34 protein-coding genes (1 of these 34 running past the window's edge) are annotated in these 41,501 nt (G+C 70.0%); 13 read left to right on the top strand and 21 right to left on the bottom strand.

Annotated elements, in window-relative coordinates; translation table 11 throughout:
- The 6 genes from AVKW3434_RS10385 to AVKW3434_RS10360 all read right to left on the bottom strand — a co-directional run.
- Positions 1-7,216, bottom strand: a 7,216-nt coding sequence (locus tag AVKW3434_RS10385; protein ID WP_284405775.1) for a two-partner secretion domain-containing protein, incomplete at its 3' end; no start/stop codon positions are given.
- A 55-nt stretch (positions 7,217-7,271) separates the two neighbouring features.
- Complete coding sequence (locus tag AVKW3434_RS10380) at positions 7,272-8,972, bottom strand: ShlB/FhaC/HecB family hemolysin secretion/activation protein (protein ID WP_284405774.1); 1,701 nt, start codon at positions 8,970-8,972, stop codon at positions 7,272-7,274.
- 9 nt (positions 8,973-8,981) lie between these two features.
- Complete coding sequence (locus AVKW3434_RS10375) at positions 8,982-10,865, bottom strand: filamentous hemagglutinin N-terminal domain-containing protein (protein ID WP_284405773.1); 1,884 nt, start codon at positions 10,863-10,865, stop codon at positions 8,982-8,984.
- A gap of 558 nt (positions 10,866-11,423) precedes the next feature.
- Entirely contained in the window at positions 11,424-12,323 is a 900-nt protein-coding gene (locus AVKW3434_RS10370; RefSeq protein WP_284405772.1) for a M48 family metallopeptidase, read from the bottom strand.
- Between the two features lie 111 nt (positions 12,324-12,434).
- Complete coding sequence (locus AVKW3434_RS10365; RefSeq protein ID WP_284405771.1) at positions 12,435-13,361, bottom strand: DMT family transporter; 927 nt, start codon at positions 13,359-13,361, stop codon at positions 12,435-12,437.
- A gap of 135 nt (positions 13,362-13,496) precedes the next feature.
- The gene (locus tag AVKW3434_RS10360) at positions 13,497-14,168 is read right to left on the bottom strand and encodes a helix-turn-helix domain-containing protein (protein ID WP_284405770.1); all 672 of its coding nucleotides are present in this window, start codon (positions 14,166-14,168) and stop codon (positions 13,497-13,499) included.
- A 109-nt stretch (positions 14,169-14,277) separates the two neighbouring features.
- Here AVKW3434_RS10360 and AVKW3434_RS10355 point away from each other — a divergent pair, with 109 nt between their 5' ends.
- The 4 genes from AVKW3434_RS10355 (at position 14,278) to AVKW3434_RS10340 (ending at position 18,479) form a co-directional block, all read left to right on the top strand.
- Positions 14,278-15,612, top strand: a complete 1,335-nt coding sequence (locus AVKW3434_RS10355) for an AmpG family muropeptide MFS transporter (RefSeq protein ID WP_284405769.1) — start codon at positions 14,278-14,280, stop codon at positions 15,610-15,612.
- Positions 15,613-15,793: 181 nt separating this feature from the next.
- Entirely contained in the window at positions 15,794-16,510 is a 717-nt protein-coding gene (locus AVKW3434_RS10350) for a response regulator (RefSeq protein ID WP_272549751.1), read from the top strand.
- Between the two features lie 3 nt (positions 16,511-16,513).
- On the top strand, positions 16,514-17,734 hold the full coding sequence (locus tag AVKW3434_RS10345) for a HAMP domain-containing sensor histidine kinase (protein ID WP_284405768.1): 1,221 nt from the start codon (positions 16,514-16,516) through the stop codon (positions 17,732-17,734).
- A gap of 229 nt (positions 17,735-17,963) precedes the next feature.
- The gene (locus tag AVKW3434_RS10340) at positions 17,964-18,479 is read left to right on the top strand and encodes a hypothetical protein (protein ID WP_284405767.1); all 516 of its coding nucleotides are present in this window, start codon (positions 17,964-17,966) and stop codon (positions 18,477-18,479) included.
- A gap of 29 nt (positions 18,480-18,508) precedes the next feature.
- On the opposite strand, the gene AVKW3434_RS10335 is transcribed toward AVKW3434_RS10340, so the two are convergent.
- From AVKW3434_RS10335 to radA, 7 genes are all read right to left on the bottom strand, one after another.
- Positions 18,509-19,483, bottom strand: coding sequence for a glycosyltransferase (locus AVKW3434_RS10335; protein WP_284405766.1), 975 nt, complete (start codon positions 19,481-19,483; stop codon positions 18,509-18,511).
- A gap of 19 nt (positions 19,484-19,502) precedes the next feature.
- Positions 19,503-20,819: an O-antigen ligase family protein gene (locus AVKW3434_RS10330; protein ID WP_284405765.1), complete on the bottom strand. Its 1,317-nt coding sequence runs from the start codon at positions 20,817-20,819 to the stop codon at positions 19,503-19,505.
- Entirely contained in the window at positions 20,816-21,616 is an 801-nt protein-coding gene (locus tag AVKW3434_RS10325) for a glycosyltransferase family 2 protein (protein ID WP_284405764.1), read from the bottom strand. The genes AVKW3434_RS10330 and AVKW3434_RS10325 overlap by 4 nt, the downstream gene beginning before the upstream one ends.
- Before the next feature lie 3 nt (positions 21,617-21,619).
- Positions 21,620-21,826, bottom strand: coding sequence for a zinc-finger domain-containing protein (locus tag AVKW3434_RS10320; protein ID WP_272549760.1), 207 nt, complete (start codon positions 21,824-21,826; stop codon positions 21,620-21,622).
- Between the two features lie 5 nt (positions 21,827-21,831).
- Positions 21,832-22,770 (bottom strand): branched-chain amino acid transaminase, encoded by a 939-nt coding sequence (locus AVKW3434_RS10315; protein WP_272565924.1) that lies wholly within the window; start codon positions 22,768-22,770, stop codon positions 21,832-21,834.
- Positions 22,771-22,812: 42 nt separating this feature from the next.
- Complete coding sequence (locus AVKW3434_RS10310; RefSeq protein ID WP_284405763.1) at positions 22,813-23,262, bottom strand: glycerate kinase; 450 nt, start codon at positions 23,260-23,262, stop codon at positions 22,813-22,815.
- 82 nt (positions 23,263-23,344) lie between these two features.
- Complete coding sequence (gene radA / locus AVKW3434_RS10305) at positions 23,345-24,724, bottom strand: DNA repair protein RadA (RefSeq protein WP_272565927.1); 1,380 nt, start codon at positions 24,722-24,724, stop codon at positions 23,345-23,347.
- Between the two features lie 227 nt (positions 24,725-24,951).
- On the opposite strand from radA, the gene AVKW3434_RS10300 reads away from it, so the two are divergent.
- The 3 genes from AVKW3434_RS10300 (at position 24,952) to AVKW3434_RS10290 (ending at position 27,109) form a co-directional block, all read left to right on the top strand.
- Entirely contained in the window at positions 24,952-25,275 is a 324-nt protein-coding gene (locus tag AVKW3434_RS10300) for a hypothetical protein (RefSeq protein WP_284405762.1), read from the top strand.
- A gap of 110 nt (positions 25,276-25,385) precedes the next feature.
- Entirely contained in the window at positions 25,386-26,363 is a 978-nt protein-coding gene (locus tag AVKW3434_RS10295) for a 2-dehydropantoate 2-reductase (RefSeq protein ID WP_284405761.1), read from the top strand.
- Between the two features lie 137 nt (positions 26,364-26,500).
- Entirely contained in the window at positions 26,501-27,109 is a 609-nt protein-coding gene (locus AVKW3434_RS10290) for a glutathione S-transferase family protein (RefSeq protein ID WP_284405760.1), read from the top strand.
- Between the two features lie 126 nt (positions 27,110-27,235).
- On the opposite strand, the gene AVKW3434_RS10285 is transcribed toward AVKW3434_RS10290, so the two are convergent.
- On the bottom strand, positions 27,236-28,828 hold the full coding sequence (locus AVKW3434_RS10285) for an ABC transporter substrate-binding protein (protein WP_284405759.1): 1,593 nt from the start codon (positions 28,826-28,828) through the stop codon (positions 27,236-27,238).
- A 157-nt stretch (positions 28,829-28,985) separates the two neighbouring features.
- On the opposite strand from AVKW3434_RS10285, the gene AVKW3434_RS10280 reads away from it, so the two are divergent.
- A complete protein-coding gene (locus AVKW3434_RS10280; protein ID WP_284394646.1) occupies positions 28,986-29,921 on the top strand; it encodes a LysR family transcriptional regulator in 936 nt (311 codons plus the stop codon).
- A 19-nt stretch (positions 29,922-29,940) separates the two neighbouring features.
- Here AVKW3434_RS10280 and AVKW3434_RS10275 read toward each other — a convergent pair whose 3' ends face one another.
- Positions 29,941-30,780 (bottom strand): hypothetical protein, encoded by an 840-nt coding sequence (locus tag AVKW3434_RS10275; RefSeq protein WP_284405783.1) that lies wholly within the window; start codon positions 30,778-30,780, stop codon positions 29,941-29,943.
- A complete protein-coding gene (gene alr / locus AVKW3434_RS10270) occupies positions 30,780-31,886 on the bottom strand; it encodes an alanine racemase (protein WP_284405758.1) in 1,107 nt (368 codons plus the stop codon). Before alr ends, AVKW3434_RS10275 begins: the two co-directional genes overlap by 1 nt.
- A 139-nt stretch (positions 31,887-32,025) precedes the next feature.
- Between alr and lplT the strand changes: the two genes are divergently transcribed.
- The 4 genes from lplT (at position 32,026) to AVKW3434_RS10250 (ending at position 36,151) form a co-directional block, all read left to right on the top strand.
- Positions 32,026-33,306, top strand: a complete 1,281-nt coding sequence (gene lplT, locus AVKW3434_RS10265; RefSeq protein WP_272565936.1) for a lysophospholipid transporter LplT — start codon at positions 32,026-32,028, stop codon at positions 33,304-33,306.
- A gap of 202 nt (positions 33,307-33,508) precedes the next feature.
- The gene (locus tag AVKW3434_RS10260; protein WP_284405757.1) at positions 33,509-34,381 is read left to right on the top strand and encodes a DMT family transporter; all 873 of its coding nucleotides are present in this window, start codon (positions 33,509-33,511) and stop codon (positions 34,379-34,381) included.
- Between the two features lie 202 nt (positions 34,382-34,583).
- Positions 34,584-35,597 carry a TRAP transporter substrate-binding protein gene (locus tag AVKW3434_RS10255; protein ID WP_284405756.1) on the top strand — a complete coding sequence of 338 codons (1,014 nt, stop codon included), beginning with the start codon at positions 34,584-34,586 and terminating at the stop codon, positions 35,595-35,597.
- A 68-nt stretch (positions 35,598-35,665) separates the two neighbouring features.
- Positions 35,666-36,151: a glutathione peroxidase gene (locus tag AVKW3434_RS10250; RefSeq protein ID WP_272565943.1), complete on the top strand. Its 486-nt coding sequence runs from the start codon at positions 35,666-35,668 to the stop codon at positions 36,149-36,151.
- Between the two features lie 7 nt (positions 36,152-36,158).
- Here AVKW3434_RS10250 and AVKW3434_RS10245 read toward each other — a convergent pair whose 3' ends face one another.
- The 3 genes from AVKW3434_RS10245 to AVKW3434_RS10235 all read right to left on the bottom strand — a co-directional run bounded on the left by AVKW3434_RS10245 (position 36,159) and on the right by AVKW3434_RS10235 (position 38,016).
- Positions 36,159-36,749 carry a hypothetical protein gene (locus AVKW3434_RS10245; protein ID WP_284405755.1) on the bottom strand — a complete coding sequence of 197 codons (591 nt, stop codon included), beginning with the start codon at positions 36,747-36,749 and terminating at the stop codon, positions 36,159-36,161.
- 80 nt (positions 36,750-36,829) lie between these two features.
- Positions 36,830-37,297 carry a hypothetical protein gene (locus tag AVKW3434_RS10240; RefSeq protein WP_284405754.1) on the bottom strand — a complete coding sequence of 156 codons (468 nt, stop codon included), beginning with the start codon at positions 37,295-37,297 and terminating at the stop codon, positions 36,830-36,832.
- A gap of 14 nt (positions 37,298-37,311) precedes the next feature.
- Complete coding sequence (locus tag AVKW3434_RS10235) at positions 37,312-38,016, bottom strand: hypothetical protein (RefSeq protein WP_272565948.1); 705 nt, start codon at positions 38,014-38,016, stop codon at positions 37,312-37,314.
- A 668-nt stretch (positions 38,017-38,684) separates the two neighbouring features.
- Here AVKW3434_RS10235 and AVKW3434_RS10230 point away from each other — a divergent pair.
- On the top strand, positions 38,685-40,271 hold the full coding sequence (locus AVKW3434_RS10230) for a hypothetical protein (protein ID WP_284405753.1): 1,587 nt from the start codon (positions 38,685-38,687) through the stop codon (positions 40,269-40,271).
- 54 nt (positions 40,272-40,325) lie between these two features.
- Here AVKW3434_RS10230 and AVKW3434_RS10225 read toward each other — a convergent pair whose 3' ends face one another.
- Positions 40,326-41,030, bottom strand: a complete 705-nt coding sequence (locus AVKW3434_RS10225) for a helix-turn-helix transcriptional regulator (RefSeq protein ID WP_272565951.1) — start codon at positions 41,028-41,030, stop codon at positions 40,326-40,328.
- Positions 41,031-41,097: 67 nt separating this feature from the next.
- A protein-coding gene (locus AVKW3434_RS10220) for a GyrI-like domain-containing protein (RefSeq protein ID WP_284405752.1) crosses the window boundary here: on the bottom strand, positions 41,098-41,501 show its 3' portion. Its footprint extends 67 nt past the window's final position; only the last 404 of its 471 coding nucleotides appear in the window; its start codon lies off the right edge, out of view — the gene reads right to left on this strand; its stop codon occupies positions 41,098-41,100.

Raw genomic sequence — 41,501 nt, 5'->3', positions numbered from 1 at the left:
GCAGGGTGATGTCCCCCTGGCCGGCTTCGGCCTTGCCTGCATCCGCTTTCCCATTCGCGACGATGCTCAGATTGCGGCCGGCGCTGATCTCCCCGCCCGAGAGGGTTTCCTGGCGCTGGATGAGCGCGTGGTCGTAGCCCTTGCGGTGTTCTTCTTCGTGCGAGAAGGCGCTGTCTTTGACGGCCTCCACCCGCACGTTCGCGCCCTGGATCAGCACGTCCTGCTGCGCCTTGATTTGCGCACCGAGGGCCACGACGTCGCCTTTGGCACGCACGGTGGTGCTGCCTTCTCCGCCGTCGATGACGGTGCCGGTGTGCACGGTGCTCGATTGGCGCGTGCGGCTCTCGCCGGTCTGCACGCGCGTTTCCTCGCGCGTTTCCATGTCGCCGTTGTAGGTGACGAAGGTCTGGTACTGGGCGCTGCGCTCGTCGCTGCTCGTCGTCTTGGCCGTCGTGCCCAGGCGGATGTCGCCGCCCGCGTACAGGCCCGCACCGGTCTTGCCCGACACCCGGCTGGCATCCAGCACGATGTTCCCGCCCGCATCCAGCACGATCTTGCCGGCGTCGCTGGTGAACTGGCCGTCGGTGGCCGCAATGTTTCCATCGGCCTGCAGGTAGCCGCCGTTGTGCGCCACGATGGTGCCCCGGCTGTTGGCGATGTCGCCCTGGATGCTGGTCAGCAGGCTGCCCGCTTCGATCCGGCCTTGCTCGTTGTTCAGGCCACCGCCGGACAGCCGCATCACGCCGCCCGCCTGGATGCCGGCGCCGAAGTTGTCGATGCCCCCAGCGGCCGCGATGATGAGGCTGTTGCCGACCTCGAACTGGCCCCGGTTGATGAACTGCCCGCTCAGGTTCAGGGCCAGGTCGTTGGCGCTGATGCCGCCCGGCACGATGTGCAGCTGGCTCCAGTCGGGCAGCGCCACGCTGGCGCCCCCGCCCAGCAGCGCACCGATGCCGCCTTGCGGCGTGCTCACGTCCACCCGCGGCAGGGCCAGCGGCTTGGTGTTGACGAACTCAGGTGGCACCTCGCCCGGCACACCGGGCCCGCCCGTGCCCACCGTGACGTTGCCCGCGCCTGCATTGTTCGCTCCGCTGCCCCCTCCGATGGGGCCGGGCAGCGTGTCCGGCCGCTGCACTCCGACGAAGGTGGGGCCCTTGACGTTGCCCTGCACGGCCTGGCCCTCGGGCGCCTGGGCGATGGCGGTGGTCTGCACGTTACGGTCGCGCGCCTGCTGCACCAGGGGCAATCCGGTGGCCGGGTCGATCCCTGGCTGGTGCACGATGGTGCCACCGTTGATGGTGATGGCATCGCCCACGATGGTGCCGGTGTTCGGCCCGGTGAGGGTGATGGTGGCCGCACCGCTGCCGGTGTTCAGCCGCGCGATGGCCCGCGAATCGCCCTCGACCTGCACGGTCTTGCCGTCCGCGTCCTTGCCTTCCCAGATGACCTTCTGGTCGATGAACCGCTGCTCGATGGTGCCGCCGCCCACGGCCGCATCCGACGCCTCGTTGATGAGCGTACCGTTGAAGCCGCCACCGATGACCAGCTGGGCCCGATGGGCCACGTTGCTGTAGCTCACCACCTGTGCGTCCGTGAGACCGGCAGGGGCGGTGGGGATTTCGTAGGTGCCGTCGAAGACGTTGGGCATGCCGCCGGCCTGCACCTGGCCGGTGGCCTGGTTGTGGATGGCCCCGCTGGCGCTGCCGGCGATGGCCACGCTGCCTTGGTTGAGCAGGGTGCCGCCCCAGCGCACTTCCGCCGCACCGACGCTCCAGCTCTCGCCCACGCCGACCTGGATGCCGTTCACCTGCAGGTCGAGCTTGCCCAGCGCGATGAGCGCGTTGCTGGCGGCGGCATAGCTGCCCGGCGTGGTCAGCTTGGCGTCGGCCAGGCTACCCACCACGCCGCTGTTGGCGTAGCTGCTCGCGCCGATGTCCAGCAGGCTGCCTGCGATGACCACGCCGCTGGCGGCGTTGCTGAAGCCACCCGCCGTCTGGATGTCGATCTTGGCCGCTGGGCCGCCCTGGCCGTACAGGGTACCGGCGTTGGCGAAGGACGAACCGGTGACGGTGATGTTGCGGCCCAGCACCTGGCTGTCGGCACCGCCGGTCACGCCTGCGGTGGCCTTGAGCGTGACGTCGCCCGACGCTGCCAAGGTGCCGTTGTTGTCGATGCCGCCGGAGGTGGCGGTCACGGCCAGATCGCCGCTGCTGGCGATGAGCTGGCCCTGGTTGGTCATGCTGGCGGCGTCGATGGTGACCCGGCTGCCGCTGACTTGCCCCGAAACGCCCTGCGCCGGCGCGGTGTTGGTGAAAGCGCCGTTGCTGCGGATGGTGACGGCGCCGTTGGCATTCAACTGGCCGCCGCTGTTCTGCACGGACGCGCCCGACACGGTGAGGCTGCCCCCCGCAGAGATGATGCCGGTGCTGGCGCCACCGCCAGCGACGCCAGCGGAGGTGAGCGGGTCGTTCGTGCTGCGCTCGTTGCTCAGGCTGCCGATGATCTCGACGTCGCCGCCGGAGCTCACCACGCCCTTGTTGCTGAGGTTGGCGACCTGCACGGTGAGCTTGCCGCCCGCATCCACGGTGCCGGGGCTTTGCACATAGCGCCAGTCCGCGGCCGGGCCGTTGGGCGCGCAACCGCCCATGACGACACAGGTGCGGCTTTCGGTCAGGCCGTTGTCGAAGCTACCGCCCGAGATGGACATCAGGCCATCCGCATGGATGCGGCCGCCGTTGCTCATGGCACCGGCGTTGAGCAAGACGGTACCGCCATTGAGCGTGCCGGTGTTCGTGACCGAGCCGCCGTTGGCGGAAAGCGTGCCCAGCGCGCTGACGCTGCCGCTGTTGTCCAGCCCGCCCGAAATGTCCACCACCGTGCCGGAAATGCCGCCCGTGTTGGAGGTGCTGCCCACAGAAACGGCCGAGCCCGAGACCTGCCCGCCATTGGAAAGCGCGCCCATGGCGACGATGTTGGCGGCGATCTGCCCGTTGTTGGTGGTGGCGCCCGAGACGTCCAGCCGCTGCTGGGCCAGGATGTCGCCCCCGTTGCTCAGCGCCGCATTGATGCCGATGCCTTCGGCCACCATGCGGCCCGCGTTGGACAGCATGCCACCGCTGTAGGTGATGTTGCCGCCCGCCTGGACGGTGCCGCCCGTGCCCAGGCCGCCAGCGGCCTGAATGTCGATTCCCTGCGCCGCGCTCCAGGTCCCCTGGGTGCCCAGGGACATGCCTGCGGAGGACTGAAGGGTGAGCTGGCCTGCGGTGACGATGCCGCCGCCGATCACGCGGTTGCTGTCGATGGCGCGCGCGCGGATGGCGATGCTGCCCTGCGACTGCATGAGGCCGTCGTTGACGAGGTCGCCGGTGGTGTCGATGGCGACCGGTTGGGCGAACGTCATCTGACCCTGGTTGTGGATGCGCCCGGCATCGGCGCGCAGTTGCGCCTGCCCCAGCCACTGGCTGTTGCCGGCGAACACGAGGTTCTGCGCTGCGTGCAGGTCGGCATTGCCGGCCACCTCCACCGTGCGGCCGAAACCGATGCTGCCCGACCGGCTCTGGGCGATGAGGGCCGCTTGTGCCACCAGCGGGCCGGCGACGGAGATGTCGCCCTGCGCCTGCAGCGCGAGCGGTGCGCCGGCCTGCACGGCGCCGCCGAACTGGATCGCCCCCGTGGCGCTGGCCACGTCGCCGCGCGCGAACTGGGCATCACCCGCGACGCGCACGCCCTGCTGACCGGTCAGGCGCAAGTCGCCCAACGTCGCCAACGGACCACCGATGTAGATCGCCCCGGCGTCCGCCTGCAGCGCGATGCCCTGGTTGACGCGCAGCTCCTGCGCGACGGCGATGCCCTGGCCCGCCACGGCGTCCAGCCGGCCGCCCACGCGGGCGGTGCCGCCGTAGGCCTGGCCGGCGCCGCTTTGGATGCGCGCATCCTGCAGCACGAGCGTATCGCCCTGGATGGCGACCTCTCCACCCGCCTGGGCGCCCAGACTGCCGCCGAACGAAGCGGCGCCGCCGACACGGATGTCGCGCCCCGCCACCAGGCTGGCGGCCCCTTGCACGGTGACGGATCGATCGATGCGGTGGTCGCCGCCGACGGCTGCGTCGTACCGGCCGCCCGTCTGCAGGCTGCGCAGGTGCAGATCACCCCCCGCCTGCACGGACGTCGCCGCATGGCCCGCGGCGCCCGGGGCGATGCTGTTTGAAGGGCCTGCCGCCGCACCGCCCGTGACGTCGGTGGCGGTGATATTCCTGCCGGCCGAAAGCGTCAGGGCGCCCGAGGTGGCGATCACCCCGCCCACGCCGATGTCGGCCCTAGCGGAGGTGGCGGCGATGCTGCCGGCGATGAAGTCGCCGGCGATGCGCAGATCGTCCTGCGTCTGCACCACCGCGTCGCCCGCTGCCTGAACGGACTGCAGGCGGGCGCTGGGCGCCGCCACGCGGAGGTTGCCACCGGCCCGCAGGTTCTGGGCCTGCAGCTCGGTCGCGGTCTGGACGATCAGGCCGGCACCGGCCGTGAGGTCACCGGTGACGGCGATCCTCTGGGCGCTGTCGAGTGCGAGCGAACCGCCGGATGCGACCGCCCCCCGCACGTCGATGCCACCGCCCGAGGCGATGCGCACATCGCCGTTGGCGACCACGTCTCCCAGGCTCGACACACCACCCGTCCCAGCATCCAGCCGGACGGCGCCCTGCGCCTGCACCCCGCGGGCCAGGGCGACACCGGCTCCTGCGATCTGCACGTCGCCGCCCGACTGCACGTCGCCCTTGAACACCGCCTGCCCCTGCGCCGACACCGAGAGATGGCGGCCCGAAGCCACCGGACCGCCCAGCACGACGTCGCCCTGCCGCGAGGCGATTTCGAGATCGCCACGCGCACTGGCCTGCTGCAGATCGACACTGCCCTGGCTTCGGATGGCGATGTTTTCGTTGGCTTGCACGGCACGCGCCGAGACGCCGCCCGCGCCCGCGTTGAGCTGCACGCTGCCGCCCGAACGCACGTCGCCGCCGAGCTGCAGGCGGTCCCGGGCGGTGATGCCCACCAGCCCGCCGACGACGTCGCCGCCGATCGCCACGTTGCCCGCATCGATGCCGACGCCGCCCCCCGTGAGACCGCCGAGCGCGGCGAAATCGCCGCCGGCCGACCATTGCTGGCCGGCGCCGGACACCGAAGCACCCGACAGCCGGATGTCGCCGCCTGCCGTGGCGCCGATGCCGCCGGCGGCCGCGATGTCCGCCGCCGCGGAGATGCCTTGCGCCGCCGTGATGTGGGCATTGCCCCCCACGCTGACCGAGGACCCGAAGGCCACTCCGGCACCGGCGTGCAGGCTGAGGTTGCCTGCGACCTGGACGGCGTCGCCGAAGCCGATGTCGCTCCCGCTTGAAAGGGCGGCACTGCCGCCGATGTTCACGGCGCCCTGGGCGCTCAGGGGCCCGCGCACGTTCAGGTCGAGGTTGCCGCTCACATTCAGGCCGCTGCCCGGCTGGCCCAGTTGCACCTCGCCGCCCGTCACGTTCATCGCGCCGGCATCGACGTCGCCGCGCAGGCCGATGCGGGCTGCATCCATGTTCAGCGACTGGCCCACGCGGGTGGCGCCCCCCATCTCGATGGAGCGCCCGCCTGCCACCGTCAGGTTGCGGCTGACGGTCGTCTGGCCGGACGCGTTCACGCTGTCCGCCGCGATGGTGGCGCTTTCGTTGACTTGCAACCGCCCGCCCAGCGTGGCGGAGTCACGCGCCCGCAGGTCGAGCTGGTTGCCTACCAGCGTGGTGCCGTACAGGCCCGCGGAACGTTCGCCCTCGATCGCCAGGTCCCGCGCCACCGAAAGGCGGCCGTCCTGCCGGACGTCCTGCCCTTTGAGGGTGGCATTCCCCACCACGTCGATGACGCTTTGCGCGCTGCCCAGCTGCAGCTGGCCACCCGCGCGGGCATCGAGGTTGCCGCCCACCAGCAGCTTGTCGGTCACGGCCACATCGCCAGCGCTGCTTTGCAGCTGCACGTTGCCCTGCACGCGCACGGGGCCGTCGAATTGGGCCCCTGCCGCCCCGTTGGCCTGCAATTGGCCGTGGGCCGTGACCTCGCCCGCCACGGTGATCCGGCCCGAGCTGTCCAACTGGATGTTGCGCGCGGCGGAAACGCCCGCGGCCTGCAGGCTGCCCGCGCTGCGCACGGTGACATCTTCCTGATAGGCCAGCACTGCACCGCGCAGGTTCACGCCCATGCCTTCATCGGTGGAGATCACCCGGATCTGTCCCGCGGTCATGGCGCCCAGCGCGGTCGCATCGATGGCGATGCCGCGCTGGCCCAGCGGCGTGGCGGAGAGGGGAAACGCGCTCTTGTTGCCGTCCGCATCGGCCTGGCGTCCCGCCGTGAGCTGGATGCTGGAGACGCTGCGATTGAGGTAGTGGGCCCGCAGGGGACCGTCGATGAAGAGCGTCTCGCCGATCAGGTCGAGCTGGCCGACGGTGCCTTCGATGCCCGTGCCCAGCACGTCGATCCGCCCCCCGCCCACGGAAAAGCGCGGCTGCGCGGCCTGGCCGAACGCGCTCGGTGCACCCGTGGCATCGCGCCACTGAACGGTGCCCGTGCTGAGCGTGAAATGGGGCGTGTTGACGACCCCGCATCCGTCGCAGGTGATCCCGTTCGGGTTGGCGATGATGACGCTGGCCGGGTTGCCGAACACCTCCACCGTGCCGCCGATGCGCCCCGCCGGACCGGCGACGGTCACTTCGTTGACGATGGTGTTGGCGGTGCGGCCGTTGGAGAGATTGGGATTGGCCGCGGCCTGGCCACCCAGCAGCGGCGTGCCGCCCACCAGGCTGTTGTTGAGAACGGCACCCGCCGAGGGCACGTCGAAGCGCTGGAATTGGTTCAGCGAAATGCCCGCCGCGTTGGGCGTGGTGATGTTCACCAGCGCCGCGCCGCCCTGCAGCATCTGCACGCCCGGCTGGAAGGCCAGCGGCGCGCGCGGGTCGGCGATCGGGACCGCGTTGAATCCCCCGGGTGGCGGCACCTGGGCTTGGGCCGGTGGGATACCGATCGCCCATGTACCGCCCGGCCCGGCGCCCACCTGCAACTGCAACGCAGTGAAGAGCGCCAGCACACCGCGTGCGGTATGGCGCGCCCAGCGGGGAGCGCGGTACGGCGTGGAGGCCGATGCTTCGCGCCGACCGGTCCCTGCTGCCGGTTGCTTGGTGTGGTTTTTGTGGTTCATCAGTTACCGCCCGTCCTGCCTGTCCTGCTGCCTGGAACCGTCCAGGGTCATCACATCAAAATTGGTATGCCGCGCTCACGTTGGCCCGCCACCCGCTGTCGGCCACGCCCTGTGGCCTGCGGATCGGCTTGCCCAGGATGACTTCGACGTAGCCCGTTCGGTACGCCACGCGCACACCGCCCCCGGCGCCAGCCAGAGCGTGGGAGCGGCCATCGGACACGGTCGATACGCGCGCCATGTCCAGGAAGGCATAGGGCTCGTACCGCACCTCGCCCCCGAACAGCGGCGGCGCCTTCTGCCAGGCCCATTCGTTGCGCCAGTAAGCGCCCCGATCCCCGCCCTGGGCGGATTCGGCAAAGCCGCGCACGCTGCCGACCCCGCCGGCAAAAAGTTGCTCGGACGAGTACAGCGGATGCCGGCTCCACTGCCCCGCTGCCCGGGACCGCCAGACCCACGCTCCCGGCAGCGGCCGCTCCAGCGAGGCCGACAGTTCGGCCTTCGTGAACGCGTAGCGTGCGGCGGCGGACGGAAGGTCCGCCGGGTCGCGGTTGGCTCCCCACCACGGCAGGCCGCGCGACACGCCGGCATCGGCCGTCCATTGGCCCATGCCCTGCTCCGTCTCGAAGCGCTGCAGGCGGTTGATGCCGACACGCAGCACGGTCTGGTCCTGGGGCGACAGCCGCAGGTTGTTGATGGAGCGCTCGGAGTCGCGCCGCGTGAGCGACACGTCGAAGGCCGTCTTGCTGGTCTGGTCGCGGTCGAGCAGGTGGTTGAGCGAAAGGGTGTAGCTCCTGGACCGGCCGTACACGAGCGCGGTGTCGCCCACGAGGTTCTGGTATTCCGAGATGGACGCCATGCCCGCCAGCGTGGTGTAGCCCAGGGGCACCGAGAACGTGCCATAGAGGGCGTTCGTGTCCGCGCTGGTGGTCAGGCCCGCATTCAGCGACTCCATCAGGCCCAGCACGTTGCCGTTGTCCACACCCATCTGGACCCGCAGCCGGCCGGTGGTGGCCGCCCCCTGGTTGTCCAGCGACAGGTTGTACCTCGCGCCTTCGCGGGGCTGGTTGACGAACTCCACGATGGAGCCGCCCGGCTGCGTGCCGGGGCGTATCTGCACCTGCACGTTGTTGCGCCGCAGGCGGTTGAGCTGATCGACCGCCTGCTCGATGTCGCGCAGGCGCAGCACGTCGCCCTCGCGCATGGGCATGGCCATGGCGATGCCGGGCCCGTCGGCGCGCCCGGCATCGACCGCGATGCCGTTGTAGAGCAGCTTTTCGATGGTGCCCGGCACGATGGTGATGACCAGCACCCCCTCGTGCAGGCTCTGGTTGCCCACATAGGCACGCGATGTGGTGTACCCCGCCGCCACGAGCGCGCGGCTGATGCGCTCCAGCAGCACGTTGATGTGCGCCACACCCAGCGACTGGCCCACGAAAGGCGCCGACACGTCGCGAAAAGCGGCCGGGGACAGCAGCTCCGCGCCGTCCTGGCGGATGGTATGGATCGGGAAAGTGGGGCCCGTGGACGGAATGTCGGACAGCGCCCGGGCATCCGGTGTGCGGGTGGACGGCCCAGGCTGGTCGAACTGGATGTTCGCCGGGGGTCCCTGCCGCAGCAGATCGTCCCGCAGCTTCTCTTGCTGCTCACGGATGAGCTGGTCGTTGGGATCGCGCAACGGCGGGGGCACTTGCGCGTGCCCCATGGCAGGGGCGAGCACCAGCACGCAGAGCGTGCCGCTCAGGCGGGAGAATTTCATGCCGAGCCCCTACCAGAAAAGACCGAGGTGGTTTTCCAGGCGCACCGGGTCGCGGTGCGGAGGCCGGATCACTTCGATGGCGCCATCGACGCCTTCCGAGGCCGTGAACAGCCCGCCCTCCTGCCGCGCCGCGCCCTTGAGCACCATGCGGCCTTGCTGCACGGTGAAGCTGCCGCCCTGGTCGGTCGCATACACCTGGGCCCACGTATCGCCCAACGCCGCCTTCAACCCCCGGTCGCGCAAGATCACCGTGTGCACCGGACGGGCACGCGCCGTGATGACGGGAGCCTCCAGCACCATGCCCCGGCCGCCGAACACCTGGCCGGCGTCGTTCAGGATCTGCCCGCCCGCTCGGAGGCTGAGGGCGTCCGCCGCCATGATCTGGCCGCCCACCAGGGCCTCCGAGGAAGACGCCGTGCGCTTGCAGATGAAGAGAAAACAGCTTTGGCGGTAGGCAAACTGCCCGACGCTGTGCGCCTGGATGGTGACGTCGCCCGTGGCGACGATGTCCACCTTGCCGCCGTTCGAGAACAGGTAGCCGCCCAGGTTGCCGAAGCTGCCTGACGACACGGCGAGATCCCCCTGGGCGACCCAGTAGGCCTGGTTGGCCGTGTCGGTCAACACGCCCATGTCCACCTGGTAGCCGCTGCGGCGCTTGAACACGCTGTGGCTTTTCCAGTCGATGCTGCCCGCCCCCGGCGTGTGAAGGGTTTCGGTGCGGACCGCGCCGGGGGTTTGCACGGTGAGCGCACCGTTGGACACGATCCGTGCATCCACCGAGGTGATGTCGCCGCCGGCGAACAGGCCCACCGCATCGTTGCGCCCGAAGAGGAGCGCCGTCTTCGCGGCTCCCACCGGCGTGCTGTGCTCGATGGCCCCGCCCGCACGGAGCAGGACGGCATAGCGCCCGTCGCCTTCGTCGGCCGACCGGTTCTCCCCCGAGATTTCGCCGCCCACGTTGCGAAGGGCGCCCTTGGCTTCCAGCACGGTGTTGGAGCCGGCCGCCACCAGGCTGCTGCGCTCGGCCGCGTTGCGGAAGTTCATCTCGTCCGCCTGGACGTGGATCTGGCCCAGCGCCTGGATCTGGCCGCCGACCTGCTCGATCTGCCCCGTGCTCGTCAACTGAAAGTCGCCGGCCGATGCCACGAGTTGCCCGGCATTGCGCACCCCGGCGCCCTGGTCCGTCACCAGGATTTCGATGCGGCCGGACGTCACCTTGGAATCCGCACTGAGATTGAGCGCCAGTGCCGAAGAAGATGCCTTGCCCGCGGTGTAGTGCACCCAGGGGGTCAGGTTATCGACCGGAGACGCGGCCGTATCGAACTGGGCCAGCGATTCGCCTGCGACGATGCGCACCGTGGCCGTGGACGACGAGAAACTGTTGGTGACCGCCCCCCGAATTCCCACGGTCTTGGCCATCATTTCCAATCGGATCAGATTGCCGGAAACCCCTTGCGAATCGATTAGCAACTCGCCCTGCGTGGTGCGCACATCCACATAGCGCTGCGAATGGCCGGAAGGCTGGATTTCATCCCGCAAGCTCACGGCCCCCGTCGTCAACGCGACGCTGCCGAAATTGAAGAAACTGCCCCCGTTGACGCGAATGCCGTTCTGGTTGGCGAGAATCAGATTCGCGCGCGGACCGGTGACGTCCAGCGGGCCTTCAATATGCGAAGGCGCTGCCGACAATACCTCGGCGACGATGGTGCGGGCCCGCACGGCATCGTTGACAAAGGTCAGGCCGGCGGCACCGATGTCGAAGCGGGAAAACCCGTTGTAGGACACCCCGTCCTGCGTCGCATTGGGGGTGACCAGTGTCCGCGCACCCGGCACGGCCTGCACCTGCACTGGACTGGACGGATGCGCTACCACGAGCGCCTGTGCGTGGGCCATCAATGGCCCTGCCCCTGCGAGCAGGCATGCCAGCGCCGCTCCCTTTGAGCCGAAGGCTCTTTTCATTGTCATATTCCCAAGGATTTCATGACCCGCCAGTCTTTCCGTCACCCAAACGGAGGCAGGCCATCGGAAAACTCACGGGAAGCCGACCGCCACCGCAAGTTTCATTTCAATTTGAAACAAGGGCAGGATCATATTCACAATATTGACGCGATTCTTACCATGTTGCGACGTAAGCACAGCTGCGAATAAAGCCTTGCCTCGTCCATCAAATCATGAGATGGCGCAACTTGATTCCACCTTGGGATTACTGCAATGGTGCTATTGACAGCATTAATGACGAAGAAAACGTGCCATCGTCTCGATGGTGAAACGAGCGAAGTCAGTGGGTTGGAAGAGTATGGGGACCTGCGCCTTCAGGCTGCCGTCCGAGCCCCGCAAGTCATTGCGCCGGTGAAACACCCGCCGTTACCTTGGCTGTCAGCAGAAAAGGGGGGATGGCCATAAAAAAACAGGGGCCGTTGCGGCCCCTGCGACTTCAACGTGGCGCCCTGTTCACCCCCGGCGCGCCGCCTGGTACAGCCCCTGCACCCGCGGCACGTTCTGCTCCAGCTGGCGGATGCGCTCCGGCCCGCTGGGGTGGGTGGAGAGAAACGCGATGCCGCCCTGGCCGCTGGTGGCCTCGCCCATCTTGCGCCACAGGCTCACCGAGGCGTCGGGGTTGTAGCCGGCGCGGGCGGCCAGTTCCAGGCCCACCAGATCGGCTTCGGTCTCGTCGCCGCGGCTGAACTTCAACGTGATGAGCTGCGTGCCCAGGTTGGCCGCCGCGTTGCCCAGGTCGCCCAGGCCCAGCAGCTGCGCACCGAGGGACAGGCCCACGCTGGTGGCCTGGGTCTTGGCCAGGCGGGCGCGGGCGTGTTCGCGCAGCGCGTGGGCCATTTCGTGGCCCATGATCATCGCGGCCTCGTCGTCGGTGAGCTTGAGCTGGTCCAGGATGCCGGTGTAGAAGGCGATCTTGCCGCCCGGCATGCAGAAGGCGTTGATCTGCTTGCTGCCGATCAGGTTGACCTCCCACTGCCACTGGCGGGCCCGGTCGTTCCATTGGGCGGTGTAGGGGATCAGGCGCTGGGCGATGGCGCGCAGGCGCTGCAGCTGCGCATTGTCGGCACCGGCCAGCGCGCGCTGCGCCTTGGCCTTGCCCATCATCTCGCTGTACTGCTGATTGGCGGCGGTCTCGATCGTCTCGGCCGGCACCAGCTTGCGCATGCCCGAGGCGGACCCCACGTCCACCTGCGCCAGCGCGGGCCCGGCGACGGCGGCCCCGGCCGCCAGCAGGAAGCCGCGGCGGGCGTTCCAGGCGCTGCCGCGCAGGCTGCAGAACCGGCAACAGGCCGTGTCGGAATCGGTCTCGGCAGGCGCCGGAGCGCGGGAATCGGGGGCGGGCAGGTGCGACATGGGCGGCAGTCTAGCCGCAGGCCGGGGGCCCGGTCTGTCAGCCGGAAGCCATCCCTGGGCCCTTTTTCAGCGCGCCGATGCGAGGCGCCGGCCGCCCCCCGCCCTGCGCTCCTACCGGCGCAGCTCCGCGCGGATCACCACCAGCAGGCCCAGCAGCACCAGCCCCAGGCCGCTCCAGGCCGCAAGCGGCTGCCGCTCCCCGACGATCGCCACGGCCAGCACGAAGGCGGCCACCGGCTCGACCAACGTCAGCGTGACGCTGGTCGCCCCCGCGATGTGGCGCAGTCCGCTGGAAAACGCCACATAGGCCAGGCCGGACACCACCACGCCCAGATAGACGACCACGGCCAGCGACGGCAGGCTCCATTGCGGCACGCCGGCCAGCAGCCATGCCATGGGCAGCGCCAGCAGCGCGGCGCCGGTGAACACGCAGAAGTTGACCCAGCCGGTGGAGGCCCGCGCCACCAGCCGCTTGTTCACCAGCGCGTAGCTGGCGTACGACAGGCCGGCCAGCAGGCACAGCGCCAGCCCCTGCCAGGACGGCCCGGCCCCCGCGCCCTTGCTGAGCACCATCAGCACGCCGCCGGCCACGCTGACGGCGGTGCCCAGCCACCACAGGCCGATCAGGGGCGAGCGCAGCAGCACGGCCTGGATCAGGCCCGCCCAGATGGGGCCGCTGCCGATGGCCACCGCCGTTCCCACGCCCACGCCGGTGCGCTGCACGCCGGCATAAAAGCAGATGCTGTAGCCCGCCACGCCGGCCGACGCCAGCGCCAGCCAATGCGCGGGCAGGCGGTCCGAGGGGGTGGGGTCCGGTGCCGGGCCGCGCCGCTGCGCGCGGTGGCGCGCCAGCCCGCGCGCGGCGATGAGCAGCACCGAGAAGAAGGCGCTGGCCACCGCCAGCTGCGCGGCTCCCACCCAGAAGGGCGACAGGCCGCCCGCGCCCAGGCTTTGCGCCGTGCCAGTGGTGCCCCAGAGCGTGGAGGCGAGCAGCACCAGAGCGATGCCGCGGGTGGAATGGGAGGAAGGGGCCGTCATGCCGCCATGGTGCCGCGGGCGGGCGGCGCAAATGTCGAGCAACGCGCGAAGTGCGCGCCAGCAGGCCATGCGCCGAATCGGCCTCCACCGCAATCAACACTATGGCATGTCGCTACAAAAACAATAGCGCTTGATTCAGGCACGCAGCGCGCGGGCGCCGGTGCCCCGGTCGCGGCGCAGCGCATACGCCAGGGCGCTCGCGCTCGCATAGCCGGTGCGCAGGGCCACGGTGTCCAGCGGAACGCCCTGGGCCAGCTCGCGGGCGGCGGCATCCAGGCGCTCGCCGCGCAGCCAGGCCTGGGGCGTGCGGCCGGTCAGCGCCAGCCAGCGGGCATGAAAGCGCTGCGGGCTCAGGAAACACAAGGCCGCCATGCGCACCGTGGGCCAGTCCTCGTGCAGGGCGGCACGCACGGCGCGCTCCAGCCGCTCCGGGGCGATGGCGCGGCGCGCGAGCACGCGCGGGGCCTGCAGGATCTGGGCGAGCCGGAGCGCGGCATCGTCGCCCGCGGCGAAGGCCCGGTGCTCGGGTGCGATGGCGAAGCGCCGCACGCGCGCGACGCCGGGCTGGTCGGGCGCGTCGATCACGAACATCCGCGCGCCGGGCGGGGCCAGGAACGCGTGCGCCGTGCCGGCCGGAATGACCATGCCGCAGGTGGTGTCCACGAAGGCGGCCCGGCCCGCCAACTCCAGTTCCATGCGCCCGTGCAGAGCGTAGAGCACCTGCGCGTGGCCGTGTGCATGCGCGGCGTGTTCGCCGCTGTAGCAGCGCACCGAGCAGGTGGGATGAAGGACGGCGGCGGGGCCCATGGCGCGCATCGTAGCGGCACGGCGCGCGCACGGCCGGCCCACCCCGGGGAAGGGGTGCGGATAATCCCTGCGATCCCCCTACCCGGCCCGCCCCCGCCCACCCCTTCCGATGCCCCCAGAACACGCACCCGCCACCGCCCCCCCCCGCAGCTGGCGCGAGGCCTGGCTCGTCTACCTCGAACCGGCCAGCCTGCGCATGCTGGCGCTGGGGTTCTCCGCCGGGCTGCCGCTGCTGCTGGTGCTGGGCACGCTGTCGTTCTGGCTGCGCGAGGCGGGCCTGGACCGCACTACCATCGGCTACCTGAGCTGGGTGGGCCTGGCCTACGCGTTCAAGTGGATGTGGGCACCGCTGGTGGACCGCATGCCGCTGCCGCTGCTCACGCGCTGGCTGGGGCGCCGGCGCGGCTGGCTGGTGGCGTCGCAGGCGATGGTGATGGCGGGCCTCGTGGGCATGGCGTTCAACGACCCGCGCGTGGCGCTCGAACCACTGGTGTGGTGCGCACTGGCCGTGGCGTTCGGCTCGGCCACGCAGGACATCGCGCTGGACGCCTTCCGCATCGAATCGGCCGACGCCGACCGCCAGGCGGCGCTGGCCGCCACCTACCAGACCGGCTACCGCCTGGCGATGATCTGGGCCGGCGCGGGCGTGCTGTGGGTGGCCGCGCGGGCCGAACTGCCCGGCCTCGCCGGCTACCAGCACGGCGCCTGGCAGGCGGCCTACCTGACGATGGCCGCCTCGATGCTGGTGGGCACCGCGACCGTGCTGCTGTCGCGCGAGCCCGTGCCGCGCCCGCTGCCGCCCGCGCGCAACCCGGCCGAATGGCTGCGCGGCGCGCTGGTCGATCCGTTCGCGGACTTCATCGGGCGCTACCGCTGGCAGGCGGCGCTGATCCTGGCGCTCATCGCCGTGTACCGCATCAGCGACGTGGTGATGGGCATCATGGCCAACCCGTTTTACGTGGACATGGGCTACACCAAGGACGAGGTCGCCGCGGTCACCAAGGTGTTCGGCGTGCTGATGACGCTGGCCGGCGCCTTCGTGGGCGGCGTGCTGTCCATGCGCCTGGGCGTGATGCGCGTGCTGATGCTGGGCGCGGTGCTCAGCGCCTGCAGCAACCTGCTGTTCGCCTGGCTGGGCCTGCGCGGGCACGACGTGACCGGACTGGTCTTCGTGGTGTCGGCCGACAACCTGGCGGGGGGCATCGCGTCGGCGGCGTTCATCGCCTACCTGTCCAGCCTCACCAACGTGCAGTATTCGGCCACGCAGTACGCGCTGTTCAGCTCCATGATGCTGCTGGCGCCCAAGTGGATCGCGGGCTTTTCGGGGCGCTTCGTGGACGCCTTCGGCTACACCGAGTTTTTCGTGGGGACGGCGCTGCTGGGACTGCCGGTGCTGGTGCTGGTGGCGCTGGCGTCCAGGATCGAAACGCCCCCACCCCGTTGATTTTCATGCCGTCGAAGCTATCAATTCAGTAGCACATGGAGCACACCACGCCGGCCCGGCCTGCGCGGCCGCAAAATGGCCCCGGCTGGGGGGATGCCCCTGGTTTACCTAACTTTACGGGGACTTCAACGCAACGACGCCCCCCGGCGCGACGATGAAGCCTCCCCCAAGGACACCCGCCATGAGCTCTCAACTGTTGATGATCGAAGACGACTTCCGCCTCGCCCAGATGGTGGGGGAATACCTCGGCCAGTCGGGCCTGGAAGTGACGCACATGGCCGATGGCAAGAGCGGCATGGCGCGCCTGCAGGGGGGCGATGCGGGGCCCCTCCCCGACCTGGTGATCCTGGACCTCATGCTGCCGGACATGGACGGGCTCGAAGTGTGCCGCCGCATCCGCTCGCTGCAGGGGCCGGCGGCGCAGGTGCCGGTGCTCATGCTGACCGCCAAGGGCGACCCGATGGACCGCATCATCGGCCTGGAGCTGGGCGCCGACGACTACCTGCCCAAGCCGTTCGAGCCGCGCGAGCTGCTCGCCCGCATCCGCGCCATCCTGCGCCGGCGCACCGACGGCGGCACGCCCGCCGCGCAGGTGCTGCGCTTCGGCTCGCTGGAGATCGACCGCGACGCGCGCACCGTCACCGTGAGCGGCCAGGCGGCCGAGCTCACCTCCTACCAGTTCGACCTGCTGGTGGCGCTGGCCGAACGCGCGGGCCGCGTGCTCACGCGCGACCAGATCATGGAGGCCGTGCGCGGCCGCGAGCTGGAAGCCTTCGACCGCTCCATCGACGTGCACATGGGCCGCATCCGCGCCGCGATCGAGCAGGACGCCAAGAACCCCCGCCGCATCCTCACGGTGCGCGGCGTGGGCTATGTGTTCGCCAAGCAGCAAGACTGACCCATGTCCAACCCGTTTTCCCGGCGCCTCTATCTGCGCATCTGGCTGGCCGTGGTGGTGGGCGTGGCCGTGCTCACCCTGGCCGTGGGATGGGCCTGGCGCATCGCCTCGGACCAGAACGCGCAGACGCCCCCCACCCCGCCCGCCCGCGAGATGGTGCTGATCAACGGGCGCGGCGAGCCGGTGCTGCGCGGGCTGGCCACGCGCATCCCGAACGGGCCGGCCGAGGGGCTGGAGTTCCGGGTGGAGGCCGAGGGCGGCGAGGTGTTCTCGCTGCAGATGGCGCCGCGCCCGAAGCCGCCCGGCGCCGACCGGCGCGGCGAGGTGGCGTTCTGGACACGCCCGCCGTTCGGCTTCCTGTGGATGCTGGGCCTCGTCGGCGTGGCCGTGGCCGTGGGCGTGTTCCCCATCATCCGGCGGCTGCTGCAGCGGCTGGAGACCTTGCAGCGCGGCGTGCAGCGCTTCGGCGAAGGCGACCTTTCCGTGCGCGTGGCCGAGACCGGACATGACGAAGTGGCCGACCTGGCGCGCCAGTTCAACGCCGCGGCCGCACGCATCGAGACGCTCGTCAAATCCCACAAGTCGCTGCTGGCCAATGCCTCGCACGAGCTGCGCTCGCCGCTCACGCGCATCCGCATGGGGCTGGAGCTGATGCAGGGCTCGGCCCCGTCCCCGGCGTTTCGCGACGAGATCCTGCGCAACATCGCCGAGCTGGACCAGCTGGTGGACGAGATCCTGCTCGCCAGCCGCCTGGACGCGCGCGAGGCGGACATGGGCACCATCGAACTGGTGGACCTGCTGGGCCTGGCGGCCGAGGAGTGCGTGCGGGTGGATGCCGAGCTGGAAGCCGGCGCCGCCAGCGCGGACGGCCTGGAGGTGAACGGCGTGGCCAAGCTGCTGCGCCGCGCCCTGCGCAACCTGCTGGAAAACGCCCGCCGCTACAGCCAGGGCGACATCACAGTGGGGCTGCAGCGCACCGGCACCCACGCCGAAGTGCGCGTGTGCGACCAGGGCCCCGGCGTGCCGCCGGCCCAGCGCGAACGCATCTTCGAACCTTTCTACCGGCTGCCCGGCGCCAGCGAGCGCGCTGGCGGCGTGGGCCTGGGGCTCGCGCTGGTGCGGTCCATCGCGGAACGCTCGGGCGGCACGGTGCGCTGCGAGGACCGCCCGGACGGCGAGAGCGGCGCCTGCTTCGTGCTCAGCCTGCCGTTGGCGAGCGCCTGACCTCCCTGCGAGGGCGCGGCACGCGCCACGCGAGCGTCGGCATACCCCCGGGGTCGCCATCACGCGAATGCGCCCGCTGTTGCGCATGGTCACATCTGTTTCGTTCGTTCTGCGGCTTGGCCCCGGGATCCGGGTGGCTTCGGAAGGCGGTTTCCCTTATCCTGCATTCCGCCCAACGGAATACCCGACCGAGGGGTCCACTTTGCTCACCGATCCACCCCGTTCCACCATGGCAGTCAAAGACATCCGGGTCATCCACACCCTCGGGCCGGCCGGCACCAACTGCGAAGCCGCAGCCCACGAATGGTTCCGGCGCAACGGCCGCAAAGGCACCGTGCACCTGCACCCCACCTTCGAGATCGCCGCCGAGTCGCTCCATGACGACCCGGCCATCGCGGTGCTGGGGTGCGTGGCGTATCCCGACCTGCACAAGCTCGTGTTCTCCAACCTGAACCGCTTCCAGATGGTGGATGTCTTCGTGATGCCCACCTTCAACATGATCCTGGCATCGCGCACGGGCGAGGCGCCCCGCACCATCTCGACCCATCCCGCGCCGCAGCAGCTGGCGCCCCCCGGCACGGAGCTGTGCTTCGTCAACAGCAATGCGCAAGCCGCCGTGGAATGCCGGCACGGCCGCACGGACGGCTGCATCACCACCGCCAAGGCCGCCCGGTCGCTGGGACTGAAGGTGATTCAGGACTTCGGCCCGGTGCCGATGGGGTTCACGGTTCACGCGGCGGTCTGAGCGCAGCGCGGCGCCGCGCCCGCCCCGGCTCAGTTGCGCCAGGCGAGCGAGCGGGCCTCGCCCTGGATCACGGGCGCCTGGGCATTGAGCATCTCACCCGCCAGCACACGCTCGTACATGCGCAGGTAGTCGCGCGCCATGCGCTCGGCGCCGAAGTGGCGCACGGCATGGTCGTGGCAGGCGCGGGGGTCGAAGCGGTTGGCGCGCACCGCCTCGGCCAGGGCACTGGCGTTGTCCGCCAGCACGCCGCATTCGGCGGGCACCAGTTCCGGCAGCGCGCCGTAGGGCGTCGAGAACACGGGGCAGCCGAAGTACAGGCTCTCGATGACGGCCAGGCCGAAGGGCTCGTGCCAGCGCACCGGAAAGATCAGCCCGCGCGAGGCGTTGAGCCGCTCGGTCTTCTGCGCGCCGCCCACCATGCCGAAGAAATGGATTCGGCGCGACAGCGTCCACCGGAAGCCCCGGCGGAAATTGATGCGGTCGCCGCCCAGCACGTCCAGCTCCACCCCGGCCAGTTGGGCCACGCGGATGGCGCCGCTCACGTTCTTCACGCGCCACGCGGCCTTGCCCAGGAAGTGGTAGTGGTCGCGGGGCCGGGCGAAGTCCACGGCGCCGTAGCTCTCCCACTGCAGGCCGTTGTAGACGAACTCGGTGGAGCCGTAGCGCGCCGCATGGTCGCGCGAGAGGAACACGGTGTTGCGCGGCAGCGGCTTGGGCTTTCGGGCATTGCCGTGCTCGGTGACCAGGTAGGGCGTGCCGATCTCGGTGCGGGGGTTGAACTGGAAGTGCGTGATGTCCACGTCGGCGGGAATCTGCGAATCCCACGGCGCATCGGGCCGGATGGGCAGCACCGCGCCGAAGTCGCAGGTGGAGCCCTCGGGCACCAGGTAGCTCACGCGGTGGCCCAGGCGCACCAGCATCTGGCCCAGGTCCCAGATGACGCGCTCGGTGCCGCCATAGCCGTAGACCGGGATCGGGGAGTTGTTGACGAGCAGCACGTGCATGGCGAAACCTTCTTGGCGGTCAGGAGGAGGCAGCGGCGGGCCGGCCCGGGCCCTGCGGCACGGCGGCCGGCGCCGCCCGCCGCCGCAGCGCATCGCGCTCGCGGCCCTGCAGGATGGCCAGCACCAGCATGCACATGAACAGGTAGAACATGGTGCCGCTGTTGTGGCCCAGGAACACCTGCGTGAGCCCGAAGCCGATGTAGGCGATGGGCAGCAGCACGCCCACCATGCGCAGGCACAGCACCTGGGGGTCCATGGTGCCGTGCTCCGTGGTCCGGCAGACGCGCTGGCGCGTCGGCCAGAAAAGCGCGAGCGGCACCGCATAGAACATCAGCAGCACCGCCACGCCGGGCAGGCCGCGCTTGGCGAAGATGTCCAGCACCTCGTTGTGCGCATGGCTGAACCGCAGCACGAACGGATGGGCCTGCCCCGCAGCCACGCGCCGCTGCTTCTCGGCCTCGTAGCCGTAGCGGCCCCAGCCGGTGAGCGGCCGGTCCAGGCCCATGGACCAGGCCAGTTTCCAGTGCGCGAGCCGCTGCCCGACCGAGCTGGCCGCATCGCCCTTGGATTCGTACTGGGTGATCTCCTGGCGCGCCTCGTCCACGCGGGAGCGCACGTCGTGCGCCTTGAGCGCCATGAGGCCCGCCATGCCGGCCAGGATCAGCGCCGCCCCGACCATCGCCAGCCGGCGCTGGCCGCAGCGGGCCTGCAGCCAAGCGCAGACGGGCAGCGCCAGCGGCAGCACGAGCCAGCCCCCGCGCGACTCCGACAGCAGCGAGCCCTCGAAGCCCAGCAGGATGCACACCACCCAGCCCACGCGCTGCCAGGGTGCCCAGCGGCCCCACTGCACGAGCAGGGCCGCCGAACACATCAGGCCCAGCAGCAGGCTCAGGCCGCCGAACTGGATCGCATTGGTGTAGCCGTTGGCGCGCAGCAGGTGCAGCACGCCGGTCTGATAGATGCCGATGAGCCCCGCGCCGCACGCCCCCACGGCGAGGCCCCACCACAGCCAGACCGCACGCGGCGGATAGGCCAGCAGGTAGAAAAGGCAGGGCAGTGCCAGCAGGTACTTGGACGGCCGGTCCAGGTTGGACCAGCCGCCCTGGGCCGGGTCGAAATCGAGGGCCCACACGAAGCCCATGGCGACGATGGAGGCGAACAGCCACCAGGCCTCGCGGCCCGGGGGCCGGCGCAGCCACACGCCGGCCGTGGCCAGGCTGCACAGCAGCAGGACCACCGCGCCCCACGAATAGCCCGAGCGCAGCCACAGGGCCAGGCCGGGCACCATGAAAGCCGCCACGCCGGACAGGCGTGCGAAGACATCCGAAGGTTTCACCGGCGCACGCTCTCGCTCAGGCGGTCGCTGTCGTACTCCAGCGCGGCATACCGGAAGAACGCTTCCAGGGCCACGAACAGGCAGTAAAGGAAACCGGCACCGCCGCACAGGAAACCGAGCCGCAGCACGTACAGCCGCACGAACATGCTCGCACCCGAGGCCAGCCCGCGCCCCACACCGCCGCGCTTGCCGGCCGCCGCGCGCTTGGCGGCGCCCAGCATGGCGTACTGCGTGAGCTTTTCCAGGCTGCCGCGCACGGTCTCGCGCGAGTGGTGCAGCAGCCGCGCGCGCATCACGTGGCGCGGCACGCCGGGCTCGGTGAGCACGGCCTCCTCGTGGACCACTCCCACGTACTCGCGCAGCATGTCGCGCCGGAACAGGCGCTCCACGGTCGAGGTGGTGCGCAGGTAGCGCAATTCGTGGCCGAAGGCCACCATGCGCCAGCGGATCTTCCACACCGCGCGCTCGCCCGAGCGCACGATGGCCTGCAGCTCCTCGCGGAAGTCGGGGCCCATCACCTCGTCGGCGTCGAGAAAGAAAACGTAGTCGCCCGTGGCATGCGCCAGCAGGCGGTTGCGCTGCACGGCAAAGCCCTGCCAGTCGGGATACACATGCACCTGGGCACCCAGGCGCCGCGCCACGGCCACGGTGTCGTCCGTGCTGCCGCTGTCCACCACCACGATCTGGTCGGCGAACGAGGCGCTCGCCAGACAGGCCTCGATGCGGTGGCCCTCGTTCAGCGTCAGCACCGCCACCGTGAGCGTGGGGCGGGCCGCGCTGCCGCGTTCAGCCGGCATCAATCAGTGGCCGGAGTGGACGCGTTCTCCCGCCTTCAGGCGGTACACCGTGCCGCAATAGGGGCACTTGGCCTCGCCCGTGTGGGCGACGTCCAAGTACACCTTGGGGTGGGTGTTCCAGATTTTCATGTCCGCCTTGGGGCTGGGGCAGAAGACGCCGCCCTGGGGGTTGAGGTCTTTGGCGACCAGTTCGACGATGGCTTGCGACATGTTCTTCAGACCTTGGTGAGCCAGTGGGCGTATTGGGGGTTGCGGCCGTTCACGATGTCGAAGAAGGCGCTCTGGATCTTTTCGGTGATCGGGCCGCGCGAGCCGCTGCCGATGGCGAGGCGGTCGAGTTCGCGGATGGGCGTCACTTCGGCGGCGGTGCCGGTGAAGAAGGCCTCGTCGGCGATGTACACCTCGTCGCGGGTGATGCGCTTTTGCACCAGCTCCAGGCCCAGGTCCTTGCAGATGTGGACGATGGTGTTGCGCGTGATGCCGTTGAGCGCGCCGGCCGACAGGTCGGGCGTGTACACCACACCGTTCTTGATGATGAAGACATTCTCGCCCGCGCCCTCGGACACGAAGCCGGAGGCGTCCAGCAGCAGGGCCTCGTCATAGCCGTCGTCCAGGGCCTCCATGTTGGCCAGGATCGAGTTGGTGTAGTTGCTCACCGCCTTGGCCTGCGTCATGGTGATGTTGACGTGGTGGCGCGTGTAGCTGCTGGTCTTGACGCGGATGCCGCGCTTCATGCCCTCTTCGCCCAGGTAGGCGCCCCAGGCCCAGGCCGCCACCATCAGGTGGATCTGGTTGCCCTTGGGGGACACGCCCAGCTTCTGCGAGCCGATCCAGGTCAGCGGGCGCAGGTAGCACGATTCGAGCTGGTTCTCGCGCACCACGGCCTTCTGGGCCTCGTTCACCTCGTCGCGGGTGAACGGAATGGTCATGCGCAGGATCTTGGCGCTGTTGAACAGGCGCTCGGTGTGCTCCTCGAGGCGGAAGATCGCCGTGCCGTCGGCCGTCTTGTAGGCACGCACGCCTTCGAAGGCGCCGCAGCCGTAGTGCAGCGTGTGGGTCAGCACATGGATCTTGGCGTCGCGCCAATCGACCATCTGGCCGTCCATCCATATCTTGCCGTCACGGTCGGCCATCGAGGGAGCTACGGGACTCATGGGGTTCCTTTGGAATTGCTGGAAGTCGCAAAACCCGCGATTTTACGAGTCTGCGCGGGCAGGGGCCGCCACATCCGCCGGCGCCTGGGGCACATCCTCCTGCGGCACGGGCCGCACGAGCGCCCATTCCACCAGCTTGCCGGCCCGGAATTCGCACGTCACGTGCGACTGCGTGCCGTCGGTCCAGCGGTAGCGCTCGGGCTCCTCGCCGTCGGCCGACAGCGGCTCGCCCAGCGAGCGCGTCATGGCCACCACGTGCATGAGATTGACCCCCTTGCGCAGCTTGGCATTGAGCATGACGGCGCTGCCCACGTGGCCGATGGGCCGGTCGGCCGCCTTGCGCATGACGTTCATGAGCCGGGTGAAATGCAGCAGCGCCCACATCACGAGCCCGCCCCCGACCGCCATGACGCCCTGCCAGCCATAGGAGCGGTGGGCCGCGAAGACCAGCACCGCGATGCCGACGGGAATGAAGAGGTTGCGCAGATTCATGGGGCGAGATTGTCCTATGGCGGCCGCCGGGGCCGGGTGTGGATGGTGCGTAGGCGCGGCATCGCCGCCCGGCCGGACGCCTTCAGCCCATGCCGCGCACCACCTCCATCGCCTCCTCCACCCGCTCCACCGCATGGATGGTGATGCCCTCGATGGGCTTCTTGGGCGCATTGGCCTTGGGCACCACGGCCACGCTGAAGCCCAGCTTGGCCGCCTCCTTGAGCCGCTCCTGCCCGCGCGGGGCCGGGCGCACCTCGCCGGCCAGGCCCACTTCGCCGAAGGCGATGAACCCTTTGGGCAGTGGCTTGCCGCGCAGGCTGGAGGTGATGGACAGCATCACCGCCAGGTCGGCCGCGGGCTCGCTGATGCGCACGCCGCCCACCGCGTTCACGAACACGTCCTGGTCCATGCAGGCCACGCCGGCGTGCCGGTGCAGCACCGCCAGCAGCATGGCCAGGCGGTCGCGGTCCAGCCCCACCGACAGCCGGCGCGGGCTGGGGCCGCCCTCGTCCACCAGCGCCTGGATCTCCACCAGCATGGGCCGCGTGCCCTCCAGCGTGACCAGCACGCAGCTGCCGGGCACGGGCTCGCTGTGCTGGCTCAGGAAGATGGCGCTCGGGTTGGTCACGCCCTTGAGGCCCTTTTCCGTCATGGCGAACACGCCGATCTCGTTGACCGCGCCGAAGCGGTTCTTGATGGCGCGCACCAGGCGGAACTGGCTGTGCGTGTCGCCTTCGAAGTACAGCACCGTATCGACCATGTGCTCCAGCACGCGCGGGCCGGCGAGCGCCCCCTCCTTGGTGACGTGGCCCACGAGGATGATGGTCACGCCCGAGGCCTTGGCCGCCCGCGTGAGATGCGCCGCGCACTCGCGCACCTGGGCCACCGACCCGGGCGCGCTCGTGAGCTGGTCGGAGTACACCGTCTGGATCGAGTCGATCACCGCCACGGCCGGCTGGGTGGCATCGATGGTGGCGAGAATCTTCTCCAGCTGGATCTCGGCCAGCACGTTCACCTGGCTGTGGTCCAGGCCCAGGCGGCGCGAGCGCAGCGCCACCTGCGCGCCGCTTTCCTCGCCCGTCACGTACAGCGTGGGCAGGCCCACGCGCTGCAGCGCATCCAGCGCCTGCAGCAGCAGCGTGGACTTGCCGATGCCCGGGTCGCCGCCGATCAGCACCACGCCGCCCTCCACGATGCCGCCGCCCAGCACCCGGTCCAGCTCGTCGATGCCGCTCGGCGTGCGGGCGATGTCGGTCGCCTCGATGGCGGCCAGCGGCATCACCGCCTGGGCCTGCGCCAGGCCCGAAAACTGCGGCGCGCTGAGGCGGTTCTTGCCCGGGCCGGCCTCGGCCACGGTTTCGACCAGGGTGTTCCAGGCACCGCAGGCCGGGCATTTGCCCAGCCAGCGCGGGCTGGTGCCGCCGCACTCGGAGCAGGTGAAGAGGGTTTTTTCTTTGGCCATGGCAGGAATCGGGAAACGGGGCAGCAGGGTGGATCGCAGCGGGGCGGCATGCCCGGCGGCAGGCCGGCCCGCAGCGGCCCCAAGCCGGGCGCCAGCGGGGGTGCGCGGCCTGAAAGTAAGCAATTGCGATGTCAACCCTATCCTACCCCGCGCTTCCTGGAGCCTGCCTAGCATGCCCGTTCCAGCGGCAGTCCGCCGCACGCCATTCATTCAAGGAGATACCACCCATGACCCCAACCACCATGAACGCTTCGGCCACCCCTTCCCGCCGCTGGCTCGCCGCCGCCCCGCTGATCGTCGTGTCCGCCCTGGCGCTCACCGCCTGCGACCGCAACAAGCCGGCCGACACGCCCACCAACACGGCACCCGTCACCACCCCGGCGCCGACGCCCCCCGCCACCCCCGCCCCTGCCATGCCGGCCACGCCAGCGTCGGACGCCGGCATGTCCTCCACCCCGTCTTCCTCCGCCTCGGCCGGCGGCGCCGTGTTCGGCGGCAGCACGCCGGCGCCGGCCACCGCGGCCTCCGAGCCGGCCAGCGACGCCAAGTGATCGCGCGCTGACCGCGCCCCTGCCTCCGCCCCCGGCGCACGCCGCGGGGAGCGCTTAACATCCACCGCTTCGCGGCCGTTCGGCCGGTCCATGCAGAGGCGGATGTTTAGATGAAGGCATGTATCTATGGCGCGGGCGCCATCGGCGGCTGGCTCGCCGTGGCGCTGTCGCGCGCGGGCTGCGAGGTCGCCATGGTGGCCCGCGGCGCCACGCGGCAGGCCCTTGATGCGCAAGGCCTGCGCCTCGTTCAACCCGATGGTTCGGTGCACGCCACGCCGGTGCGCGCGCACGACGACCCCGCCGCCCTGGGCGTGCAGGACCTGGTGGTGCTGGCCGTCAAGGCGCCGGCCCTGCCCGACGTGGCCGCGCGCATCGCGCCGCTGATCGGCCCCCACACGCTGGTGCTCACGGCCATGAACGGCGTGCCGTGGTGGTTCCTCGACGGCTGCGGCGGCCCCGTACAAGGCCGGGCGCTGCAGTCGGTCGACCCCTCGGGCGCCATGGCGCGTGCTGTGCCGGCCGGCCAGGTGATCGGCGGCGTGGTCCACACCAGTTGCTCGCTCGATGCGCCCGGGGTGGTGCGCCACCACTTCGGCAACCGGCTCATCCTGGGCGAGCCCGCCGGCGAGCCCACGCCGCGGCTGCAGGCACTGGCCGACACGCTGCGGCGCGGCGGCATCGAGGCCGAAGTGTCCTCCCGCATCCAGCAGGACGTGTGGTTCAAGCTCTGGGGCAACCTGACGGTCAACCCCATCAGCGCGCTCACCGGTGCCACCACCGACCGCATCCTCGACGACGACCTGGTGCGCACCTTCATCTCCGACGTGATGCTCGAGGCCAAGGCCATCGGCGAACGGCTGGGCCTGCCGATCGACCAGCAGCCCGAAGACCGCCACGCCGTCACCCGCAAGCTGGGCGCGTTCAAGACCTCGATGCTGCAGGACGTGGAGGCCGGCAAGCCGCTGGAGATCGACGCCCTGGTGGGCGCGGTGCACGAGCTGGGCCGCCTCACCGCCGTGCCCACGCCGCACACCGACGCCCTGCTGGGCCTGGTGCGGCTGATGGCGCGGGTGCGTGGCCTGCACTGATGCGCACGGACGGGCACATCAAAAACCATAGCAAGACGCCCTAGTACTTATTGCCCTCCTGCGGTTTTTGGCTTGGAAACACCAGTCCACAGGCGGCGGCCGTTCCTTTTCCCATCGCCAACCCCACTGGAGCCCCCATGGCCTCGCTGACCCTCTACTACGCCCCCGGCACCTGCGCGCAGGCCGTTCGCATCGCGCTGAACGAAGCCGGCGCCGATCACGCGCTGGAGCGCATGGACTTCAAGGCGCAGCAGCAGCGCACGCCCGAGTACCTGGCCATCAACCCCAAGGGCCGCGTGCCGGCCCTGGTCACCGAGCAGGGCGTGCTGACCGAGACGCCCGCGCTGCTGGCCTATGTGGCCCAGCGGTTCCCTGAGGCGCGGCTGGCGCCCACCGATCCCCACGGGTTCGCGCGGATGCAGGAGTTCAACAGCTACTTCGCCTCCACCGTGCACGTGGCCCATGCCCACCGGCCCCGCGCCAACCGCTGGGCCGACGAGCCCGAGGCCATCGCCGCGATGCAGCGCAAGGTCGGCGCCAACATGACCGAATGCTTCGCGCTGATCGAGCAGCAGCTGCAGGGGCCGTGGGTGCTGGGCGACGCCTATTCGGTGAGCGACGGCTACCTGTTCACCATCGGTGGATGGCTGCAAAGCGATGGCGTGGACATCGCCCGGTTCCCCAAGGTGCATGCGCACGCGCAGCGCGTGGCGGCGCGGCCGGCGGTGCAGCGGTCGTTGGATTGATGTCCTGCGGGGGGACGGGTGCCGCGCGAGGCGGCGCCCCTCCAGAAAAAGCCCCGGGGCCGGGCGGCCCGCGGGGCGGTTCGTGAAGGCCGGGCGCGATGACCGGCAACGATATGGCCTGGCGGCTCAGTTGACCTTCAGCAGGCGCCAGTCGATGCGGTTGTCCGCGCGGTGGATGATCTCCACCTTTTGCGAGGCCGCCCAGGGGATGACTTGGTTGTACAGCGGGATGTGCGAGATGAGCTGGTGGTCCTGCACCAGCGCCTGCTCGATCAGGCTGTTGCGCGTGGCAGCGTCGGTTTCCTTCTTGATGCGCTCGATCAGCGCGTCCTGCTGCGGGTCGCTGAAGCGGCCCAGGTTGAAGTTGCCGTCGCCGCCGGCACCGGGCGAGCGGATCAGCGACTGCAGCGAATAGAACGCATCGAACGTCGGCACGCCCCAGCCCAGCAGGTAGATGCTGGCCTCGTTGCGCTGGATCATCGGGAAGTAGGTGGCGAACGGCAGCGAGCGCAGCCTGGCTTTCACGCCCACCTTGGCCCACTGGGCGGTGATGGCCTGGCACAGCTGCTCGTCGTTGATGTAGCGGCCCGCGCTGCAGGCGAAGTCCACCTCGAAGCCCTGCGGGTAGCCGGCCTCGGCCAGCAGCTTCTGCGCGGCGGCGGGGTCGTAGGGCCAGCGCACGTCGGCCTTCGGGGTCCAGCCGTTCACCTGCCGCGCGATGATCGCGCCGGTGGGCTGGGCCAGGCCACGCAGCACCACGCGCTGGATGGCGTTGATGTCGATGGCCTGGTAGAGCGCTTTGCGCACGCGCACGTCCTTGAGCGGGTTCTTGCCCTTCACGCTGGAGTTCTGCAACTCGTCGCGGAACTGGTCCAGGCCCAGGAAGATGGTGCGGTTCTCGGCGCCGTCCAGCACCTTCAGTTGCGGCTGCTGGCGGATGCGCGGCACGTCCTGCAGGCTGGGGTCGAGCACGAAGTCCACCTCGCCCGACAGCAGCGCAGCCGTGCGCGTGGCATCGGACTTGATGGGCGTGTAGACCACGTCGGTCACGTTGCCGCCGAATTGGCCCTTGCCCCACCAGTGGGGATTGGCCGCCAGCACCAGGCGCTGGTCGGGCGCCCAGGACTTGAGCACGAACGGGCCCGTGCCCAGCGTGTTGCGGTGGGTGTAGGGCTCGTCGCTGGTCTTGATGTCCTTCGGCGCCGTGGCGTTGTTCTTCTCGGCCCAAGGCTTGCTCATGATGCGCAGCTCGGTCAGCTGGTTGACCAGCACCGGGTTGGGCACCTCGGAGAAGATGTCCACGGTGTTCGCGTCCACCACGTCCACGCGGTCGATGCCCTGCGTGTACACGGCGTAGTTGGAGGTCTTGGCCTTGGCGCGCTCCAGCGAGAACTTCACGTCGTCGGCCGTGAGGGCGGAGCCGTCGCTGAACTTCACGCCCTGGCGCAGCGTGATGCGCAGCTGCGTGGGGCTGACCCGCTTCCAGGCGGTGGCCAGCTGCGGCTCGGGCTTGAAGGTCTTGCTGTTGTATTCGACCAGCGTTTCGTACACGGCCGAATGCAGCGCGTTGTTCACGCCCACGTTCTGCGCGTGGATGTCCCACGAGGACACGTCGGCCGAGCGGGCGAAGCGGAAGGTGGCGGCCTGCGCGGCCAGCGGTGTGGCCACGGTGAAGGCGGCAGCGGCCAGGGTGGCCGCGAGGGAAAGCGAAAAGCGCATGGTGCAAAGGCCCTGAAGCAACGAAGAGTGCGGCCACTATGCCCGCGGCCCTCCGCGCGGCGAACGACTTTGTGGTTCTAACGTTATGCAGGCCGCTGGGCCGGGTAAATTCAGGGCCCGGCCCGTTGCCTTCCAAACCTCACACCACTGGCCATCCATGGGCTCCATCGATCCGCAGGAAAGCACCCCGCAGCTGCTCAATCGGCTGCGCATGCGGCAGGTCGCGCTGATGCTGGCCATCGCCGAGCACCGCACACTGCGCGCGGCCGCGGGCGCGCTGGGCCTGAGCCAGCCGGCCGCAACCAAGATGCTCCACGAACTGGAGGCCGCCCTCGGCCAGCCGCTGTTCGACCGGGTGGGCCGCGGCCTGCGGCTGAACGCCGCGGGCGAGCGGGTGACCGGCTACTTTCGCAGCATCCGCGGCAGCATGGAAGCGCTGAACCGCGAGCTCAGCGAGATGCGGCTGGGCAGCGCGGGCAAGCTGTCGGTCGGCAGCATCATGGCGGCCTCGCCGGGCCGGCTGACCGACGCGCTGCTCGGGCTGAAGGCGGTGTTCCCGCTGCTGGCGCTGGAGATCGCCGTGGACACGAGCGACCGGCTGCTGGCGCAGCTGCGCGAGGGCGTGCTCGAAGTGGTGGTGGGCCGGCGTTCCGGCGATTCGGGCCGGGACTGCACCTTCCAGCCCATCGACGGCGAAGGTCTGGCGGTGGTGGTGCGCAACGGCCATCCCCTGGCGGGCAAGGCGCGCGTGGGCTTCGCGGCGCTGCTCGATTTTTCGTGGGTGCTGCAGCCGGCCGGCAGCCCCATGCGCGACCTGATCGCGCAGGAGTTCAAGGACCACGGCGCGGCGCTGCCGCAGGGGCTGATCGAGACCGGCTCCATCCTCACCACCATCAACCTGGTGCGGCGCTCCGAACTGATCGGGGTGATCCCGGAGGCCGTGGCGCAGCGCGATGCAGAGCACGGCCTGCTGCACGTGCTGCCCTACCGCTTCCAGCACACGCTGGAGGCCTACGGCAGCCTGGTGCGGGCCGACCGGCCGCTGAGCCCGCCGGCCCAGGCGTTCCTGCGGCTGCTGCACGCGCCGAAGTAGAACCCGGCCCCCGCGGGCTTCAGCGCGCGCGCAGCAGGCGCACGGCTTCGGGCAGGGAGTTGGCCTGCGGCACGAAGCGGTCGATGGCCGCGCCCAGCACCACCGCGCACAGCAGTGCGCCGAGCAGCGGCTTCCAGGTCAGCCGCACCGCGGCCGAGAGCCAGCCGGCCCGCTCCACGCCCATCGCGGCGCGCGCGGTGGCGTACGAGAACGCCAGTTCCACCGCCACGGCCAGCAGCACATCGAAGCCGAAGTACAGCAGCGCGAGCGCTCCCGCGCCCAGCACGATGGCCGCGCCGATGAGGAAGATGGCCACCACGGGCACGATCACCACCGCGCCCTCGTCCGCACCGCTGGCGGCCTCCAGCGCCCCGCCGGCCACGTCGCTCAAACCCTCGCCCAGGCCGCTCCCCACGCCCTCGCCGAAATCGCCGCTCGCCCCACCGCCACCGAAGTCGCCGCCGCCCCCGCTGCGCGGCACGGGCACCCGCGTGCTGCCGGTCGGCAGGTCGATGTCGGACGGCAGGTCGATGCCGTCGGTCCACCCACTGTCGTCCCGCTGGCGGGGCGGCCGCACCAGCCAGGCCGCCCAGGCCCGCAGCACCAGCAGGTAGGCGACGTAGCCCACGCCCAGCGTGATGCCGTAGCGCAGCGCGAGCGAGTCCACGCCCATCACCTTCTGGGTGTGCGAGGTGGCCCACATCAACGCCATCATGAAGGCGCCGATGCACCAGCCGTGCACGTGCAGCCGGTGGCGCTGGCGCAGGGTGTGCACCAGTTCGCGGTCGGGCGCCTGCACCCGCCGCCAGGTCGAGCCCTTGCCGGATCGGGCGGCCGGCGCGCGCTGCCCCGGGCGCATCAGGCCACCGCCACCGGCACGCGCGGGGCCAGGGCGCACATCAGCTCCCAGCTCACCGTGCCGGCGGCATGCGCCACCTCGTCGATCGACAGCACGGCACCGCTGGCGGCGCGCCCCCACATCGTGGCCTCGGCGCCGAAGCCCGCCTCCACGCCCGCCGCGATCACGGGGGAGAGGTCCACCGTGATCATGTCCATGCTCACCCGGCCCACCACGCGCGTGCGCACCCCGTTCACCAGCACGGGCGTGCCGGTGCCGGCGTGGCGCGGGTAGCCGTCGGCATAGCCGCAGGCCAGCACGCCGATGGTGAGCGGGGCGTCGGCCGTGAAGGCGGAGCCGTAGCCCACCGTGTCGCCGGCCTGCACGTGCTGCACCGCGATCACGCGGGCCGACAACGTCATCGACGGCTGCAGGTTCCAGTGGGCGGCGTCGTGCTCGGGGTAGTCCGGCGCCCCGCCGTAGAGCACGATGCCGGCGCGGATCCAGTCGCCGCGCACGCGCGCATCGACCGCATGGCGCAGGGTGGCCGCGCTGTTGCACACGCTCTTCTCGCCGGGCAGGTCCTGCGTGGCGGCCTGGAAGGCCTGCATCTGGTGCGCGATGCCGCGGGGGCCATCGGCGTCGCTGAAGTGGGTCATGGATGAGATCTCGTCCACCTGCGTGAGCGCATTGAGCCGCGCCCAGGCCGAGCGGTAGCGCTCGGGCGTGAAGCCCAGGCGGTTCATGCCCGTGTTCATCTTGAGGAAGACGCGGTGCGGCGCCTGCGTCTTGTGGGCGGCCAGCCAGTCGATCTGCTCGTCGCAATGCACCGCGTGCCACAGCCCCAGGCGCGAGCACAGCTCCAGGTCGCGCGGCTCGAACACGCCCTCCAGCAGCAGGATGGGGCCGCGCCAGCCCAGGGCGCGCAGGCGCTCGGCCTCGGACAGGTCCAGCAGCGCGAAGCCGTCGGCCGCGCGCAGCCCCTCGAACACGCGCTCGATGCCGTGGCCGTAGGCATTGGCCTTCACCACCGCCCAGGCCAGGGCGTCCGGCGCACTGGCGCGGGCGCGCTCGAGATTGTGTTGCAGTGCAGCAGTGTGGATGGTGGCTTGGATGGGACGCGGCATGGGGTGGATCTGCGGAGCGAAAAGGAAGGAATTCTGGCATCGCCCTCTAGAAACCGCGTGATATAACCGCCAGTCACTTGCAGCGGGTTCCGATATTTAACAGGGCATCAGGCGAACTGATGCACCCAACAGCCATTCGATGAAGCGCGGTTTCTACACCATCATGTCGGCGCAGTTTTTCAGCTCGCTGGCCGACAACGCACTTTTCGTGGCCGCCGTGGAATTGCTGCGCACCAACGGGTCGCCGGAATGGCAGCGTGCGGCGCTCGTGCCGATGTTCGCGCTGTTCTACGTGGTGCTGGCGCCGTTCGTGGGCGCCTTCGCTGATGCGATGCCCAAGGGCAAGGTCATGTTCTTCAGCAACGCGATCAAGGTCGTGGGCTGCCTCATGATGCTGTTCGGCTCGCACCCGCTGATCGCCTACGCCGTGGTCGGCCTGGGCGCTGCGGCCTACTCGCCCGCCAAGTACGGCATCCTCACCGAACTGCTGCCGGCCTCGCAGCTGGTCAAGGCCAACGGGTGGATCGAGGGGTTGACCATCGCCTCCATCATCCTGGGCGTGCTGCTGGGCGGCCAGCTCGTGGGGCCCGCCATCGCCGGCCTGCTGCTGTCGGTGGACCTGCCCTTCGTGGACACCGGCGTGGACACCGCGGCCGAGGCCGCCATCGCCGCGCTGATCACGCTGTACCTGGTGGCCGCGTGGTTCAATACCCGCATTCCCCACACCGGCGTGGAGATGCGCCCGCTGCCCTCCAATCCGCTGGCGATGCTGCCGGACTTCTGGGCCTGCAACAACCGTCTGTGGCGCGACAAGCTGGGCCAGATCTCGCTGTCCACCACCACCCTCTTCTGGGGTGCGGGCGGCAACCTCAAGTTCATCGTGCTGGCCTGGGCCGCGGCCGCGCTCTCCTACAACACCACGCAGGCCTCGGCCCTCACCGGGGTGGTGGCCATCGGCACGGCCGTGGGCGCGGTGGTGGCCTCCATGCGCATGCGGCTGGACATGGCCACCAAGGTGATCCCGCTGGGCATCGCCATGGGCCTGCTGCTGGTGCTGATGGTGTTCATCAAGAGCATCTGGGTCGCCATTCCCTTCCTCATCCTGCTGGGCGGCCTGGGCGGCTACCTGGTGGTGCCGATGAACGCGCTGCTGCAGCACCGGGGCCACAACCTCATGGGCGCGGGCCGCTCCATCGCGGTGCAGAATTTCAACGAGCAGGCCTGCATCCTGGCGCTGGGCGCGTTCTACAGCCTGTCGCTCAAGATGGGGCTGTCGGTGTTCGGCGCCATCACCGCGTTCGGCCTCGTGGTGGCCGGGGTGATGTGGCTGATCCGCCGCTGGCACCAGCACAACTGCGTGCGCTACCGCGAAGAGGTGGACCACCTGCTGCACCTGGCGCGGCACGATCACCACCACTGACCGCCGCCGGCCGCCGCGGCGCGCTCCGGGCGCCACGCGCGGCCGCCTGCCGGCCTGCGCAATGGAAAGTACAACTTAACCACAGCCGGACATGGAACTGCCTTCATCCGAGGGCAGAAAATCATGCCGATGCTGCGGCCCCTCTTTTTCCGTGCCCATCCGACTGCGAAGCGGAGGCACCCCTGCCGCACCACGACGCTCCATGCCATCGCCGCTGCCCTATTTCGCCCTGCTGTTCAATGCCTTCGTTTGGGGCCTGGCATGGTGGCCGTTCCGGGTGATGCACGGGGCGGGGCTGCACCCGCTGTGGGCGACCGCCGTGATGTACAGCGCCATCCTGGCCGGCCTGCTGGCGCTGCGGCCGGGCCTGTGGGCGCAGGTGCGCCAGCACCCGCAGCTGTGGCTACTGGCCCTGAGCTCGGGGCTGAACAACGTGGCCTTCAACTGGGCGGTGACCGTGGGCGACGTGGTGCGCGTGGTCCTGCTGTTCTATCTGATGCCGGTCTGGGGCCTGCTGCTGGCCTGGCGGGTGCTGGGCGAGCGGCCCACGCCCATGGCGCTGCTGCGGCTGGCGCTGGCCTTCACCGGCGTGGTGCTGGTGCTGGTGCCCGAGGGCACCTCGCCGTCCCGGCTGCTGCAGAACCTGTCGCTCGCCGACGGGCTGGCGCTGGCGGGCGGCTTTTTCTTCGCGCTGACCAACGTCACGCTGCGGCGGCTGCATGCGGTGCCGGGACAGGCGCGCATGTTCGTCATGTTCGGCGGCTGCATGCTGATGGCGCTGGTGGTGGCCTGCATCGGGCTGCAGGCCGGCGTGGTGGAGCCGTTTCCCCCGGTGAACGCCACCTGGATCGCCACGGCCGCCCTGCTCGCGGTGGCGCTGTGGCTGGGCAACGGGGCGCTGCAGTACGGGGCGTCGCGGCTGGCGGCGGGCACCACGGCGGTGATCCTGCTGTCGGAGGTGGTGTTCGCCAGCGTGTCCTCGGTGCTGCTGTCGGCCGCGCAGCTGCAGCCGCGCACCTTGCTGGGCGGGGGCCTGATCGTGTTCGCCGCCCTCCTCGCATCGCTGCGGCGCTGAGCGCCCGGCGGGCCGCCGCACAGGCGCCGCCCCGCCGCAGGGCCGGGGCCCAAAGGCCCTTGGCCGCCATGGAAAACAGGGCTCTCCCGGCCGGTGCTTGCGTGCCCGCGGGGCGCCGGTATAGTCATTGCAAGTTACGTCACCAGCGTACGCCGTTGTCATGCATCCGCAGGCCGGCGCTGCGCGCTTTCGGAGATTCGGTATGAAACGTCGTTCATGGTGCGCGCTCTTCATGGCGCTCGGTTCCTTGGCGCTGCCCGGCGCCGCGTCGGCGCAGGCGAAGTGGACCCTCGCCACGGGCTACCTGCCCGACGTGTTCCACACCGTCAACCTGCAGCAGTTCGCCCAGGAGGTGAACGACCGCACGAAAGGCGCGCTGGTGATCGACGTGCGCCCCGACAACAGCGTGGCCCGGCTGTCCGAGATCGCCGGCCAGGTGCGCACCGGCAAGATCGCGGCGGGCGAGGTGCTGCTCAGCTCGCTGGCGGCCGACACCAAGCTGGCCGGGGCCGACGCCATTCCCTTCATCGTGGACAGCTACGACGACGCACTGCGGCTGTGGAAGGCGCAGCGCCCCGTGCTGCAGGAGGCGCTGGACCGGCAGGGCCTGGTGCCGCTGTACGCCGTGCCCTGGCCGGCCCAGGGTCTGTTCACCACGCGGTCCATCCGCCACGTGAGCGACCTGCGCGGCGCCAAGATGCGCAGCTACAGCCCCAGCACCGTGCGCATCGCCCAGCTGATGGGCGCCACGCCGGTGGACGTGCCCACCAAGGGCATCAACCAAGCCGTGCTGGACCGGCAGATCGACACGCTCTTCACCTCGCCCGTCACGGGCGTGGAGAACAAGGTGTGGGATCTGCCCATCAAATACTTCTACAACGTGCATGCCTGGTATCCCAAGAACCTCGTGCTGGTCAACAAGGCCCAGTGGCTGGCCCTGCCCGAAGGCACGCGCAAGATCGTCGAGGAGGCCGCCGCCCAGGCCCAGGTGCGCGGATGGAACGCGAGCAGCGCCGCGTCCACCGCCTCCATCGCCGAGCTGGCGCGCAACGGCATCAAGGTGGAGACGCCCGACTTCGAGCTGCGCCGCGAGCTGCGGCGCCTGGGCGAGCAGTTCTCGCTCGAATACATCCGCGACACCGGCGCCGACGGCAACCGCATGATGATTCCGTACTTCTCCGGCGAGAATGCCGCTGCCGCCGCCAAGACCCGGTGAACGCCCTGCCGGCGTGGCGGCGCCCGATCGATCCGATCCATCCACCTTTCCTGCAAGGGATGCGCGCCATGACCAGCGTCTACGACTTCGAGGCCCGGCAGATGAACGGCCAGACCGTGCCCCTGCGGCAGTACGCGGGGCAGCTGCTGCTCATCGTCAACACGGCGAGCGCCTGCGGCTTCACGCCGCAGTTCGCCGGGCTGGAGGCCCTGCACCAGCAATACGGCCCCCAGGGGCTGGCCGTGCTGGGGTTTCCCTGCAACCAGTTCGGCCGCCAGGACCCGGGCAGCAACGACGAGATCGCCAGCTTCTGCCAGCTCAACTACGGAGTGAGCTTTCCGATGATGGCCAAGATCGACGTGAACGGCGCCGACGCCGACCCGCTGTACCGCTGGCTCAAGGCCGAGGCCCCGGGACTGCTGGGCACCCAGGCGATCAAGTGGAACTTCACCAAGTTCCTCATCGGCCGGGACGGGCAGGTGCTGCGCCGCTACGGCCCGCGGGACACGCCGCAGTCCATGGCGGGCGACATCGAGGCCGCCCTCAAGCGCTGAGCCTGGCCTACACAGCGGCCGCGGGCTTTTCGAGATCGATGATCTCCATCGGCACCTTCTTGTAGGCCAGGTAGTCCCACTTCAGGTACAGGAACTGCCCGCCGTCCGGTTGCGGAACCATGCCGTAGAAAGCGGGGCGCGGGGCTTTGGCATTGGTGACGATGAACTGCGCGGCGCGGATCAGATCTTCCGTCTTGACGACGGCCGCCGAGCGAAGGCGACCCCCCTGGCCGGACAAGAAAGCCTGCACCGTGAGGTGCGGGAACACATAGCCCTCCTGCCGAGCATTGAGCGCCATCAGCCGCTTCTGGTATTCGGTCTCCGCACCCGACGGGCGGGCATAACGGATGGTGAAGCTGCGGTGGTTTTCCTCGGTCCACTGCACACGGCTTGCCAGACCCCGTATCGCTCCGGGCTGGTTCATCACTTGCCAGGCATCAATGCCCGCCAAAAGATCGAGTTCGTCCTTGAAGTCGCGCGCCGCATTGGCCTCAACCGGCCGGATCTTGCCGCCGCCCACCAGCGGGTAATGCTGAATGGCAGGCCAGACGGTATTGACGAAGTCCGCGGCACTGGCGGACAGGTTTTTGAGCAACATGGTTCTCCTCCGCAGGAAATCTTAGCCTGCAGGGATTCGGCGAACGGATGCGCGCAGGGCAATGCCCCCCTTGACCGCTTTCAGCGCTGCGGCTGCGGATCGCCGCGCACCACGAAGTGCCTGGAGAACCCCAGCGCCCGCGCGACGCCCCGGGGCTCCGAGACCAGCGGCATGCGAAAGCCCGGGCTGGGCAAAATCTCCACGCTCCAGTCGGTGTCGCCGATGAAGCGGAACCGCACGGTGTGCTCGCCCTCCAGCCCGATCAGCGAAAAACGCCCGGTGGTGTAGGCCCCGCCGATGGTGGCCGCGTCCAGCGGCTGCCACTGGCCATCGAACAGCGTGATGTGCAGCAGGTCTTCCTGCGGCACATCGTCGGTGGTGAACAGCAGGTGAAAGCCCCGGCACTCGAAGGCCGCCTCCAGCACCAGCCCGTCCACGCGGGCCTGCAGGGGCAGGCCGCCCTGCACGACCCGGCTTTGCATCGGGGCCTCGCCGCCCTCGGCGGGCAGGGGTGCCAGGGAAATGTCGGCGGGGGTGAGGATGCGCATCGCCGGCCCGCCGCTCACCACAGGAAATCCACGCCGAAGGCCGCCAGCGCGCCGCCCACGAACGCCCCGATGGTCACGCACACCGGCGCGCCGGGCCCACAGGCCAGGCCCGCCAGCGCGCCCCCGGCGATGCCGCCGCCGATCCCCGCCCCGGCCACGGCGAGTTCCTTGCCCGCTGCGGCGGTCTTGTCGTCGGCCGTCGCCACGTTGTAAACCGACAGGGCGATGGACAGCACGATCAGCCCCCGGCCCGCGCGCGACAGGCCGCGCATGGTCTGCGTGACCTTGGGGTTGGAGCGGCCGGCGGACTGGACGATCTCGCCGTACACCGCGTTCTGCTGCGCCGCCGTGAGCCGGTCGAACTGCACGGTGGGCCCGTGGATCTGCTGGGCCTTGCGGGCGATGAGCTCGTTGAGCGTCCGGCCCTCGGCCTTCAGGCTCTGCGCCATGGCGCGCCCGATGGGCGTGCTGCGCCCGCGGATGATCTCCATGATGGTGTTGCGCGCCACCTGGGCCTGCTCGGCCGCCTGGGCCCAGGTGATGCGGCCGCTCATCGCCTCGAACTGCAGGTCGTTGGCCATGGCCTGGATCTGCCGGGTATAGGCCAGCCGGGCCGAGGCATCCAGCGAGAGGTGGGCCCCGGCGTTGGCGATCTCCGCCTTCAGGGCCTGGATGGCCGAGTCGAAGGCGGCACGGTCTTTCGGATCGTCGTTCTGCATGCGTTGTTGTCTCCTCGTCTGGATGGGAAACGGCGCTGTTTTGCGTTGTGGCCGCCGGCCGCGCGCAGCAGGGGCCGCGTCGGGAGGCTTGGGGTTTTTTCGCACCGGTGCATGGCGGCATGCACGCGCCGAAAGTAACCGCCCGAGCGGCGATCGGGCGAAACCATCGGTCAAAGAGGTTTCAATACGTAGGAAAGTGTCGAATCGATCAAGGGGCGCAACCCCGCGCCACAGCGCCGTTCGCCCCGCCGGGCGGGCTTGTCAAAGCCCACACCCCACCATAGGGGGGATTGGCAGGCCCGTTGAATTTGTATCTATTACGGGTCTTCGCCCCTCATTCCATATGCCGGAAGGAACTTTTCGCATGCCTTGTCCTGCGGCGGTGAAGATCACGCTGAAGGTGGGTGATACGGAGTTTTTTGGAGAAAAAGGCCTGCAGCGCATGATTTTCTAGGGCATATCGCTACAAAAACAGGAGCAAATCCAAAACCGGGTGATGGGGCGCCGGACCGCCTTTCCCCTGGCAGGGTCGCGAATGGCGTCAGCCAGCCGGATCCCGCTTTTTTTCGCAGAACTGCCGCCCGCCTCGACGGGGCTGGCAGGCATTTCGCGTCGGGCCTGTTGCAGGCCACGGCACCCTGATTCCAATCCAAGGAGGAACTTCCCGCATGTCCCGTTTCGCAATGACCAAGACACTCGCGCTCTGCGTCGGGGGCCTGATCCTGGCCTCTTCGGCCTGGGCGCAGACCACCACCCCGCCCAATGCCGAGCCGGAGCCGGGCCTGTGGGCCTTCGACGGCGAACTGAACGGCCAGCCCGGACGCAGCCTGCAGATCGATACCGAACAGGGCCGCGCCCTCATCGTGTCCTACCTGGGCTACCGCGCCGACGGGTCGTCCGTGTTCCTGCAGGCCAGCGGCCTGCGCGGCGGCGACAGCTCGGCCTTCCGGGGCCCGCTGCAGGAGTTCCGCAACGGGCCGCCCGTGATCGGCGGCGGTGCGGGCAACGGCGAAGTAGCGGGCAGCCCGGGCGAGATCCAGCTGGCCTTCGACTCGCCCACCTCCGGCACCGTCACGCTGCCGGGCGACGTGACGCGCCGCATCTCGCGCTTCACGTATGGCCTCCCGAACGGCGGCACGCAATACACCTTGCAGACCTATTCCACCCGCCTGTCCACGACGCCCATCGCCTCCTACCGCGTCGAACTGCGCGACGGCAATTTCCTGATGAGCCAGCTGAGCACGTCCGACGGCCGCCTGTGCTCCTACTCGGGCACCTACCAAAAGCGCGGACAGGGCATCGAATCCGACGGCACCGCCAGTTGCGTGGACCCCTCCGGCACCCAGCAGCGCAGTCCGTACCGGATCGAGCAGTTTGCCGTGGACCCCTACGGCATGGCCACCGGCACGCTGCGCAAGGACGGGATCGAATCCTTCTTCATGGGTGCCTGCCATGCGGGCGCAGTCATGCTCGGCAGCCCGGGCACCTGCGCGTCCGGCTCGTCGCCATCCGACATCGTGGTGCAGCCCGGCATCTGGGCCTTCGACAGCGAGGTGAACGGCCGACCGGGCCGCAGCCTGCAGATCGACACCCAGAACGGCAGCCGCGCGCTGGTCCTGTCCTACCTGGGCTACCGCACCGACGGCTCTTCGCTGTTCATGCAGGGCAGCACCGCGAACCGCGACACCAATGCCCAGTTCACGGTGCCCTTGACCGAATTCCGCAACGGCCCGGTGATCGGTGGCGCCATCCGCCCCGCGGAGGTGGCCTCGACCATGGGTGCGGCAACCATCGTGTTCGACAGCCCCACGACCGCGACCATCACGCTGCCCTTCGACACGCCACGCCGCATTTCGCGCTTCCGCTACGAAGACCATCTGGTGCGTTTCAACAAGGCTTTTTCCGCCCAGGTGTATCCGTTCTGGTCGCCTGTCGGGGCCACCATCAGCATCGACATGGTCATGAAAGACAACCTCTTTCGCATGGACACGCGCACCGCGGATCTGCTGACGGCCTGCGAGTACCGCGGCACCTACCGCCTGTCGGGCGAGGGCCTGGACTCGGAAGGCACGCGCACCTGCACGGCCCCCAGCGGCACCACGAGCGAGGCCTACCGCGCCGAGCAATTCACGGTGGACCGCAACGGCCTGTTGCGCGGCCTGATGCAAAGCGCGTCGGGCGCCCGGACCCTGGTCCTGGGGGCCTGCTGGAACGGGCGCCTGTGCACCCCGCCCGAGCTGGAACTGCCGCGCTGACAGGCACCGGCCCTTGCCAGGGGCCGCAGGCAGGCGCCTGCTGGCGGCCCATCCTCAGCCGCCGCCGGGCCCGACCCCGGGGCGGCCCCACACGTGGCGCAGCATGTCGGCCAGCGAGCGGCCAGGCTCCACGGTGAAGCGCTCGTCCAGCACGTCGAGCGAGACGATCCGGTCCACGCGAAAGCCGCGAAAGTCATCGCGCAGTTCGCACCAGGTGGACAGCGTCCAGACCTTGCCCCAGTAAAAGCACCCCAGCGGCCGCACCCGGCGCTCGCTGGGGCGCCCCTGTTCGTCGGCATAGTGCAGGCGCACCACATGGCGCGACTGCACGGCCTCGCGCAGCGGGCGCAGCAGGGCCTGGGTGCGCGGGTCCACCGCCACGGCCGGGGCATAGAGCGCCTGCGCCTCGGCGGCCGCGCGTGCCGCGGGCGGCAGCACCGAGAGGATCTTGCCCAGGGCGCTTTCCACCTCGCCGGCCAGGCCGGTGTCCAGCCAGGACTGCGCCAGCCGGGCGGCGGCGACCAGGGCGTTGGCCTCGCCCTGGCTGAACATGAGCGGCGGCAGGTCGAAGCCCGCGCCCAGGCGGTAGCCCACGCCGGCCTCGCCTTCGATGGGCACGCCCTGGTGCTGCAGGTCGGCCACGTCGCGGTAGATCGTGCGCGCCGAGACCTCCAGCCGCTTCGCCAGGAAGTCGGCCGTGGACAGGCGACGGCCCCGGATGAGCTGGACGATCTGGAACAGGCGGTCGGCGCGGCGCATGGGTGAGGCAGTGGGGGGCGGGATCGGGGCGTGGGCGAGGATTGTGCCCTGCCCCGCGCAGGGCGCGTCAGCCCTGCACGCCGATGCAGACGGCCACCTGGTCGGGGCCTTCGTAGGCCTCGAAATCGACGTCGAAGCGGCGGCGCGGCACGGGGTGCTGCCCGAAGTGCGCCCACACCGCACCCCAGGTGTCGATCACGGCCTGCGGCAGCGCGCCCTGCCGGCGAAACACGAGGTAGAGGCCGGCCGGCACCTGCACGCGCTCGAGGCCGGGCGCGGCACTGCCGCCGTCCAGGGCCACGCCCGCGAGCACGTCGAATTCGCCCTCGTGGTCGGACGCATACCGGCTGTACACGCCCACCACGCGGGGCGGCGCCAGGCCGGGCTGCTGCACCCGCTGGGCAACGCCTTCGGCGGCGAACCGCTGCCACAGCGGGCCGATGCGGGCCTGGGCAGGGTCGCGCTCCTGGC

This window comes from Acidovorax sp. SUPP3434 (assembly GCF_030159015.1).
Lineage (GTDB): Bacteria > Pseudomonadota > Gammaproteobacteria > Burkholderiales > Burkholderiaceae_C > Paracidovorax.
Note: the sequence above shows the minus strand (reverse complement) of the source record. Positions and strands in the feature narration are given on the sequence as shown.

What these genes read in the sequence shown, in the direction of transcription:
- AVKW3434_RS10380 (WP_284405774.1), bottom strand. Translation starts at nt 8,972, where the DNA reads ATGAAATTCTCCCGCCTGAGCGGCACGCTCTGCGTGCTGGTGCTCGCC.
- AVKW3434_RS10375 (WP_284405773.1), bottom strand. Translation starts at nt 10,865, where the DNA reads ATGGCCCACGCACAGGCGCTCGTGGTAGCGCATCCGTCCAGTCCAGTG.
- AVKW3434_RS10370 (WP_284405772.1), bottom strand. Translation starts at nt 12,323, where the DNA reads ATGTCGCACCTGCCCGCCCCCGATTCCCGCGCTCCGGCGCCTGCCGAG.
- AVKW3434_RS10365 (WP_284405771.1), bottom strand. Translation starts at nt 13,361, where the DNA reads ATGACGGCCCCTTCCTCCCATTCCACCCGCGGCATCGCTCTGGTGCTG.
- AVKW3434_RS10360 (WP_284405770.1), bottom strand. Translation starts at nt 14,168, where the DNA reads ATGGGCCCCGCCGCCGTCCTTCATCCCACCTGCTCGGTGCGCTGCTAC.
- AVKW3434_RS10355 (WP_284405769.1), top strand. Translation starts at nt 14,278, where the DNA reads ATGCCCCCAGAACACGCACCCGCCACCGCCCCCCCCCGCAGCTGGCGC.
- AVKW3434_RS10350 (WP_272549751.1), top strand. Translation starts at nt 15,794, where the DNA reads ATGAGCTCTCAACTGTTGATGATCGAAGACGACTTCCGCCTCGCCCAG.
- AVKW3434_RS10345 (WP_284405768.1), top strand. Translation starts at nt 16,514, where the DNA reads ATGTCCAACCCGTTTTCCCGGCGCCTCTATCTGCGCATCTGGCTGGCC.
- AVKW3434_RS10340 (WP_284405767.1), top strand. Translation starts at nt 17,964, where the DNA reads ATGGCAGTCAAAGACATCCGGGTCATCCACACCCTCGGGCCGGCCGGC.
- AVKW3434_RS10335 (WP_284405766.1), bottom strand. Translation starts at nt 19,483, where the DNA reads ATGCACGTGCTGCTCGTCAACAACTCCCCGATCCCGGTCTACGGCTAT.
- AVKW3434_RS10325 (WP_284405764.1), bottom strand. Translation starts at nt 21,616, where the DNA reads ATGCCGGCTGAACGCGGCAGCGCGGCCCGCCCCACGCTCACGGTGGCG.
- AVKW3434_RS10320 (WP_272549760.1), bottom strand. Translation starts at nt 21,826, where the DNA reads ATGTCGCAAGCCATCGTCGAACTGGTCGCCAAAGACCTCAACCCCCAG.
- AVKW3434_RS10315 (WP_272565924.1), bottom strand. Translation starts at nt 22,770, where the DNA reads ATGAGTCCCGTAGCTCCCTCGATGGCCGACCGTGACGGCAAGATATGG.
- AVKW3434_RS10310 (WP_284405763.1), bottom strand. Translation starts at nt 23,262, where the DNA reads ATGAATCTGCGCAACCTCTTCATTCCCGTCGGCATCGCGGTGCTGGTC.
- radA (WP_272565927.1), bottom strand. Translation starts at nt 24,724, where the DNA reads ATGGCCAAAGAAAAAACCCTCTTCACCTGCTCCGAGTGCGGCGGCACC.
- AVKW3434_RS10300 (WP_284405762.1), top strand. Translation starts at nt 24,952, where the DNA reads ATGACCCCAACCACCATGAACGCTTCGGCCACCCCTTCCCGCCGCTGG.
- AVKW3434_RS10295 (WP_284405761.1), top strand. Translation starts at nt 25,386, where the DNA reads ATGAAGGCATGTATCTATGGCGCGGGCGCCATCGGCGGCTGGCTCGCC.
- AVKW3434_RS10290 (WP_284405760.1), top strand. Translation starts at nt 26,501, where the DNA reads ATGGCCTCGCTGACCCTCTACTACGCCCCCGGCACCTGCGCGCAGGCC.
- AVKW3434_RS10285 (WP_284405759.1), bottom strand. Translation starts at nt 28,828, where the DNA reads ATGCGCTTTTCGCTTTCCCTCGCGGCCACCCTGGCCGCTGCCGCCTTC.
- AVKW3434_RS10280 (WP_284394646.1), top strand. Translation starts at nt 28,986, where the DNA reads ATGGGCTCCATCGATCCGCAGGAAAGCACCCCGCAGCTGCTCAATCGG.
- AVKW3434_RS10275 (WP_284405783.1), bottom strand. Translation starts at nt 30,780, where the DNA reads ATGCGCCCGGGGCAGCGCGCGCCGGCCGCCCGATCCGGCAAGGGCTCG.
- alr (WP_284405758.1), bottom strand. Translation starts at nt 31,886, where the DNA reads ATGCCGCGTCCCATCCAAGCCACCATCCACACTGCTGCACTGCAACAC.
- lplT (WP_272565936.1), top strand. Translation starts at nt 32,026, where the DNA reads ATGAAGCGCGGTTTCTACACCATCATGTCGGCGCAGTTTTTCAGCTCG.
- AVKW3434_RS10260 (WP_284405757.1), top strand. Translation starts at nt 33,509, where the DNA reads ATGCCATCGCCGCTGCCCTATTTCGCCCTGCTGTTCAATGCCTTCGTT.
- AVKW3434_RS10255 (WP_284405756.1), top strand. Translation starts at nt 34,584, where the DNA reads ATGAAACGTCGTTCATGGTGCGCGCTCTTCATGGCGCTCGGTTCCTTG.
- AVKW3434_RS10250 (WP_272565943.1), top strand. Translation starts at nt 35,666, where the DNA reads ATGACCAGCGTCTACGACTTCGAGGCCCGGCAGATGAACGGCCAGACC.
- AVKW3434_RS10245 (WP_284405755.1), bottom strand. Translation starts at nt 36,749, where the DNA reads ATGTTGCTCAAAAACCTGTCCGCCAGTGCCGCGGACTTCGTCAATACC.
- AVKW3434_RS10240 (WP_284405754.1), bottom strand. Translation starts at nt 37,297, where the DNA reads ATGCGCATCCTCACCCCCGCCGACATTTCCCTGGCACCCCTGCCCGCC.
- AVKW3434_RS10235 (WP_272565948.1), bottom strand. Translation starts at nt 38,016, where the DNA reads ATGCAGAACGACGATCCGAAAGACCGTGCCGCCTTCGACTCGGCCATC.
- AVKW3434_RS10230 (WP_284405753.1), top strand. Translation starts at nt 38,685, where the DNA reads ATGTCCCGTTTCGCAATGACCAAGACACTCGCGCTCTGCGTCGGGGGC.
- AVKW3434_RS10225 (WP_272565951.1), bottom strand. Translation starts at nt 41,030, where the DNA reads ATGCGCCGCGCCGACCGCCTGTTCCAGATCGTCCAGCTCATCCGGGGC.